Source organism: Aurantiacibacter zhengii (assembly GCF_003584125.1).
Classification (GTDB): domain Bacteria; phylum Pseudomonadota; class Alphaproteobacteria; order Sphingomonadales; family Sphingomonadaceae; genus Alteraurantiacibacter; species Alteraurantiacibacter zhengii.
In genome coordinates this window covers 170,572-226,083 of sequence record NZ_QXFL01000005.1, presented here as the reverse complement: position 1 = coordinate 226,083, position 55,512 = coordinate 170,572, and the positions used below count along the sequence as shown (strand labels likewise).

Annotated in this window: 57 protein-coding genes (2 of these 57 cut by a window edge); 20 read left to right on the top strand and 37 right to left on the bottom strand. The window is 65.1% G+C overall.

All coding sequences use genetic code 11. The features are described 5' to 3' along the window. A protein-coding gene (gene rpsT / locus D2V07_RS12825; RefSeq protein ID WP_119587395.1) for a 30S ribosomal protein S20 crosses the window boundary here: on the bottom strand, nt 1-214 show its 5' portion. Its footprint begins 47 nt before the window's first position; the window shows 214 of its 261 coding nt (coding positions 1-214); it begins with the start codon at nt 212-214; its stop codon lies off the left edge, out of view. A 126-nt stretch (nt 215-340) separates the two neighbouring features. After that, the gene (mutM, locus tag D2V07_RS12820) at nt 341-1,156 is read right to left on the bottom strand and encodes a bifunctional DNA-formamidopyrimidine glycosylase/DNA-(apurinic or apyrimidinic site) lyase (RefSeq protein WP_119587394.1); all 816 of its coding nucleotides are present in this window, start codon (nt 1,154-1,156) and stop codon (nt 341-343) included. A 56-nt stretch (nt 1,157-1,212) separates the two neighbouring features. On the opposite strand from mutM, the gene D2V07_RS12815 reads away from it, so the two are divergent. From D2V07_RS12815 to dut, 5 genes are all read left to right on the top strand, one after another. Next, the gene (locus tag D2V07_RS12815) at nt 1,213-1,956 is read left to right on the top strand and encodes a class I SAM-dependent methyltransferase (RefSeq protein WP_119587393.1); all 744 of its coding nucleotides are present in this window, start codon (nt 1,213-1,215) and stop codon (nt 1,954-1,956) included. A 4-nt stretch (nt 1,957-1,960) separates the two neighbouring features. Next, the gene (ubiB, locus tag D2V07_RS12810; RefSeq protein WP_119587392.1) at nt 1,961-3,529 is read left to right on the top strand and encodes a 2-polyprenylphenol 6-hydroxylase; all 1,569 of its coding nucleotides are present in this window, start codon (nt 1,961-1,963) and stop codon (nt 3,527-3,529) included. Nucleotides 3,530-3,598: 69 nt separating this feature from the next. Then, nucleotides 3,599-4,708 carry a hypothetical protein gene (locus D2V07_RS12805; RefSeq protein WP_147366962.1) on the top strand — a complete coding sequence of 370 codons (1,110 nt, stop codon included), beginning with the start codon at nt 3,599-3,601 and terminating at the stop codon, nt 4,706-4,708. Between the two features lie 51 nt (nt 4,709-4,759). Next, nucleotides 4,760-6,511, top strand: a complete 1,752-nt coding sequence (locus tag D2V07_RS12800; protein WP_119587390.1) for a bifunctional phosphopantothenoylcysteine decarboxylase/phosphopantothenate synthase — start codon at nt 4,760-4,762, stop codon at nt 6,509-6,511. Next, the gene (gene dut, locus D2V07_RS12795; protein ID WP_119587389.1) at nt 6,504-6,962 is read left to right on the top strand and encodes a dUTP diphosphatase; all 459 of its coding nucleotides are present in this window, start codon (nt 6,504-6,506) and stop codon (nt 6,960-6,962) included. The genes D2V07_RS12800 and dut overlap by 8 nt, the downstream gene beginning before the upstream one ends. On the opposite strand, the gene D2V07_RS12790 is transcribed toward dut, so the two are convergent. Next, nucleotides 6,959-7,636 carry a hypothetical protein gene (locus D2V07_RS12790; protein WP_119587388.1) on the bottom strand — a complete coding sequence of 226 codons (678 nt, stop codon included), beginning with the start codon at nt 7,634-7,636 and terminating at the stop codon, nt 6,959-6,961. The two genes, dut and D2V07_RS12790, sit on opposite strands and share 4 nt — an antisense overlap. Between D2V07_RS12790 and D2V07_RS12785 the strand changes: the two genes are divergently transcribed. After that, a complete protein-coding gene (locus D2V07_RS12785; RefSeq protein ID WP_119587387.1) occupies nt 7,635-8,663 on the top strand; it encodes a winged helix-turn-helix domain-containing protein in 1,029 nt (342 codons plus the stop codon). The two genes, D2V07_RS12790 and D2V07_RS12785, sit on opposite strands and share 2 nt — an antisense overlap. 72 nt (nt 8,664-8,735) lie before the next feature. Here the strand turns inward: D2V07_RS12785 and D2V07_RS12780 are convergent, their stop codons facing one another. From D2V07_RS12780 to secB, 4 genes are all read right to left on the bottom strand, one after another. Next, entirely contained in the window at nt 8,736-9,449 is a 714-nt protein-coding gene (locus D2V07_RS12780) for a DUF4136 domain-containing protein (RefSeq protein WP_119587459.1), read from the bottom strand. A 168-nt stretch (nt 9,450-9,617) separates the two neighbouring features. After that, a complete protein-coding gene (gene trpS / locus D2V07_RS12775) occupies nt 9,618-10,634 on the bottom strand; it encodes a tryptophan--tRNA ligase (protein ID WP_119587386.1) in 1,017 nt (338 codons plus the stop codon). Continuing rightward, the gene (murJ, locus tag D2V07_RS12770; protein WP_119587385.1) at nt 10,631-12,211 is read right to left on the bottom strand and encodes a murein biosynthesis integral membrane protein MurJ; all 1,581 of its coding nucleotides are present in this window, start codon (nt 12,209-12,211) and stop codon (nt 10,631-10,633) included. Before murJ ends, trpS begins: the two co-directional genes overlap by 4 nt. Nucleotides 12,212-12,239: 28 nt before the next feature. Next, nucleotides 12,240-12,782: a protein-export chaperone SecB gene (gene secB / locus D2V07_RS12765; RefSeq protein ID WP_119587458.1), complete on the bottom strand. Its 543-nt coding sequence runs from the start codon at nt 12,780-12,782 to the stop codon at nt 12,240-12,242. A gap of 232 nt (nt 12,783-13,014) precedes the next feature. Here secB and D2V07_RS12760 point away from each other — a divergent pair, with 232 nt between their 5' ends. Genes D2V07_RS12760 through D2V07_RS12750 form a run of 3 tightly spaced genes read left to right on the top strand, consistent with a single transcriptional unit; the run spans nt 13,015 to nt 15,459 of the window. After that, entirely contained in the window at nt 13,015-13,674 is a 660-nt protein-coding gene (locus D2V07_RS12760) for a Tim44/TimA family putative adaptor protein (protein WP_119587384.1), read from the top strand. Between the two features lie 46 nt (nt 13,675-13,720). Next, nucleotides 13,721-14,890, top strand: coding sequence for a murein transglycosylase A (gene mltA / locus D2V07_RS12755; protein WP_233548404.1), 1,170 nt, complete (start codon nt 13,721-13,723; stop codon nt 14,888-14,890). Beyond that, nucleotides 14,887-15,459: a Smr/MutS family protein gene (locus D2V07_RS12750; protein WP_119587382.1), complete on the top strand. Its 573-nt coding sequence runs from the start codon at nt 14,887-14,889 to the stop codon at nt 15,457-15,459. Before mltA ends, D2V07_RS12750 begins: the two co-directional genes overlap by 4 nt. A 12-nt stretch (nt 15,460-15,471) precedes the next feature. Here D2V07_RS12750 and D2V07_RS12745 read toward each other — a convergent pair whose 3' ends face one another. Then, nucleotides 15,472-16,017, bottom strand: a complete 546-nt coding sequence (locus tag D2V07_RS12745; protein ID WP_119587381.1) for a DUF2306 domain-containing protein — start codon at nt 16,015-16,017, stop codon at nt 15,472-15,474. Between the two features lie 157 nt (nt 16,018-16,174). Between D2V07_RS12745 and D2V07_RS12740 the strand changes: the two genes are divergently transcribed. Beyond that, complete coding sequence (locus D2V07_RS12740) at nt 16,175-16,978, top strand: LytTR family DNA-binding domain-containing protein (protein ID WP_233548397.1); 804 nt, start codon at nt 16,175-16,177, stop codon at nt 16,976-16,978. A gap of 22 nt (nt 16,979-17,000) precedes the next feature. On the opposite strand, the gene D2V07_RS12735 is transcribed toward D2V07_RS12740, so the two are convergent. The 6 genes from D2V07_RS12735 to aroC form a co-directional block, all read right to left on the bottom strand. Continuing rightward, a complete protein-coding gene (locus D2V07_RS12735) occupies nt 17,001-18,551 on the bottom strand; it encodes a catalase (RefSeq protein ID WP_119587379.1) in 1,551 nt (516 codons plus the stop codon). A 169-nt stretch (nt 18,552-18,720) separates the two neighbouring features. Continuing rightward, entirely contained in the window at nt 18,721-20,940 is a 2,220-nt protein-coding gene (katG, locus tag D2V07_RS12730) for a catalase/peroxidase HPI (protein ID WP_119587378.1), read from the bottom strand. Nucleotides 20,941-21,145: 205 nt separating this feature from the next. Continuing rightward, entirely contained in the window at nt 21,146-22,735 is a 1,590-nt protein-coding gene (gene ahpF / locus D2V07_RS12725) for an alkyl hydroperoxide reductase subunit F (protein WP_119587377.1), read from the bottom strand. 153 nt (nt 22,736-22,888) lie between these two features. Then, nucleotides 22,889-23,455 carry an alkyl hydroperoxide reductase subunit C gene (ahpC, locus tag D2V07_RS12720; RefSeq protein WP_119587376.1) on the bottom strand — a complete coding sequence of 189 codons (567 nt, stop codon included), beginning with the start codon at nt 23,453-23,455 and terminating at the stop codon, nt 22,889-22,891. Between the two features lie 159 nt (nt 23,456-23,614). Next, nucleotides 23,615-24,838 carry a potassium/proton antiporter gene (locus D2V07_RS12715; RefSeq protein ID WP_119587375.1) on the bottom strand — a complete coding sequence of 408 codons (1,224 nt, stop codon included), beginning with the start codon at nt 24,836-24,838 and terminating at the stop codon, nt 23,615-23,617. 46 nt (nt 24,839-24,884) lie between these two features. Continuing rightward, nucleotides 24,885-25,955, bottom strand: a complete 1,071-nt coding sequence (aroC, locus tag D2V07_RS12710) for a chorismate synthase (protein WP_119587374.1) — start codon at nt 25,953-25,955, stop codon at nt 24,885-24,887. A 146-nt stretch (nt 25,956-26,101) separates the two neighbouring features. Between aroC and ruvA the strand changes: the two genes are divergently transcribed. Genes ruvA through ruvB form a run of 4 tightly spaced genes read left to right on the top strand, consistent with a single transcriptional unit; the run spans nt 26,102 to nt 28,545 of the window. Next, nucleotides 26,102-26,701 (top strand): Holliday junction branch migration protein RuvA, encoded by a 600-nt coding sequence (ruvA, locus tag D2V07_RS12705; RefSeq protein WP_119587373.1) that lies wholly within the window; start codon nt 26,102-26,104, stop codon nt 26,699-26,701. 11 nt (nt 26,702-26,712) lie between these two features. Next, nucleotides 26,713-27,258, top strand: a complete 546-nt coding sequence (locus D2V07_RS12700; RefSeq protein ID WP_119587372.1) for a DsrE family protein — start codon at nt 26,713-26,715, stop codon at nt 27,256-27,258. 10 nt (nt 27,259-27,268) lie between these two features. Beyond that, entirely contained in the window at nt 27,269-27,496 is a 228-nt protein-coding gene (locus D2V07_RS12695; protein WP_119587371.1) for a hypothetical protein, read from the top strand. Further along, nucleotides 27,493-28,545 (top strand): Holliday junction branch migration DNA helicase RuvB, encoded by a 1,053-nt coding sequence (gene ruvB / locus D2V07_RS12690; protein ID WP_119587370.1) that lies wholly within the window; start codon nt 27,493-27,495, stop codon nt 28,543-28,545. The genes D2V07_RS12695 and ruvB overlap by 4 nt, the downstream gene beginning before the upstream one ends. A gap of 387 nt (nt 28,546-28,932) precedes the next feature. On the opposite strand, the gene D2V07_RS18880 is transcribed toward ruvB, so the two are convergent. Next, nucleotides 28,933-29,676 (bottom strand): hypothetical protein, encoded by a 744-nt coding sequence (locus D2V07_RS18880; RefSeq protein WP_119587369.1) that lies wholly within the window; start codon nt 29,674-29,676, stop codon nt 28,933-28,935. A 36-nt stretch (nt 29,677-29,712) separates the two neighbouring features. Beyond that, a complete protein-coding gene (locus tag D2V07_RS18875; RefSeq protein WP_233548396.1) occupies nt 29,713-30,222 on the bottom strand; it encodes a hypothetical protein in 510 nt (169 codons plus the stop codon). 19 nt (nt 30,223-30,241) lie between these two features. On the opposite strand from D2V07_RS18875, the gene D2V07_RS18870 reads away from it, so the two are divergent. Beyond that, nucleotides 30,242-30,331, top strand: a complete 90-nt coding sequence (locus tag D2V07_RS18870; protein WP_233548395.1) for a PEP-CTERM sorting domain-containing protein — start codon at nt 30,242-30,244, stop codon at nt 30,329-30,331. 66 nt (nt 30,332-30,397) lie between these two features. Here the strand turns inward: D2V07_RS18870 and D2V07_RS12675 are convergent, their stop codons facing one another. From D2V07_RS12675 to acnA, 3 genes are all read right to left on the bottom strand, one after another. Further along, the gene (locus D2V07_RS12675; RefSeq protein WP_233548394.1) at nt 30,398-31,105 is read right to left on the bottom strand and encodes a prolyl hydroxylase family protein; all 708 of its coding nucleotides are present in this window, start codon (nt 31,103-31,105) and stop codon (nt 30,398-30,400) included. Between the two features lie 78 nt (nt 31,106-31,183). Then, complete coding sequence (locus D2V07_RS12670; RefSeq protein ID WP_119587366.1) at nt 31,184-31,612, bottom strand: rhodanese-like domain-containing protein; 429 nt, start codon at nt 31,610-31,612, stop codon at nt 31,184-31,186. Then, nucleotides 31,612-34,287, bottom strand: coding sequence for an aconitate hydratase AcnA (acnA, locus tag D2V07_RS12665; RefSeq protein ID WP_119587457.1), 2,676 nt, complete (start codon nt 34,285-34,287; stop codon nt 31,612-31,614). Before acnA ends, D2V07_RS12670 begins: the two co-directional genes overlap by 1 nt. A gap of 201 nt (nt 34,288-34,488) precedes the next feature. Between acnA and D2V07_RS18585 the strand changes: the two genes are divergently transcribed. Beyond that, the gene (locus tag D2V07_RS18585; protein WP_158586833.1) at nt 34,489-34,629 is read left to right on the top strand and encodes a hypothetical protein; all 141 of its coding nucleotides are present in this window, start codon (nt 34,489-34,491) and stop codon (nt 34,627-34,629) included. 22 nt (nt 34,630-34,651) lie between these two features. Here the strand turns inward: D2V07_RS18585 and D2V07_RS12660 are convergent, their stop codons facing one another. Continuing rightward, the gene (locus tag D2V07_RS12660; protein ID WP_119587365.1) at nt 34,652-35,551 is read right to left on the bottom strand and encodes a DMT family transporter; all 900 of its coding nucleotides are present in this window, start codon (nt 35,549-35,551) and stop codon (nt 34,652-34,654) included. 146 nt (nt 35,552-35,697) lie between these two features. On the opposite strand from D2V07_RS12660, the gene D2V07_RS12655 reads away from it, so the two are divergent. Next, nucleotides 35,698-37,050, top strand: a complete 1,353-nt coding sequence (locus tag D2V07_RS12655) for a L,D-transpeptidase family protein (RefSeq protein ID WP_233548393.1) — start codon at nt 35,698-35,700, stop codon at nt 37,048-37,050. A 7-nt stretch (nt 37,051-37,057) separates the two neighbouring features. On the opposite strand, the gene D2V07_RS12650 is transcribed toward D2V07_RS12655, so the two are convergent. The 7 genes from D2V07_RS12650 to ispG are packed head-to-tail and all read right to left on the bottom strand — an operon-like array spanning nt 37,058 to nt 42,476. Continuing rightward, on the bottom strand, nt 37,058-37,801 hold the full coding sequence (locus D2V07_RS12650) for a murein L,D-transpeptidase catalytic domain-containing protein (protein WP_119587363.1): 744 nt from the start codon (nt 37,799-37,801) through the stop codon (nt 37,058-37,060). A 53-nt stretch (nt 37,802-37,854) separates the two neighbouring features. Next, nucleotides 37,855-38,784 (bottom strand): hypothetical protein, encoded by a 930-nt coding sequence (locus D2V07_RS12645; protein WP_119587362.1) that lies wholly within the window; start codon nt 38,782-38,784, stop codon nt 37,855-37,857. Between the two features lie 17 nt (nt 38,785-38,801). Beyond that, nucleotides 38,802-39,329 (bottom strand): retropepsin-like aspartic protease family protein, encoded by a 528-nt coding sequence (locus D2V07_RS12640; protein ID WP_119587456.1) that lies wholly within the window; start codon nt 39,327-39,329, stop codon nt 38,802-38,804. Nucleotides 39,330-39,347: 18 nt separating this feature from the next. Beyond that, nucleotides 39,348-40,241 (bottom strand): histone deacetylase family protein, encoded by an 894-nt coding sequence (locus D2V07_RS12635; RefSeq protein ID WP_119587361.1) that lies wholly within the window; start codon nt 40,239-40,241, stop codon nt 39,348-39,350. A 38-nt stretch (nt 40,242-40,279) separates the two neighbouring features. Then, nucleotides 40,280-40,828, bottom strand: a complete 549-nt coding sequence (locus D2V07_RS12630) for an inorganic diphosphatase (protein ID WP_158586832.1) — start codon at nt 40,826-40,828, stop codon at nt 40,280-40,282. Next, nucleotides 40,825-41,340, bottom strand: a complete 516-nt coding sequence (locus D2V07_RS12625; protein WP_119587359.1) for a thioredoxin family protein — start codon at nt 41,338-41,340, stop codon at nt 40,825-40,827. Before D2V07_RS12625 ends, D2V07_RS12630 begins: the two co-directional genes overlap by 4 nt. After that, on the bottom strand, nt 41,337-42,476 hold the full coding sequence (gene ispG / locus D2V07_RS12620) for a flavodoxin-dependent (E)-4-hydroxy-3-methylbut-2-enyl-diphosphate synthase (RefSeq protein WP_119587455.1): 1,140 nt from the start codon (nt 42,474-42,476) through the stop codon (nt 41,337-41,339). The genes D2V07_RS12625 and ispG overlap by 4 nt, the downstream gene beginning before the upstream one ends. Before the next feature lie 87 nt (nt 42,477-42,563). On the opposite strand from ispG, the gene D2V07_RS12615 reads away from it, so the two are divergent. Both D2V07_RS12615 and D2V07_RS12610 read left to right on the top strand, forming a co-directional pair. After that, nucleotides 42,564-43,577 (top strand): zinc transporter ZntB, encoded by a 1,014-nt coding sequence (locus tag D2V07_RS12615; protein WP_119587358.1) that lies wholly within the window; start codon nt 42,564-42,566, stop codon nt 43,575-43,577. Between the two features lie 37 nt (nt 43,578-43,614). After that, nucleotides 43,615-45,369 (top strand): cation:proton antiporter domain-containing protein, encoded by a 1,755-nt coding sequence (locus tag D2V07_RS12610; protein WP_119587454.1) that lies wholly within the window; start codon nt 43,615-43,617, stop codon nt 45,367-45,369. Nucleotides 45,370-45,375: 6 nt separating this feature from the next. Here D2V07_RS12610 and D2V07_RS12605 read toward each other — a convergent pair whose 3' ends face one another. The 10 genes from D2V07_RS12605 to D2V07_RS12560 all read right to left on the bottom strand — a co-directional run bounded on the left by D2V07_RS12605 (nt 45,376) and on the right by D2V07_RS12560 (nt 54,859). Further along, nucleotides 45,376-46,629, bottom strand: coding sequence for a sensor domain-containing phosphodiesterase (locus tag D2V07_RS12605; RefSeq protein ID WP_119587357.1), 1,254 nt, complete (start codon nt 46,627-46,629; stop codon nt 45,376-45,378). A 60-nt stretch (nt 46,630-46,689) separates the two neighbouring features. After that, nucleotides 46,690-47,211, bottom strand: coding sequence for a GNAT family N-acetyltransferase (locus tag D2V07_RS12600; RefSeq protein WP_233548392.1), 522 nt, complete (start codon nt 47,209-47,211; stop codon nt 46,690-46,692). Beyond that, nucleotides 47,208-48,098, bottom strand: a complete 891-nt coding sequence (locus D2V07_RS12595; RefSeq protein ID WP_119587356.1) for an RDD family protein — start codon at nt 48,096-48,098, stop codon at nt 47,208-47,210. The genes D2V07_RS12600 and D2V07_RS12595 overlap by 4 nt, the downstream gene beginning before the upstream one ends. Then, on the bottom strand, nt 48,095-49,144 hold the full coding sequence (locus D2V07_RS12590) for a stage II sporulation protein M (protein WP_119587355.1): 1,050 nt from the start codon (nt 49,142-49,144) through the stop codon (nt 48,095-48,097). Before D2V07_RS12590 ends, D2V07_RS12595 begins: the two co-directional genes overlap by 4 nt. Next, nucleotides 49,144-50,505, bottom strand: coding sequence for a DUF58 domain-containing protein (locus D2V07_RS12585; protein WP_119587354.1), 1,362 nt, complete (start codon nt 50,503-50,505; stop codon nt 49,144-49,146). The genes D2V07_RS12590 and D2V07_RS12585 overlap by 1 nt, the downstream gene beginning before the upstream one ends. A 7-nt stretch (nt 50,506-50,512) precedes the next feature. Continuing rightward, on the bottom strand, nt 50,513-51,490 hold the full coding sequence (locus D2V07_RS12580; protein WP_119587353.1) for an AAA family ATPase: 978 nt from the start codon (nt 51,488-51,490) through the stop codon (nt 50,513-50,515). Further along, on the bottom strand, nt 51,487-52,740 hold the full coding sequence (locus tag D2V07_RS12575; RefSeq protein ID WP_119587352.1) for a DUF4350 domain-containing protein: 1,254 nt from the start codon (nt 52,738-52,740) through the stop codon (nt 51,487-51,489). The genes D2V07_RS12580 and D2V07_RS12575 overlap by 4 nt, the downstream gene beginning before the upstream one ends. After that, nucleotides 52,737-53,396, bottom strand: a complete 660-nt coding sequence (locus D2V07_RS12570; protein ID WP_119587351.1) for a hypothetical protein — start codon at nt 53,394-53,396, stop codon at nt 52,737-52,739. The genes D2V07_RS12575 and D2V07_RS12570 overlap by 4 nt, the downstream gene beginning before the upstream one ends. Nucleotides 53,397-53,483: 87 nt before the next feature. Then, nucleotides 53,484-53,963, bottom strand: coding sequence for a GNAT family N-acetyltransferase (locus tag D2V07_RS12565; protein WP_119587350.1), 480 nt, complete (start codon nt 53,961-53,963; stop codon nt 53,484-53,486). Continuing rightward, a complete protein-coding gene (locus D2V07_RS12560) occupies nt 53,963-54,859 on the bottom strand; it encodes a prephenate dehydratase (protein ID WP_119587349.1) in 897 nt (298 codons plus the stop codon). Before D2V07_RS12560 ends, D2V07_RS12565 begins: the two co-directional genes overlap by 1 nt. Nucleotides 54,860-54,978: 119 nt before the next feature. Between D2V07_RS12560 and D2V07_RS12555 the strand changes: the two genes are divergently transcribed. Next, nucleotides 54,979-55,512, top strand: partial view of a c-type cytochrome gene (locus D2V07_RS12555; RefSeq protein WP_119587348.1) — the 5' portion only. 138 nt of this gene lie beyond the right edge of the window; only the first 534 of its 672 coding nucleotides appear in the window; its start codon is at nt 54,979-54,981; its stop codon lies off the right edge, out of view.

The following is a 55,512-nucleotide window of genomic DNA, read 5'->3' as shown; positions in this document are numbered from 1 at the left end:
CGGTGTTCTTGTGCAGCACGCCCTTGGAAACGCCCTTGGCGATTTCCGGCTGGGCAACCTTCAGCGCTTCCTGTGCGGCAGCCTTGTCGCCTTCGGTGACGGCTGTCTCGACCTTCTTGATGAAGCCACGGATGCGGCTCTTGCGGGCACCGTTGATGGCGGCCCGGGTGTTGTTGCGACGGATGCGCTTCTTGGCTTGCAGCGTGTTGGCCATGTCTGTCCTTGTTTCGAGCAGCGAAACCGCCCGTTTGAATCCTGTGCTAGGTAAAGCTGAGTCGACGGTAATCCCGCCGGAAAGCGGCGCAACTAGTGTGTCCGAGACAAAAGGTCAAGGATTCTCCTACTTCTGGCAAGCAGGACAGAACCAGGTGCTGCGACCGCCCTGTACTATGCGCCTGATATGGCCTTCGCCGCAGGAGATACAAGGCTCGCCTTCGCGGCCGTAAACAAGGAACCGCGTGGCGAAATAGCCCAGCTCGCCCGAAGGCGCGGCGTAGTCTCGCAGGGTGGAACCACCGTCGCGAATCGATTGCTCCAGCACGTCCTTGATCGCCGGCACCAGCCGCTCCAGCGCCGGGCGGAACACGCGCCCGCCTGCCTTGCGCGGATGGATATGCGCCCGGTGCAGCGCCTCGCACACGTAGATATTGCCAAGGCCCGCCACCACGTGCTGGTCCAGCAGCAGCAGCTTGATCGCCTGTTTGCGCCCCTTCATGGCGGCGCGCAGGTGATCGACGGTAAGCGCGTCTCCCAGCGGCTCCGGCCCCATCGCGGCGAAAGCGGGCCATGCATCCAGCGCGCCTGTATCCACTAGGTCGACATAGCCGAAGCGGCGCGGGTCGTTCAGGGCAAAGCGGTGGTCGGCGGTTTCCAGCAGCAGGTGATCGTGTTTGTCGGGCAGATCTGGGTCGATCCGCCAGCGCCCGCTCATTCCCAGATGGAAGATCACAGTGTGGCCGCGATCCGTGCCGATCAGGCCGTACTTGGCGCGGCGGCCAAGCCCGGTCACCCGCGCGCCCGTCAGCGCCTGGCCAAGGCCCGCGGGGAAAGGGAAGCGCATGTCGGGCCGCCCCAGCGTGACGCGCTCTATCCGCGCGCCATCGAGAAAGCGCGCCAGGCCGCGCACGGTTGTCTCTACCTCGGGAAGTTCCGGCATGGCCTGACCCTTTAACACCCTTTGCGCCGCGGGCAATTGCCCCTAAGTGCAGCGGCATGAGCGAGCCAACACCCGACACCGTCTCCTTCGGCTACGAAGATGTCGCCCCGGAAGAAAAGACCCAGCGCGTGGGCGCGGTCTTCTCCAACGTCGCACGCAAGTACGACATCATGAACGATGCCATGTCGGGCGGGATGCACCGTCTGTGGAAGGACCAGTTCGTGCGGCGCGTAAAGCCGCAGCCGGGCGAGGCGATCCTCGACATGGCAGGCGGCACTGGCGACATCGCCTTCCGCATGGCTGCCAAGGGCGCCGAGGTGGTGGTGGCCGATATAAACCAGGACATGCTGGACGTGGGTATCGAGCGCGCGATGGAACGCGGCATCGATGGCCTGTCATGGTCATGCCAGAACGCCGAGACGCTGACCTATCCGGACAGGCAGTTCGATGCCTACACCATCGTCTTCGGCATCCGGAACGTGACCCATATCAATAAGGCGCTGGCGGAAGCGCATCGCGTGCTGAAATACGGCGGACGGTTCTACTGCATGGAATTCAGCACCACCGAATGGCCGGGCTTCAAGGAAGTCTACGATGCCTATTCGCACAAGCTGATGCCCAAGATCGGCAAGGCCATCGCCGGGGACGAGGACAGTTACCGGTATCTTGCCGAATCGATCCGCCGCTTCCCCAGGCCGCCCGAGTTCGAGGCGATGATCCGCGACGCCGGTTTCGTGCGCACACGGGTGGAAAGAATCCTGGGCGGCGCGGTGAACATCCATTCGGGATGGAAAGTCTGACCGCGTGACCCGTCCCTCGACGCATATCTGGCGGCTCCTCAAATGGGGCCGAATTCTTGCGCGGCACGGCGCGTTGCGGGGGATCGAGCGCGATCCCAACACGCCGGCTCCTGTAAAGCGGCTGTGCCGTACCGCCCGTTTCGGCACAATCCAGCCGCGCGAGCCCGATTACGCGGGCGCGTTCCGCGAGATCGGCCCCGCCGCGATCAAGCTGGGGCAGACGCTGGCGACGCGGCCTGATCTGGTGGGTGACGAAGCGGCAAAGAACCTGCTGAGCCTGCAGGACAGCTTGCCTCCGGTGCCCTTCGCCGCAATCCGCAAGCAGATCGAGGACAGTTTCGAACGTCCGCTGGAAGACCTTTTCGTCGAAGTCGATCCCGAGCCGGTGGGCGCTGCGTCCATTGCGCAGGTGCACAAGGGTGTGACGACCGAGGGGCGCACCGTCGCCATCAAGGTGCTGCGTCCAGGAATTCGCGAGAAGTTCGAACAGGACATCGCCACTTACGAATGGGCAGCCGCGCATCTCGAGGCGATGGGCGGCGAGGCGCGCCGCCTGCGACCGCGGCTCACCATCGCCAATTTCAAGCGGTGGAGCAATTCGGAGCTGGATTTCCGGCGTGAGGCGGCCAGCGCATCCGAACTGGCCGACGCGATGAGGGGCTTTGATGGCTACGCGATACCCGCCATCGACTGGGACCGCACCAATGGCCGCGTGCTCACTATCGAATGGGTCGACGGGGTCAAGATCAGCAACATGACCGCCCTGGCGGAAGCCGGTCATGACCTGCCCGACCTTGCCCGGCGGCTGGTACTGGCTTTCCTGACCCAGGCGATCAGCGGCGGGTTCTTCCACGCCGACATGCACCAGGGCAATCTGTTCGTGAAAGCCGACGGCACCATCGTCGCCATCGATTTCGGCATAATGGGCCGGATAGACCGGCGCGCGCGGCAGTGGCTGGCGGAAATTCTCTACGGCCTGATTACGGGCAACTACAAGCGCGTGGCCGAGATCCATTTCGAGGCGCAGTATGTGCCCAGCTATCACTCGGTCGACGAATTCGCGACCGCGCTGCGCGCCGTGGGCGAACCCATGCGCGGCAAGCCGGTGAGCGAACTTTCGGTTGGCCAGATGCTGGACGGCCTGTTCGCCATCACCCGCGATTTCGACATGCAAACGCAGCCGCACCTGTTGCTGCTGCAAAAGACCATGGTGATGGTGGAAGGCATCGCCACCCAGCTCGATCCGCAGATCAACATGTGGGACGTATCCGCGCCCTACGTGCGCAGCTGGATTCGCGACGAACTGGGTCCCGAGGCGGCGATTGCCGACCGCATCCGGGCCGACATCGACACGCTGATCCGCCTGCCGGAGCTCGTGCGCCGCATAGAGGACCGCTATCCCGCCAAGGGCGGTGCGCCGGAACAGCCGCCGCTTCCCGAAGTGGAACTGCTATGGGAGCGCCGCCGCCGCCGGGCAGAGGCTGGGCAGCGCGGCTGGCCGGGCTATATCGCCGCTGCCGTGGTGGGCGGGGCTGCCGTGTGGGGCGCGATGCTGGCCGGAATCATCGGCTAGCGCGAAACTGATCGGGGATAGATGGCCGCAAGCATTGAGCCTGTCCCCGTCCCGGTCCAGATCAAGACCATGACCAATCCGCTTATCTGGTGGAACAGCCTGGGCCGCCCGCTGGCGCGCCTGCCGCGTTGGGGTGCGCTGGCCGTGCTCGCGCTGCTGGCAGCGTTGATGGCGTGGAGCGCGGTGGCCGTTGCACCGGTGGGCGAGGCGGAAGCCGCGCGGGTGGAGGCGAAGGCTGATCATCGGGCGGACAGATCGCAGGGCGATCTCGCGCTCTATTCGCGCATCTCCGAGCGTGTGATCGCGGGCGAGCCCTATTACGCTGTCGCCATGGAGGAACAACGCGCCGGAAATTACCCGACGCGCCCCTTCGTCACCGTGCGCCTGCCGACACTGGCATGGCTTCACCGGGCGATCGGGGTGGACGGGGTACGGATGCTGGGCGCAGTGCTGTTGCTTGGTGCGATCCTGATGCTGCACCAGAAGCTGCCGGGCACAATGCCCATGGCAGAGCGCCTTGGCGCGCTGGTGCTGCTGGCCCTGGGCGGAGCGGCGCTGGCTGTGCCGCAGGCGGGACTGATCCACGAATTGCTGGCAGGCCTGCTGCTGACCCTGGCTTTCGTCATGTATTCGCCAGAACGCTGGTGGCCCAGTCTGCTGGCCGCGGGCCTGGCGATTGCCGTGCGCGAGCTGGCGGTCGCCTTCGTCCTGCTCTGGCTGGCTTTCGCCGTGATGGAAAAGCGCTGGCGCGAGGTCGCCGCGCTGACGGCTGTGCTGGCGGTGTTAGCGGCTATGATGGGGCTGCACTACCACTACGTGGAAATGCGCCGCGCGCTCGGCGATCCGGCTTCGCAGGGGTGGGACGCCATGGCGGGCCTTGCCCTCCCGCTGATGGCGCTGTCGCGGCTCACGCCCCTGCTGGTCCTGCCCGTCGCCCTGGCGGCACCCCTTGCAATCCTGCCGTTCGTCGGCTGGCTGGGCTTGGGTGGGCGCGTGGGCCTGTTCGCCGCGCTGTGGTTTGCAGGCTTCTTTGCCGCGATGGCGCTGTTCGCCCGGCCGGAGAATTTCTACTGGGTGCAATTGACCCTGCCCGCCTACGTCGCGGGCCTTGCCTTTGCGCCGCGCGCGCTGGGAGAACTTGCCGGAAAAGCTTATCGCGCAAAGGAAAGGCAACCTTAACCAAGATTTGCGAAAGCCCACGCTTGGACTATTAGCGGGCCTTGAGAACCGATGCTTGAGCAGCGGATTGATGTTTTGGAACAGGAGGGACAGTCGACCAGTCCTAGAATCCTGCTGGTGGTGGGCGGCGGTATCGCTGCCTACAAGTCGTGCGAGCTTGTCCGTCTGATTGCGAAGGGCGGGGGAGAGACCAACTGCGTGCTGACCAACGGCGGCGCGCAATTCGTCACGCCCATGGCGCTGGCTGCGCTGTCGGGCAACCAGGTCCACACCTCGCTGTGGGACCTGAAGAACGAGGCCGAGATCGGCCACATCCAGCTTTCGCGCGAGGCGGACCTTGTGGTCGTCTGCCCGGCAACGGCGGACCTGATGGCCAAGATGAATGCCGGCATTGCCGACGATCTGGCCACCACGCTGATCCTCGCCACCGACAAACCCGTCCTTACCGTTCCCGCGATGAACGTGAAGATGTGGGAACATCCCGCCACGCAGCGCAACATAGCAATGCTGCGCGAGAGCGGTGTCCGGGTGATGACACCCGATGAAGGCGCAATGGCCTGCGGCGAATTCGGCCCCGGCCGCCTGCCCGAACCCGAGATGGTCTGGCTGGAGATCGCCGATATGCTGGGCCTCGATCCCGGCATCGCGGGGCAGGATATCGAGGATTATCTGCGCGCCGTCGAAGCGGGCGCGGAAGAGGAAGATTACGAGGACGACAGCGACTTCGGTAGCGACAAGCCCGGCGGTCTTGCCGGAATGCTCGCCAGCATCATCCCGCGCTCCACCCCGCGCCGGATCGAGGACGACGAAGTCACCTACGACGACGAGGAAGGTTACGAGGAACTGGAGGGCGAAGTCGCCTGGACAGGATCCGACCTGCCGGAAGAGCCAGACTATACCGGCGTCGAACATCTGATAGCGACCAAAGGCAAGGCAAAAGCCGCCCCGCCAACCGACCGCGAGGCGATCAACCACGAGGTGAACGCGCGGCAGGAAGCGCCGCAGCCGTTCGAAGGGGAAGAAGCGGCTGCGCCAGTAGGTTCATTGGTCAATCCGCTGGAACCGGGCCAGGTTCAGTCGCCCGAACTCGATCCGATCGACACGTTCGATCCCTTGGCAGGCCAGCCGGGCTTCGAACAGGATATCGAGCACCGCCCTCTCTACGGCAAGCATGTGCTCGTCACCGCCGGGCCCACGCACGAACCGATCGACCCGGTGCGCTATCTGGCCAACCGTTCGAGCGGAAAGCAGGGCTTTGCCATTGCCGCCGCCGCTGCTGCAGCGGGTGCGAGGGTCACGCTCGTCACAGGGCCGGTGCATTTGCGCACGCCGCTGGGCGTGGACCGCATCGACGTGGAAAGCGCCGAGGAAATGGCCCGCGCCGTGCGCGAGTCGCTGCCGGTGGATGCCGCGATCATGGCTGCCGCTGTCGCCGACTGGCGTACGAAGGAATACAACGACATCAAGATCAAGAAGCGCGGGGCCGCTCCCCCTGCGCTGGTGCTGGCGGAAAACCCTGACATTCTCGCCAGCGTTGCCGCCAATCCCAAGCGGCCCGAACTGCTGATCGGCTTTGCCGCGGAAACCAACGACGTGGTCGATAACGCCCGCAAAAAGCGCAAGAGCAAGGGCTGCGACTGGATCGTGGCCAACGATGTCTCCGGCGATGTCATGGGTGGGGACAACAACCAGGTGCACCTCGTCAAGGAAGGCAAGGTCGAGCATTGGGATCCCATGACCAAGCAGGATGTGGCCACCCGGCTGATCCAGGAAATTGCCGAGAAACTCAGCGTCGATGCCTGATACGATACCTGTCAAACTGAAGCGCCTGCCGCACGGGCACGGGCTGGACCTGCCGGCCTACGCCACGGGCGGCGCGGCAGGCATGGATGTGGTGGCAGCGGAGAACATCGTCCTGCGTCCCGGATCGCGCCATGCCGTTGGCACCGGCTTTGCCGTGGCCATCCCGCCCGGATACGAAATCCAGGTGCGCCCGCGGTCGGGCCTGGCGCTGAAGCACGGCATTTCCGTACCCAATGCGCCGGGCACTATCGACAGCGATTATCGCGGCGAACTGAAGGTCATCCTGGTCAACCTGTCGGACGACAACTTCCCGATCCAGCGCGGGGACCGGATCGCCCAGCTGGTGCTGGCCCCGGTCACGCTGGCCGCGTGGGACGAGGTTGAGGATCTGGACGCCACCGCACGCGGCGAAGGCGGCTTTGGTTCCACGGGCGGGCACGGTTCGCTTTAAACCACCTGCGCCGCGTGGCGGCGAAAGGCGAGCGAGGCGGAAAGCCACAGGATCGCGAAGAACGCCAGTATGCCCCATTCCACCGAATGGCCGGGCATGGCACGCGTCGCTGCCAGGCCCAGCGCGAACTGGCTCACTGCCATCGCCCCGGTAATCGCCGACAGGGCCGCAGGGCGGAAGCGGGTGATGGCGGCGGCCACGATGCCCACGGCAAGCACGGCAAAGAAGCCGAGGTTGATCGGTTCTCCCTCTGCGCCGATGATGCCGACCGCAAGGTTGCTCCACACGGTGAAGAACGCGGCGAAGGTGGCGATCGCAAAGCCGATGAGGTGCGGCCAACTCCGCGCGAGCCGCAGCCCTCCCTCAGCCGCGAGGCCTGTCACCAGCAGCAAGGCAGCAGCGAATACGAAATCGCTGCCGGTCCAGTCGACCTCGTTTGTGAGTTGCATGGCGATGGCGGGCAGCGCCAGTAACGCGGCGGCAGCGCTCCATCCGGCGATGCGCCATCCGGCCAGGCGGCGGTAAAAGGGAAGGGTGTCGGGCATGGTCGATTCTCCGTCAGTAAGGATGGCCAAACCATGCATTTCCAGTGGGGTGAGCGGCATGAGCAATTCATGAGCAATGGTTGAAAAGCTTCCGCTGGCCCATTTGCTGGCATAGGAATTGGCGGCCATGGCAACCGATCCATCAATCCTGCACTTCGACTGCTTCGCGCTCGACCGCGCGAATCGCCGTCTGCTGCGCGGCGATGAGGAGATCGATATCGGCAGCCGCTATTTCGATGCCCTTGCCATGCTGGTGCAGGCGCGCGGCGACCTGGTGACCAAGGATCGCTTCATGGACGAGGTGTGGCGGGGCATCCCGGTGACGGACGAAGCGCTGACCCAGTGCATCCGCACCCTGCGCCGCGCGCTGGGCGATGATGCAGCCTCGCCCCGCTACATCGCCACTGTGCCGAAGCACGGATACCGCTTCGTCGGCGAATTGGTGGATGATCGTGAGAGGCGGGACACGGCCCGGCCGGATCCGGCGGCAGGCGGCCTTTCGCGCGGCGGGCGGATCGCTGCGGCCGCCACCATCGGCGGCGCCGGTGCTGGCGTGATCGGCGGACTGCTTTACGGGATACTGCTGGCAGGATCGGCCAGCGGCGGCAGCGGGCTGGTGCTGACCCTGCTGGCACTCTGCATAGCCGTGGGCGTGCTGGGCGGCGCCGGGGTGGGGATCGGCATGGGGCTTGCCAGCGGACCCGGCGTACTTCGCCCGGTAATACTGGTGGCAGGCGGGGGCATAGGCGGCCTTGTGGTCGGTGCCATCGGTCGACTGGTGGGGCTGGACCTTTTCCAGGTGCTAGCAGGCGTGGGCATCGGCCCTGTTACCGGCATTCTGGAAGGTGCGCTCGTCGGCATGCTGGCCGGTGGCGGATGTGCGCTGGCCCGGCGCTTTCAGGGCTGGCGCGGCGGTGCTGCCGCTGCCGTGCTGGGCGGGGCTGGCGGAATGCTGGTTGCCCTGTCCGGCGGGCGGTTGATGGCGGGCAGCCTGGCGCTGCTGGATAGCACCGTGGCCGAGCGTCGGCTTGGGATCGACGCCATGGGTGCCATGCTGGGTGAGGGGCAGTTTGGCCCCCTCGCGCTGCTGGCCAGTTCGGCGCTGGAGGCGGCGGTGTTCGTCAGCTGCGTGGCGCTGGCGGTGCGCCGGGCCTGAAAGCTGCGGACACGAAAAAGGCGGGCTGCATCGCTGCAACCCGCCTTCAATGAAATCACCGGATGTCGGTGCTTAGCGCTCGCGGCGCACCGGCTGGTCTTCCGGGGCGATGGAGATACGCACGGTCTCGCCCGAATTGCCGGGGAAGTCGGTGAACATCGCCTCTACCAGGTTGGGAACGAGGTACTGCAACTGGTCGGAACGCGAGGCCGCTTCGGCCTTGCCTTCGAACAGGCGTTCCCCCGTTGCCGCATTGTCGATCTTCAGATCGATGCCGCTGGTGTAGACAGTGTAGCTGGAGACATCCGGCCCGCCGAAGAACGAATCGTGCCAGCCGTAGCCCCAATTCCGATCTCGTACGTAGGCCACGCGGGTGTTACCGCGACGATCGCGGAACACTACCGGACGCGCATAGCTGCGCCACGGGCTGAAGAACGGATCGCGGTAGCCATAGCCAAAGCCGCTGGACTGGATGCGTTCACGGCCATTGTCGACGCCATAGTCGAAGCGCACCAGCAAGGTGGCCTCTTCCGGCGACGAGGCCTGGACATAGCCAAGCTGGGCCATCTCGTCCTCGACGTGGTCGGCATAGAGCGAGAACTCCAGCCCACCCGCCAGAGCGGGATCATCTGCGACCACGAAGAAGCTCTGGCCCTGCGGTGCGGGCAGCTGGCTTTCGAAGCGCGATACATCGGCGCGGAACGGGGTGGCGCAGGCGGCCAGGCCCAGCGCGATCGCGGGCACGGCGGCCAACTTTGCGCCTTTCAGGGAGAACAGGGATTTCATCATGGCGACTCTCTCAATCAACGTGGAAGCGCGCGAGGCTCCTCAGCTCCAGCGCGCAGGAATTTCTGCGATGATTGGTGCAATAGCAAGGGCAGAGTGAACCACGGTTTAACCGTATTCACCCAAAACCCCTGCAATTTCAGTGAGATTGCCGCGAAATGGGGCTTTTCAGCCGCGCACCAGACCCAGCGCACTATATGCGTGGTCGAGCGTGTGGGAGGCGAGATCCCGCGCCCGCGAGGCACCGCGCGCCAGAATGGCGTCCAGTTCCTCGCGGTCTTGCCGCAGCTCCACGAAGCGATCGCGAATCGGGCCAAGCACCTCGACCATCTTTTCGGCCAGCACCGGCTTGAATTGGCCGAAGCCCTGTCCACCGTGCTGCGCCAGCACCGCCTCCGGCGTGGTTTGCGCAAGAGCTGCGTAGATGGTGACGAGGTTGAGCGCTTCGGGCCGTCCGGCCAGTCCTTCGACATCGCCGGGCAGCGGTTCGGGATCGGTCTTCGCCTTCTTCACCTTCTGCGCCATGGTATCGGCATCGTCGGTGAGGGCGATGCGGCTCATGTCCGAGGAGTCGGACTTGGACATCTTCTTCGAACCGTCGCGCAGGCTCATGATGCGGGCCGCGGCGGGCGGAATGAATGGCTCCGGCAGGGTGAAGACCGGCTGATCTTCAGAAGCGAAATCGTTGTTGAACTTCTGCGCGATGTCGCGTGCCAGCTCCAGGTGCTGCTTCTGGTCTTCGCCCACGGGCACGTGAGTGGCCTGGTACAGCAGCACGTCGGCAGCCTGCAGCACGGGGTAGCCGAACAGCGCGACGGACTGACCCTCGCGGTTCTTGCCGGCCTTGTCCTTCCACTGCGTCATGCGGTTAAGCCAGCCCATACGCGCTGTGCCCATCAACAGCCATTGCAGTTCCGCATGAGCAGGTACCTGCGCCTGGTTGAACAGCACGCAGCGCGCCGGGTCGAGGCCGCATGCCACCAGCGCGGCGGCCATTTCCAGCGTGTTCGCTTTCAACTGGGCCGGATCGTGCGGCTGGCTGATCGCGTGAAGGTCTGCCAGGAAGAACAGGCACCTGTCATCATTGCCCATGTCGTTCTGCATCTTCACCCAGTTGCGGATTGCGCCAAGGTAATTGCCAAGGTGCAGGTTCCCGGTGGGCTGGATTCCCGATACGACGATCATGGTGCTTCTGGCTCTCTTTTCTTCGTAAGTGCAGCGATGCGCTGGCGGTCTATCGCGCCGACCGCGAAGGCGACGCCGAAGTAGACGACCGCCGAACACAGCACGAGCGCCAACAGCGCGCCCAGCCGCGCCAGCAGGCCGGCATCGAACCAGCCGGTTAGCAGGTCGCGCGCGAACCACAAGGCAGCGCCCATCGCGGCGGCGGCGACCAGCTGGCGGGCAATCCGCCCCACCAGCGCCAGGGGAATGGTGTAATAGTCGCGCCTCACCAGCACGACGTAAAGGAAGCCCACGTTGATCCACGCGCCGATCACGCTGGCAAAGGCCACGCCGACAACGCCGTATTCGGTCAGCACTGCTACGTTCAGCGCCACGAACACGAACAGCGAGATAAAGGCGGCATAGACTGGCGTGCGCGTGTCCGACCGGGCGTAGAAATTGGGGACCAGCACTTTCACCAGGACGTAGGCGGGCAGGCCCAGCACCAGCGCGGCCAGCACGTTGCCGGTCATCGCAGCATCGGCGGCATCGAACCGGCCGCCCTGGAAGATCATCGTCACGAACGGCACTGCGCAGATCGCCAGCGCCACGGCGGCGGGGATGGTCAGCAGCATGGCGAGCTCGATCGCGTCGGACTGGATGCGGTCCGTCCCTTCGCGGTTCTTCGCGCCGACGAACTTGGACAGCGTCGGCAGGATGGCGGTGGACAGGGCGATCCCGATGATGCCGAGCGGTAGCTGGTTCAGCCGGTCGGCATAGTTCATGTAACTGACCGAGCCACTTTCCAGCTGGTTCAGGAAGTAGAGCTGCACCAGCGTGTTGATCTGGTAGGCTCCGCCGCCGATCGCCGCGGGCAGGGCGATGATGGAAAGGCGCTTCACCTCGGGCGTGATGCGCGGCCACAGCAGCTTCGGGCGAAAACCCTCGACGCGGGTCCAGTAATAGAGCCAGGCGAGCTGGATCACGCCGCCCGTCGTAACCGCCCAAGCCTGCGCGTAGGCGATCTGTTCCAGCGTCGCACCGAAATTCTCACGCGCGTAGTCGCCGCCCAGCAGACTGGCGATCAGCACCACGTTGAGGATGATCGGAAAGCTTGCGCCTGGCGCGAAGCGGCTGACCGAGTTCAGCATCCCGGTGAACAGCGTCACCAGGCTGACCAGCACGATGTAGGGGAACATGATCCGCGCGAAGGCCACCTCCATCGCGAATTGCGCCCGATCGGCGTCGCCATCGCCCAGTATTCCGATGACTAGCGGCATCGCCAGCATCATCACCGCGCAAAGGCCGATCAGCACCGGCAGGAACACGCTCAGCACATCGTTGGAGAAGCTGCGCGCATCGTCGATGCCGCCTTCACCGTGCAGGCGCTTGGAAAACATCGGCACGAAGGCGGCAGAAAACGCGCCTTCGGCGAACAGGCGCCGAAAGACGTTGGGAATGATGAAAGCCTGGAACCAGGCGTCTGTCACGCCATTCGCGCCGAGCACGCGCGAGAAGATCATCTCGCGCGCCATGCCCGCCACCCGGCTCACCATGGTGAGCGAGCCGATGGTACCGACGTTTCTGAGCAGGCTCATGTGTTACCGCCCGCCTTCACGGATGTCCTCAGCCTTCGAAGCCGGCAGGCGAATCGGAAGCCGCCGCGCCGCCACCCTGTTCTTCCGCCGCCCGCTGCTGCTGCATGCGCTGGATATACAGGCCACTGAAATCGATCGGGTCCAGCATCAGCGGGGCGAAGCCCGCATCGCGAATCGCATCGGAAACCACGCGGCGGGCAAACGGGAACAGCATCCGCGGCGCTTCGGCATAGATGAAGGCGTGGCCCTGCGCGTCGTTCATGTTGCGAAGACCTACCAGGCCGCAATAGGCAAGATCGATGATGTAGGCGGTGCCCTGCTCCATCTTCGCCGTTACCGTGATGCGCAGTTCCACCTCGGTCACGTCATCGCTGGCGGCTTTTGCGCTGATGTTGAACTGCACGTCCATCTTCGGCTGGTCCTGCCAGCGATATGCGGCGGGCGCGTTGGGATTCTCGACCGAGAGATCTTTTACATACTGCGTGATGACGCCTGCCACGGGCGCGTTGTCATCGCCATTGGATGCGGGTGCGGGGTCGAGATTCTGGAGAACGTCGCCTTCGTCGGCCATGATCGGGTATCTTTCGCTGCTGTTTGGGCGCGGACGGGAAATCCGCGCGAGAAGAAATCTGCGCGCGCCTATCACCCCTTGCTGCCGCCCGCAATGGCGCGACGAACTGTTGCACCGGCGCTTCAGGGATACTTAAGCCGGTGTTGTTCATTTGATATTGATGCCTATCTCGGCCACAATAGGCGTTACAGTCCGCAACGCTTGAATAACGCGGGCAGAATGGGAAAATTGCGTGATCGTAGAAATCGTCATCCTCGCCATGATTGCCGCCTTTCTCGGCATGCGCCTCTATTCGGTGCTGGGCCGCCGGGCGGAGCATGAGGAAGAGATCATCCCTACCAACCGGTTCGAGCGGGGCGACGAACAGTCGCAGCCCCGCCAGGTCGCGCAGCCGAACGTCGAAAGCCCGCAGACCGAACGCACCCTTGCCGGGTTCCCGCCCGCCGTGGAGCGTGGTCTGCGCGAGATATCGACCGCGGATCGCAATTTCGAACTTCTCGGCTTCCTCGAAGGCGCGAAGGGTGCCTACGAAGTAGTGCTGGAGGCCTTCTGGCGCGGCGACAAGGAAGAGCTGAAGGAACTGTGCGACGACGACGTGTATGAGAGCTTCGCTGCCGTCATCGACGAACGTGAAGAGGCCGGCATCAGGATGGACAACCGCCTGATCCGGGTTGAGGACGTGACCGTCTATTCCGCCGAACTGGATGGCAAGATCGCCCGCATCGCGGTGCGCTTCGTTTCCGACATTGCCAGCGTCAGCTATGACAAGGATGACAACGTAGTGGCCGGATCGCTGGACGATGCCGTGGAAAGCCGCGACATCTGGACCTTCAGCCGTGACATTCGCAGCGACGATCCGCAGTGGCTCCTCGACGAGACCGACCAGGGCTGATAGCGGCCGGCGCGTGACACAGGCGCGCCTCCTTTCCTGCATCGCCATGCTCGCGCTTCTTGCGAGCTGCTCGCGAATCATACCCGAAGGGGCAGGCGAGCAGCCAACGCCAGTTGCGCCCAGCGCCGCGATCCTCGGCGTTTCCGCGGGTCCCTCCTTGGCCAGCCTGCCAATCCGCAGCGTCGATGCCAGCAACGCGCTCAATGCCTTCGTTGCCAGCTGCCAGGTGCCGCAGCGGCGCGAGGATGTTTCCGGCCTTACCCAGGCGCAGGACTGGGCCGCGCCCTGCGATGCCGCCGCGAACTGGCCGCGCAACGATGCGCGCCGCTTCTTTACCGAGAACTTCACTCCGGTCGTCGTTGGCGATGGTCAGGGCTACGCCACGGGTTATTTCGAACCGCAGATCGCAGGCAGCCGCACCCGCCGCCCCGGTTTCGACCAGCCGGTCTACGGCGTGCCTGCCGACCTGGAGCGTTGCTGGCGCGAGGGCACGCCCGAGACCGAGCGCGAGGGGCGTGCGCCGCTTTCTCGCCGCCTGCCGGATGGACGCTGCGTGGAATATTTCACCCGCGCCCAGATCGAGGATGGCGCTCTTGCGGGGCGCGGACTGGAAATAGGCTGGGCGGCAGACCCGGTCGAATTGTTCTTCCTGCAGATACAGGGCAGCGGCCAGCTTATCGGTCCCGATGGCGAAGTGGTTCGCATCGGTTACGCCGGGCAGAACGGCCATGCCTACACCGGTATCGGCGGGCTGATGCGTGAACGCGGTCTGCTGGGCAACGGACCGGGACAGTATGCGGGTTCGATGCAGGGCATCATGCAATACATCCGCGAAAACCCCGCAGCGGGCCGCGCCTTGATGCGCGAAAACGAAAGCTGGGTGTTCTTCCGCGTGCTGGACGGGCCGAATGCGCAGATCGGGCCGCTCGGCTCCATCGGCGTGCCGGTAACGGCGGAAAACTCGGTAGCGGTAGACCCCAATTTCGTGCCCTACGGCGCGCCGGTGTTCCTCGATCTCGACCGGGACGAGGCGGACGGGCTGTGGGTGGCGCAGGACACCGGCGGAGCGATCAAGGGCGCGAACCGCTTCGACACTTTCTGGGGCGCGGGCGATCGCGCGCGTGAAATTGCCGGGGGCATGAGCGGGCGCGGGCAAGCGGTTGTCCTCTTGCCCAAGGCCTCTGCGCGCAGGCTGGGCCTGAGAGAGAGGCCGTGAGCCGCGCACCGCGCGGCCTGACGCCAGAGGAAAGCGCGCTGTGGAACAAGGTGGCATCGACGGTAAAGCCGTTGCACCGCCAGCCGGTGAAGGCTGCCATCGAAGCCGCGCCGGCAACGCCATCGACAGTCTCTGCGCCCAAGAAACTGCCAGCCCGCAAAACGAAGGTGCCCTTGCAGCCGACCAGACCGGCTCCCTCGCCAGCCCCTTCGCCCACCACTTCCCCCGGCCTCGATTCGCACTGGGAGCGGCGCCTCTCGCGCACCGACATGCACCCCGATTTCACTCTGGACCTGCACGGGCACACGCTGGACCAGGCTTATCACCGGCTCGACAGCGGACTGTTGCAGGCGAAGGCCATGGGCGCGCGGCTGGTGCTGGTGGTAACGGGCAAGCCTCGCCCCGTGCAGGCTGCCGATCGCGGGGAAAAGCGGGGCGCAATCCGCGCCAAGATCCTCGACTGGCTGGCGGCGGGATCGCATGCCTCCGATATCGCTGCCATCAGGAACGCGCACCGCCGCCACGGGGGCGAGGGTGCGCTTTACCTGGTGCTGCGGCGGCGTCGTTGAAGCCCTGAGGTATCAGCCCAGCAGCATGGCGTTCATCAGCCGCCCGGGGATGGCGAAGGCAACAATGCCGGGGATCATGAGGGCGGTCAGATAGGTGAATACGAGGTGCTTCTTGTGCCCGGCGATATCCCCCTTGCGGGCGGTCGCCACGGTTTTCCACGCTGCGTGGAAGGTGATCGGCACGAAAATATGTATGAAGCTGAAGCCGCCGCTCGACTGGATGAAGATGGCGCTGGTCGCCGTCACCAGCATCAGGACCAGCCACACCTTGCCGAGCATCTTGTGCTGTGCAGTGCCCTTGCGGGCCAGCAGCAGGTAACCGCCCAGAGGGATTGCGGGCAGCACCGTAGCGACGTGGATGATGACCGGCAGCTTGGCGTAGTGATGCAGGTTGTCCACCATGCCCAGCGCTGCCCGGCCCAGGGCGATCACGCAGAAGAAGCACATCGTGAAACAGGCGATGCTGACCAGCGTGCGCGCCACCGGGCCGATATCGAAGCCGGGCTTGGCAACGGATGCCTTGGCGGTGGAGGTCAGGGTCATGGTTGCAGCGGTCATTCGAGGTCTCCGTTGGATTGCGTCGAGACCCTTGTGCCGCGCCGCCGTTCGCGAACAACGCGATCTTCGCAAACGGTGCGGCCCTTTCGCAAAATGCGCGCAATTGCGGGGTTTTGCCACTTTACGAACCGCGAATGGGCGCTAGTTTCCCATCCCCATGGGCGATAGCGGGCAAACAGGCAGGGCGATGGTGGCGCGCCAGATCATCATCGATCTGGCGGTTCTGGCCGCCATCGGGGTGGTGCTTGGCTTCCTCGCGCCCCTGGGCACCGGCTACATGTCCCTGCCCATGCGCATTGCCTACTGGGTGGTCCTGGCGCTCGCGGGTTACCTTTTCTACAAGCCTATCGGTGCGCTGGTGGTTCGGTGGGGGCCGAAACTTGCCTTCCCCTCATGGGTCATGTGGACCGCCAGCGTCTTCATCGCCTCGATCCCCATGTCCATCCTGGTATGGGTGGTAAACGCCGGTGGCGGCCGTGTGCGGGTGCCTTCGCTGGAGGTTGCGCTGACGCATTATCTGGCGGTGTGCGTCGTGGGTGCGGTCGTTACGCTAATGTTCAACCTCTTGCCCGCCACGTCGCAGAACGGGGCGGCGGTAGAGCCCCCGGCGCCAGCGCCTCTACCCGAACTTGCACCTGCCGCAGCGCCCCAGCCTCGTTTCCTGGACCGTCTGCCTGCCGCCGTTGGTACGGACCTGCTGGCGCTCGAGATGGAGGATCACTACGTCCGCGCCCATACCGCGCTGGGCAACGAACTGGTGCTGATGCGCATGCGCGACGCAGTGGCGGAACTGGATGGGATCGCAGGCGAGCAGGTCCACCGCAGCTGGTGGGTCGCGCGCGGCGCGGTGGCCGACGTGAAGCGCGACGGGCGCAATGTGCGTCTCGTGCTCGATAACGGGCTGGAGGCTCCGGTGAGCCGGGCGAACGTATCGCTGCTGAAGGAGCGCGGCTGGATCTGATCCAACCGCGCTCTCGGGCAGATTACTCCGCCGCTTCGCGCAGGCGCGAGGGGCCGCTAATGCTTTCGGCGCTGGCCATGCCGGGTGCCTTGCTTTTCCCGCCGATCATGTCGCGTACCTTCTTCTCGATACGGTCGGCGATGCCATCGTCCACCGCGCGCCAGTAGGCGATGGCACGTTGCAGAACGGGCTCGGAAACGCCGTCCGCCAAGTGGCCGGAAACGTTCGAGACGAAGCGGTCGCGCGCGTCATCGTCGAACACCTCGAGGATCAGGGCCCGGGCCTGGCTCACGTCATCGTCGTCCTCGCGCAATTCGTAGGCGCGGCGCACCATGTCGCCATCGGCGTGCCACAGGCCGGCCTCGCCGCCGGTGTCCGGATAGGCGGTGGCACCGCCATAGGAATTGGGCGCATAGACCGGGTCGACCGCGTTCTCGGTGCGCATATGCCCTGCACGCGAATAGCTGTGCACCGGGCACTGCGGCTTATTGACCGGGATCTGCTTGTAATTGACGCCCAAGCGTGCGCGGTGGGCATCCGCATAGGCAAAGCCGCGCGCCAGCAGCATCTTGTCGGGCGACAGGCCGATGCCGGGCACCATGTTGTTGGGCTCGAACGCCAGCTGCTCGATCTGGGTATCCCAATCGACCGGGTTCTTGTCCAGCACCAGTTTCCCGACCTCGATCAGCGGATAGTCCTCGTGCGGCCAGGTCTTCGTCAGGTCGAACGGATTGATGCGATAGGTCTTCGCATCCTCGTACGGCATAATCTGCCACTTCAAGGTCCAGCTGGGCGGGTTGCCTTCGTGGATGGCGTTGAACAGGTCGCGGCGATGATAGTCGCTGTCCTTGCCGGCCATCTCGACAGCCTCGTCCTGCGTGAAATGGGCGTTGCCGCTTTCATCGCCGACATCGGTATGGAAGTGGAACTTCACCCAGAATTTCTCGCCGTCCTCGTTGATCAGCATGTAGGTGTGGCTGGAATAGCCGTTCATCTCGCGCCAGTTCTTCGGCACGCCGCGATCGCCCATCAGGTAGGCGACCTGGTGCGTGCTTTCAGGGCTGAGAGTCCAGAAATCCCACATCATGTCATGATCGCGCAGGCCGTTGTCGGCGCGTCGCTTCTGGCTGCGGATGAAGTGCTGGAATTTCAGCGGGTCGCGGATGAAGAAGATCGGCGTGTTGTTGCCGACCATGTCGAAATTGCCGTCCTCGGTGTAGAACTTCACCGAAAAGCCGCGCGGATCGCGCCAGGTATCGGGGCTGCCGCGCTCGCCCGCCACGGTGGAAAATCGCATCGCCACGTCCACCTTCGCGCCGGGCTGGAAAACCTTGGCCTTGGTATATTTGCTGACGTCCTTGGTCGTTTCGAAATAGCCGAAAGCGCCGCTTCCCTTCGCGTGGGGCTGGCGCTCCGCAATCCGCTCCCGATTGAAGTTGGCCATCTGCTCGATCAGGTAGTGATCGTGCAGCACGATCGGCCCGTCCGAGCCGACGGTAAGGGAATGTTCGTCACTCTGCACGGCAATGCCGGCGTCGGTCGTCGTAGGGAGTGCGCTCTTGCGGTCGGCCATCGGGATTCTCCTTGGGGGGTATCCTTCTGCTACGGGCGGGCAGGGCGCGTGGTTCCACGCAAAGCCCGGCAGTTGCCCTGAAATTCGGACCGACGGAAAACGCTGCGGACGAAAAAGGCCCCCGGCATCGCTGCCGGGGGCCTTTCCTGCGAGCCTCGAGGGGCTTGTGTTACTTGTGGTACCTGGCGCAGCGGATGTCGAAGCGGTCCGCGTCCATCACCTTGGTCCAGGCGGAAACGAAGGTCTCGACGAACTTCGCCTCGCCGCCGTTCTCGGCAAAGACTTCGGCAACGGCGCGCAGTTGCGAGTTGGAGCCGAAGACAAGGTCGGTACGCGTGGCGTGCCACTTTTCCTCGCCAGTCTTGCGGTCCTTGCCGACGAATTCCTCGTCGCCGCTCTCGTCCACCACGTCCCACCTGGTGTCCATGGTAAGGAGGTTGGTGAAGAAGTCGTTGGAAAGCACTCCGGGCCGATCGGTCAGCACGCCGATGGCGTTGCCGTGCCTGGCATGCTTGCTGACCGCGCCCAGCGCCCGCATCCCGCCGACAAGGGCAGTCATTTCCGGGATCGACAGGCCCAGCAGGTGCGCCCGGTCGATCAGCATTTCCTCCGTCTTCACCTGCGACTTGGTCTTCAAGTAGTTGCGGAAACCGTCGGCGAATGGCTCGAGCGGTTCGAAGCTTTCGGCATCGGTGTGCTCCTCGCCCGCGTCACCGCGGCCCGTCGTCACATCGATGCTGACCGAGTGGCCGCCATCCTTCGCCGCCTTCTCGATCGCCGCAGCGCCGGCCAGCACGATGGCATCGGCCATCGACAGGTTGCCGCGGATCTCGTCCAGCTTGCTGAGGACCTTGGACAGCTCCTCCGGATCGTTGACGGCCCAGTCCTTTTGCGGGGCAAGCCGCACGCGGGCCCCGTTGGCACCGCCGCGATGGTCCGAATTGCGATAGGTCGAGGCAGACGCCCAGGCCGCCTTCACCAGTTCGGCAACGGTCAGGCCGCTATCCAGAACCTTGGACTTGAAGGACGACACATCACTGTCCGAAGGCTGCGTGCCGGCGGGAGTGGGATCCTGCCAGATCAGGTCTTCTTCCGGCACTTCCGGGCCCATGTAACGGACCTTCGGACCCATGTCGCGGTGGGTCAGCTTGAACCACGCGCGGGCAAAGGCATCGTCCAGCGCCGCCTGGTCGTTCAGGAAGCGCTCGGAAATCTTGCGATATTCCGGGTCACGCTTCAGCGCCATGTCCGCCGTCGTCATGATGGTGGGCACTTTCTTGGAAGGATCGCGCGCATCGGGCGCCATGTCTTCCGGATCGGGATTGACGGGCGTCCACTGCTTGGCCCCGGCGGGGCTTTCGGTCAGTTCGTAGTCGTACTTGAACAGCAGGCGGAAATAGTCGCCGCCCCACTGGGTGGGGTTGGGCGTCCACGCGCCTTCGATACCGCTGGTGGTGATATGACCCTTGCCGATTTCCTCGGGGTCGGTCAGCCAGCCAAAGCCCATGCTGTGCAGGTTGCTGCCTTCGGGCGCTTTGCCGAACGTTTCGGAAGGCTTTGCCCCGTGGCACTTGCCAAAGGCGTGGCCGCCTGCCGTCAGCGCAACGGTCTCCTCGTCGTTCATGGCCATGCGGGCAAAAGTTTCGCGCATGTCGCGGGCCATCCCTTCCGCATCGTGCGGGTTGCCGCCGGGGCCTTCCGGATTGACGTAGATGAGGCCCATCTGGATCGCCGCGAGCGGGTTTTCCAGCGCCTTGCCTTCATCGGGCAGGATGCGCGTTTCCACGCCTTCGTCCACCCACTCCTCTTCGGTGCCCCAGTAGACCATCTCAGGCTCGTACACGTCGGCACGGCCGCCGCCGAAGCCGAACACCGGACCGCCCATGCTTTCGATGGCGACATTGCCGGTCAGCACGAACAGGTCGGCCCAGCTCACGTTCTTGCCGTACTTTTGCTTGATCGGCCAGAGCAGGCGACGCGCCTTGTCGAGGTTGCCGTTATCGGGCCAGGAATTGAGCGGGGCGAAGCGCTGTTGCCCGCTGGAGGCACCGCCGCGACCGTCGCCGGTGCGATAGGTGCCCGCCGCGTGCCATGCCATGCGGATGAAGAACGGGCCGTAATGCCCATAGTCTGCGGGCCACCAGTCCTGGCTGTCTGTCATCAGCGCCTTGATGTCGGCTTTCAGCGCGTTGTAATCGACGGTGTTGAAAGCTTCCGCATAGTCGAAATCGGGATCGTGCGGATCGGCGCGGCGGCCGTCTTCCTTCAGGATGCCCAGTTCCAGCTGGTCGGGCCACCAGTCGCGGTTGGTGCGGCCCAGCAGGCCGCGCGTCCCACCGTCCCCGTGGAAGGGGCAACCGCCTGAAATCGAACCAGTCTTAGCGTCCATTATTCTCTCCTCTCGCAGATAGTCGAATCTTCAATGATGAGAGAATGCGCTGGATCCGGTAATTCGTCCAATCGATAAGTTGGAAGTTATTGATCGCCTAATGCGTTCAGGAGGCGAGGCGTTTTTTTCGCGCGCCGATACGAAAGAACCCGCCGCTGCATGGAGGTGCAGCGGCGGGTCCGGGTCGTGTCGGAAAATCGGTCGATCAGGCGGCGACCAGTTCTTCCACCGCCTCGTTGCGGATCAGGTAGTCGAAGGCCGACAGCGCGGCCTTGGAGCCTGCGCCCATGGCGACCACGATCTGCTTGTATGGGACGGTGGTGCAGTCGCCTGCAGCAAATACGCCCGGCAGGTTGGTCGCGCCCTTGCCGTCGATCACGATCTCGCCATGCTTCGACAATTCGATGTCGCTGTCCTTGAGCCACTCGGTGTTGGGGACAAGGCCGATCTGCACGAACACGCCTTCCAGTTCGACGGTGTGTTCGTCACCCGAAGCGCGATCCTTGTAGACAAGGCCGTTCACGCGGTTGCCGTCGCCAGTGATTTCGGTGGTCTGCGCGTTCACCAGGATATCGACATTGCTCATGGAGCGAAGCTTGTCCTGCAGCACCTTGTCGGCGCGCAGTTCCTTGTCGAATTCCACCAGCGTGACATGGCCGACGATGCCGGCAAGGTCGATCGCGGCTTCCACGCCGGAGTTGCCGCCGCCGATCACCGCAACGCTTTTGCCCTTGAACAGCGGACCGTCGCAGTGCGGGCAGTAGGCCACGCCCTTGTTGCGATAGTCCTGTTCACCCGGCACGCCGAGCGCGCGCCAGCGAGCACCCGTGGAAAGGATCAGGCTGCGGGCCTTCAGCACCGCGCCGTTTTCCATGTGCACCTCGTGCATGCCGCCCGGCTGGGTTGCAGGCACCAGTTTGCTGGCCGTGGCAAGGTTCATCAGGTCGATGGCGTCCTGCGCCTTTACCTGCTGTTCCAGGTTGGTGGTGAGCTTGGGGCCTTCGGTATATTCGGTGCCCGGCAGGTTCTCGATACCCAGCGTGTCGTTCAACTGCCCGCCGAAGCGTTCGGCCGCGATGCCGGTGCGAAAGCCCTTGCGCGCCGTGTAGATGGATGCCGCCACGCCGCCGGGGCCGCCGCCCACCACCAGCACCTCGAACGGGTCCTTGGCAGAAAGCTTGGCCGCGGCCTTGTCGCTGGCGCCGGTGTCGACCTTGGCCAGCACTTCTTCCAGGCTCATCTTGCCGTTGTAGAACGGCTCGCCGTTCAGGAAAGTGGCGGGCACGGCCATCACGTCGCGGCCGTCCACTTCATCCTTGAAGGTGCCGCCTTCGATCAGCGTTGCCGTGATCCGCGGGTTAACCAGCGCCATCAGGGTGAGCGCCTGCACCACGTCCGGGCAATTGTGGCAGGAGAGGGAGAAATACATCTCGAATTCGAGATCTTCCTCCAGCGCGGCAATCTGGTCGATCACCTCCTGTTCCACCTTGGGCGGGTGGCCACCGGCCCACAGCAGGGCCAGCACCAGCGAGGTGAATTCGTGCCCCATCGGCAGGCCGGCAAAGCGGACCCATTTGGTGGCATCGCTGGCGCGGCGGATGATGAAGCTGGGCTTGCGGGCGTCGTCGCCGTCGAAGCTCGCCGAGACCTTTTCACTGAGCGCGGAAATCTCTTCCAGCAGCTCGCGGGTCTGGCGGCTCTTGTCGTCATCGCCCAGCGAGGCGACGAGTTCGATGGGTTCGCGCAAGTTCTCAAGATAGGCCTTGAGCTGCTGCGTCATGGTCGCATCGAGCATGGTGGTCTCCTTCTGGTGGGGATGGAAAAACGTGGAGGCCCGGAGCGGGGGGGAGGGGGGGGAGTGCTCCGGGCCTCATCGCGACCCGAGCCAGAGGCATCGGGAAGGACGCGGGCAGGCGGGGGGACCGACCTGCCCGCAATGGCTTGCGGTTTAGATCTTGCCGACGAGATCGAGAGAGGGAGCCAGCGTGTCGCTGCCTTCTTCCCACGCGGCCGGGCAGACCTGGCCGGGGTTCTCGCGAACGTACTGTGCGGCCTTGATCTTGCGGGTCAGTTCGTTGGCATTGCGGCCAACGCCCTCGCAGGTGATTTCCATGATCTGGATCACGCCATCGGGATCGACCACGAAGGTGGCACGGTCGGCCAGGCCCATTTCCTCACGCAGAACGTCGAAGTTCTTGGAAAGCGTGTGAAGCTGGTCGCCCAGGAACGGGAACCTCAGCTTGCCGATCTTCTCGGACGTGTCGTGCCAGGCCTTGTGGCTGAAATGCGTGTCGGTCGACACGGCATAGACTTCCACGCCCATCTGCTGGAGCATGTCGTACTTCTCGCCCATGTCTTCCAGTTCCGTCGGGCAGACGAAGGTGAAGTCTGCGGGGTAGAAGAAGAACACGCTCCACTTGCCCTGCAGGTCTTCGTCGGTAACGTCGAAGAAGTCCTTGCCGGCCTGGAATGCGGTGGCCTTGAACGGTTTGATCTGGCTGCCAATGATACCCATTGAATAATCCTCTTTCGCTAGTTTGCGTGTGTGAACTCAATGGTCCAGATAGGCATTGGTGCGGCGCAAAAAAGCGATTTTGTGCGATTGCGAAGATCGGAATAATCGATCACAAGAACGCAAGTTTCGGAAACTGCAACAGGTGTTGCTAATTTTGCATCACGGCTGGTCGGTCCTGCCTTGCGGTGTCTCTCCGATGTGCAGCCACTTTGCGACGCGGTTTATACTCGGACCCTGCACAACGCTGGATACCAGCACTACGAAAAACACGACGTTGAAGATCGCGAAGGCCCCTTCCACGCCCGCCACGATAGGGAAGATGGCAAGTACGATCGGCACCGCTCCGCGCAATCCGGCCCATGACACGAACAGCATCGTGCGCGCGCTGAACCGGCGGAAGGGGAGCAGGCAGGCGAACACTGCCAGCGGCCGCGCGATGAGGATCAGCACCACCGTGACCGCCAGCCCTGCTCCCATGATGGGCAGCAGGTTGGAAGGAGTGAGGAGGAGCCCCAGCGTCAGGAACATCACCACCTGCGCCAGCCACGCGAGCCCATCCTGGAACGTGCGCACGATGGGCTTTGCCGCAAAGGCCCGCGTCCCCGCGAACACGCCCGCCACGTAGACGGCGAGGAAGCCATTGCCGCCCAGCAGGCTTGCAGCGCCGAAGGCCAGCAACGCCGCCGCGATGGACACCACGAATGCGAGACCGCCCTGTCTCAGACCCATGCGCTTCAGCATCTCGGGAAGCAGGAAGCCGATTGCGAGACCGACAAGCGCCCCCACGATCATCTGCTGGGCGAAATCGGGAAGCAGCGCCAGCGGCTGCGGATCGGCGGCGGCGGTGAGGGCCAGCAGGGCCGTGACAAGGAAGATCGCCATCGGATCGTTGGAGCCCGATTCCAGTTCCAGAAGGGCGGGCACGTCGTCCCGCAGGTCAAGGTCGCTCGACCGCAGTACCGAGAACACCGCTGCCGCGTCAGTCGAAGCGACGACCGCCCCTAGCAGGAACGCCTGCAGTGGCGCGAAATTCAGCAGCCAGATCGCCGCCAGCGCCACCACGCCCGCAGTGATGCCGACGCCGACCGTGGCCAGCACCAGTGCCGGGCCAAGCATCTGGCGCACCGCACGCCAGTTGGTATCCAGCCCGCCGGAAAACAGGATGAAGGCAAGGCACACCATGCCTACACCCTGCGTCAGCAGGTAATCGTCGAACACGATCCCGCCCGGCCCCTCCACACCTGCAAGGATGCCGAGGCCCAGGAAGCCCACGATGGCGGGAAACCCGATGCGCGATGTCAGCAGGCCTGCAAATACCGTCAGCACCAGCAGCAGGCCGGTCAGCAGCATGGCAAATTCAGGTTGGAAAAGGGCCTGCAGCATGGATCAGCGCGACGTAGGGCGCGCGGACGGCCTTGCCAAGTCTATCTCACCCGCACTGGGCGCGGTGCAGCAGCTTCTGGTCCGCCAGCACCAGCGCCATCATTGCCTCCACCACCGGCACGCCGCGAATGCCGACGCAGGGGTCATGCCGACCCTTGGTCTGGATCTGCGTCGCCTCACCTTCGCTGGTGATCGTGTCCACCGGCGTCAGGATCGAACTGGTCGGCTTGAACGCCACGCGGCAGGTGACCGGCTGGCCGGTAGAGATGCCGCCCGCGATGCCGCCAGCATGGTTGGCCTGGAACTCTACACCGCCGTCCGCGCCGGGGCGCATCGGATCGGCGTTGGTTTCGCCGGTGTTGGTGACGGCGGCAAAGCCGTCGCCGATTTCCACCCCCTTGGTGGCATTGATCGTCATCATCGCGGCAGCGAGTTCGCTGTCGAGCTTGGCATAGATCGGTGCGCCCCATCCGGCGGGCACGCCCTCCGCATGCGCCGTTACTAGCGCGCCGAGCGATGATCCGGACTTGCGGGCGCTGTCGACCAGATCTTCCCACCGCGTCACCGTTTCGGGGTCGGGGCAGAAGAACGGGTTGTTGCGGATCGCGTCCCTGTCGAACCGCGCGTAGTCCAGCGCCACGTCGCCGATCTGCTCGACCCAGGCGGTGATCGAAACTTCCGGAATGACAAGCCGTGCAATCGCGCCCGCCGCTACGCGCGCCGCGGTTTCCCGCGCGCTGGAACGTCCGCCGCCGCGATAGTCGCGGAAGCCGTATTTCGCATCGTAGGTGTAATCCGCATGGCCGGGGCGGTAAGCCTTGGCGACTTCGGAATAGTCCTTCGACCTTTGATCGGTGTTCTCGATCATCAGGCTGATCGGGGTTCCCGTGGTCCTGCCTTCGAACACGCCGGACAGGATGCGAACCTCGTCCGCCTCGCGCCGCTGGGTGGTATATTTAGACTGGCCGGGCTTTCGCGCGTCGAGGTACGGCTGGATGTCGATCTCCGACAGGGCGATGCCCGGCGGGCACCCGTCCACCACCACGCCCAGCGCGGGGCCGTGGCTTTCCCCCCAGGTGGTAAAGCGAAAGACGCGTCCGAAAGTGTTCCAGCTCATGTCGGCCTCTTAGCGCAACTTGCTCCGGTGTCGAGACGGACGCGCCGAGACGAACGGGGGAAATGGGCCGGGGGCACTGGACTGTTCCCGTTCTGTCCGCCAAACCACGCGCTCAAGCAACGAAGTGGTAGCGTGACAAGAATTCTATGATTGCAAAGCTATCGGGACGTCTGGACGAAACCGGCGAGGACTGGGCCATCGTCGATGTGCAGGGCGTGGGCTACCTCGTCCACTGCTCGGCGCGGACGCTGAGCGCGCTGGGCACGGTGGGCGATGCCTGCACCGTCCACACGGACTTGCAGGTGAGCGAGAACGACATGCGCCTGCTGGGCTTTGCCGAAAGCAGCGAACGCGACTGGTTCCGCCTGCTGACGAGCGTGCAGGGCGTCGGCTCCAAAGTCGGCTTGGCGATCCTCTCCGCCCTTTCCACAGGCGAACTGCGCGATGCCTGCGCGGCTGGCGACGCCGCCAGCGTGGCGCGCGCGAACGGCGTGGGGCCGAAACTGGCGGGACGCATCGTCAATGAACTGAAGGACAAGGCCGGAGCCTTGCCGGGAGGAAGCATGGCCGGCGCGACGGTGATGCCAGCAGGCGGCGCGAGCGCCGATGCGGTCAGCGCCTTGCAGAACCTCGGCTTCAAGCCTGCCGTTGCGGCACAGGCCGTGGCGCGGGCTCAGGAAGAACTGGGTGAGGGCGCGGCGGAAGGCGACCTCATCCGCGTGGCGCTGAAGAAAGCGGCGGGATAGGAGACTTGGTCATGAAGAAATTGCTTTGCCTGTTCGCGGTCGGATTGCTGGCCGCCCCCGCCACCGCGCAGGATGCCTCCACCTTCACCACAGGCCCGGTGTTCGAGGACTTCGGCCCTCATGCGAACGTAGAGCAGACGGAGCCGCTGCCTGCCGACCTCGCACTGCGACACAGCTTCGACGTTGCCGCCGCTGCCGAGGATGGCCGCTTCAACCGCGGCTTCGAAAGCGCAGCGCGCTTCATCAACATGCACACGGCCAATGGCGTGAGCCCTGAACGGATTGACGTGGCGGTGGTGGTCCACGGCCGCGCGGTGCAGGACTTGCTGACCGACGCAGCATGGGCCGCGCGCGATCTGGAAGGCGATGCCAACCTCGGCGGCGACCACGTGAGAGCAATGCTGGATGCGGGCGTACGCTTCATCGTCTGCGGCCAGAGCGCGGCAGGGATAGGCGTGTCGAACGAAGACCTAATCCCCGGCGTGGAAATGGCGCTGTCCGCGATGACTGCACATGCGCTGTTGCAGCAGCGCGGTTATACGGTGAACCCGTTTTGATGAGTGTTGGATGATCTTTGTCCGGGGAATAAAAGGCGATCTGAAATTAAACCCGACGCTAAAATTTTGGGGAATCCTGTTCTTGGTAGTGGCTGCGATAGTTTGGATGTTCAAAGAACGTGCGGATAGCCTTCAAGAAAAGGTGGCTAAATGCGAGGAGAGGGGCGGCGCTTGGGTTGGCGGTGCTCTTCAAATGGCTTTCTGCGAAACCGATGAGAAAGACGAGAAAGACTGGTGACTGACCAACCCATCCACTCCCCAGATCGCCAGCCGGAAGACCCGGACGCCGCGCTGCGCCCGAAATCGCTCACCGAATTCGTCGGGCAGGAAGCCGCGCGCGATAACCTGCGCGTGTTTATCGAGGCGGCGAAGGGCCGGGGCGAGGCGATGGACCATGTGCTGTTCTTCGGTCCGCCCGGCCTTGGCAAGACCACGCTCGCGCAGATCGTCGCCAAAGAACTGGGCGTCGGTTTCCGCGCCACCAGCGGGCCGGTGATCGCCAAAGCGGGCGATCTTGCCGCGCTGCTGACCAATCTCGAACCCAACGACGTGCTCTTCATCGACGAGATCCACCGCCTCAATCCCGTCGTGGAGGAAGTGCTCTACCCGGCGATGGAGGACCGCGCGCTCGATATCATCATCGGGGAGGGGCCATCGGCGCGCAGCGTGCGGATCGACCTGCCGCCCTTTACCCTTGTGGGCGCGACCACGCGGCAGGGGCTGCTCACCACCCCCTTGCGCGACCGGTTCGGCATTCCCGTGCGGCTGGTTTTCTATACCGAGGACGAACTGATGCGCGTCGTCACGCGCGGCGCCAACCTGCTGGGTATGGACATAGACCCCACCGGCGCGCGCGAGATTGCGCGGCGTTCGCGTGGCACGCCGCGCGTGGCCGGGCGCCTGATGCGCCGCGTGCGCGACTTTGCGCAGGTGAAGGGCGCCACTACCGTCACCGCCACGATCGCGGACGAGGCGCTGACCCGGCTGGAGATCGACAATCTCGGCCTCGATGCGATGGACCGGCGTTACCTCACCATGATCGCCACCACCTATAAAGGGGGGCCGGTGGGCGTCGAAACGCTGGCAGCGGGCCTCTCCGAACCGCGCGACACGGTGGAGGAGGTGATCGAGCCCTATCTCATCCAGCTCGGCCTGATCGCGCGGACCGCGCGCGGGCGGTGCCTCAACGATGGCGGCTGGCTGCACCTGGGAATGTCCGCCCCTGTAAGAGGTGTGGGCGAATCGGGCCGCGGCGCACAGGGCGGGCTGTTCGAGGACGAAGGCTAAGGCCCGTTCCTAACCCCGCGCTAACCATGTGGTGTCCTCATTCGGTTCCATAACGGGACACAGCGCCGCGAAGGCCGGAAATATCGCGATTTTTCTGGCTCGCGCAGCCCGAATCCATGGTTAACCCCATTGCCGATACGCGATTTGCGCGTCTCTCTGACAGCAACCGGAAAAGGCAAGAGGTGTCGTTCGGGCACCGAAAGCCGTCCTCCGGCGAAGCTGAGAGAGATTACGCATGTCGGTACGTATGGCCATTGCAAAGCTGACCGCCGCCGCCGCTGGCGGGGCTGTCGTTGGCGGGGGCGCGGTGCATGTCGCCGAGCCGCAGTCGGCACAGGTTGCCTACAAGTCGGACAAGGACGCGGAAGAGGGCGAGGTCGAACTTGCCTACGCCAAGGGAGAGCCCACCGCGCGCCGCACCATTCCGCCGCGTCCGCGGGAGCAGATGCGCCTGCGCCGCGTGATCGAAACCGAATGCTGCGAGGAAGAGGTCGTCGCCATGGGCGCGCCGCTTCCCCTTCCACCGCTTCCCAGCGCCCCGATCGGTGGCAGCGGCGGTGGCCAGCCCATCATCATCGGCGGCAGCACCGGCGGCTTTGGCGGCGGTTTCGGTGGAGGCTTCTTCGGCGGGTTCTTCGGCGGCTCGGGCGGCGGCGGCAGCGCCGTTGTCGACATGAGCACGACGACCACGACCGGGGGCGAAGGCTCCAGCGGGATCATCATCGATATCGACAACTCGACCACCGGCTCGTCCACCTCGACATCCGGCGGTTCGACTTCGACTTCGGGCGGTTCGACCTCCACCAGCACCGGCGGTGTCACCAGCACCACTGGCGGCTCGTCCACCAGCACCAGTTCGGGCAATGTCAGCAGCACCAGCTCGACTGGCGGCTCGTCCACCAGCACCAGCACGGGCGGCGTGACCAGCACGACCTCGTCATCCACCGGCGGGGTGACCAGCACGACCGGCGGGGTGACCAGCACGTCGTCCTCGTCGGGCAACGTCACCAGTTCCACCAGCGGGTCCAGCTCCAGCTCGGGCAGCTCCAGCACCAGTTCGTCGACCGGGGGCAGCACCAGCGGCTCTTCCTCGACCAGCGGCAGCAGCAGTTCCAGCAGCGGTGGCAGCAATGGTTCGAGCGGCAAGCCCGGCCACGGCAGCAGCAGCTACGGCGGATCGGGTTCGGGCTCCAGCGGTTCGACCACGTCCAGCACCAGCGGCGGCAGCACCACCGGCAGCACGACCAGCGGGGCTTCGACCACCTCGACCTCGTCTGGCGCGACCTCGTCGACCACGACGTCCGGCAACGTGACGAGCACGACCTCGACCGGGGGCAACACCACCTCCAGCGGCGGCAGCACCACCACGACCGGCGGTTCGACCACGACGGGGGGCAGCACGACCAGCGGCTCGACCACTGGCGGTTCGACCGGCGGCGTTTCGACCACCACGACCACCAGCACCGGCGGTGTCACCAGCACCACCGGCGGCGTGACCAGCACCAGCTCCACCTCCGGCAATGTCACCAGCTCGACGTCCGGCAGCAGTTCGACTTCGAGCAGCACCTCGACGTCCACATCGACCTCCTCGAGCACGTCGGGTTCGACGTCCACGAGCAGTTCCACGAGCGGTTCGAGCGGCGGGACCTCGGGCGGTCCGCCCACTACCAGCGGCACGCAGGTTCCCGCGCCCGGAATGCTGGTGCTGTTCGGCGCGGCCGCAGGCGCGGTGTTCTGGCGCCGGCGCCGCAAGAACGGCGACACGAACGAGGCTGTCGCCGCGTAAGTTCGCGCGAAGCCAACAGGGGAGAAGGCGGTTTCGGGGGCGAAGCCGCCTTTTCTCGTTCGCGGCTCAGCGCAGTTCCAGGCTCCAGGCCTCCTGCCGATACCACTGGGTGACGATGTACTTGTCGCCCTGCGTCACGGGCATTCCCGCATGCAGCGTGGCAGGATTGGGCAGACCGTCGCGCCCCATGTTGTTCCATGTCAGCATGGCCCCGCGCTGCGGCCTTACCGACAGGCGCAGGTCGGGAAAGTCGGTCTCGCCGCCGTCGCCGGGTTCGTTGAGGAAAATCATCGCCGTCCAGCTTCGCTGGCCTCCGCGTTTCCGCTCCTGCTGCCAGTAAGGCTGGTCCGTGGTGAAATAGTCGTAGTGATGGCGGAACTGCTGCCCGGTGCGATAGCGCTGGCCCTGCGGCACTTCGGCGTGGCTGTGATCCATGCCAAGCACCGAATCCATGCGCTGTTCAAGCTCGCGCGTCGCCTCGTCATCGCGGTCGAAATAGTGGGTGGAACTGGTACGGAAGCCGTCGGCATGGGTGCCTGCGAACAGTTCCGAGGGGCCGATACGGGTATCGACGGTGCGAAGCAGGCGCTTGCATTCCGCGCGCGAAAGGAATTCGGGTAGCAGGTAGATGTCCGCATCCTCACCGCCCAGCGGCTGCGCTTGCGGATTGGTGTCGAGCCGGGCTTTTACATGCTGGCCAATAGCGGCAAGCTTTGCCGGATCGGCCATCGGATCGACACCGGCCAAGGCAGGATGGGCGCGAAATGCTTGCATAGCTCAAGCATAGCCAGTGCGCTGGCGGTGATGCACCCCGTGGCTGGAAAGCCACCGCGCGACTGCCTCTGTTCGTCGTTACTGCGCCGGGGTGCCGGAAATCGTTTCCAGTCCGGCATCGTTCCACGCCTGGATACCGCCCTCGAGATGGCGGACGGTCGTGCCCAGATATTCGGACAGGGCAGTGGCCGCGATGCCGGAACGGCGGCTGCTGCCGCAGTAGAGGATCGTCTCACGTTCGGCCTCGATGGGAATGCTGGCCGGGTCGAACGTGCCGAGCGGCGCGTTCAGCGCACCGGGAAGTCGGCTCTCGGCAAATTCGGCGGGTGTGCGGACGTCGATGACGACCACGTCGCCAGCGGCCATGAGGGCCGCGAGTTCGCCCGCGGGCAGGGTCTCCACCGCCGCGAACGCGGAGGCAGCCGCGCTGCTGGTGGCCGGAACCGGGGCACATGCCGCAAGGCCTGCCCCGGTTGCCGATACCACTGCCAGCGCGGCGTGCCACATCAGGCAGCGGCCAGCTTGCGCAGCACGTAGTGCAGGATACCGCCGTTGCGATAGTACTCCATCTCGTTGGCGGTATCGATGCGGCACAGCGCGGTGAAGGTGAAGGTGGTGCCATCCTCGCGGGTGACTTCCACTTCCACGTCCTGGCGCGCGCTGAGGTTGTCGAGACCCTTGATCGTGAAGCTGCTTTCGCCGGTCAGGCCCAGCGTTTCGCGCGTGTCGCCTTCCTTGAACTGCAGGGGCAGCACGCCCATGCCGATGAGGTTGGAGCGGTGAATACGCTCGTAGCTTTCCACGATCACGGCACGCACGCCCAGCAGGATGGTGCCCTTGGCCGCCCAGTCGCGGCTGGAGCCGGTGCCGTATTCCTTGCCCGCGACGACGACCAGCGGCGTGCCGTCGGCCTTGTGCTTCATCGCGGCGTCGTAGATCGCCATCTGCTCGCCCTTGTAGGTGGTGTAGCCACCTTCAACGCCGGGGACCATTTCGTTGCGGATGCGGATGTTGGCAAAGGTGCCGCGCATCATCACGTCGTGGTTGCCGCGGCGCGAGCCGTAGGAGTTGAAGTCCTTCTTCGCGACCTGGTGGTTCACCAGGTATTCGCCGGCGGGGCTGTCTTCCTTGATCGAGCCGGCCGGGCTGATGTGGTCGGTGGTGACGGAATCGCCCAGCACGGCCAGCGGCTTGGCGCCGACGATATCCTCGACCGGCGCAGGCTCCATGCCCATGCCTTCGAAATAGGGCGGGTTGGCGACGTAGGTGGAGGACGGGTTCCAGCTGTAGGTATCGGAAGCTTCGACTTCGATCGCCTGCCAGTCCTCGTCACCCTTGTAGACGTCGGCATAGCGGGTTTCGAACATCTGCCGGTCGATGTTGGCAACGCGGTGCTGGCGCACTTCCTCGTTGGTCGGCCAGATGTCGGCAAGCATCACGTCGTTGCCGTCCTGATCCTGCCCGATCGGGGTCTCGGTGATGTCTTCGGTGACGGTGCCCTTCAGGGCATAGGCCACCACCAGCGGCGGGCTGGCAAGGAAGTTGGCGCGCACGTCGGGAGAGATGCGGCCTTCGAAGTTGCGGTTGCCCGACAGCACGGAGGCAGCAACGAGGTCGTTCTCGTTCACGGCCTTGCTGATCGGCGGGGCCAGCGGGCCGGAATTGCCGATGCAGGTGGTGCAGCCATAGCCGACAAGGTCGAAGCCGATGGCGTTGAGATCGTCCTGCAGGCCGCTTTTCACGAGATAATCGGTGACCACCTGCGAACCGGGGGCGAGGCTGGTCTTCACCCACGGCTTGGGCTTCAGGCCCTTTGCATGCGCCTTCTTGGCGACGAGGCCCGCGGCGATCATCACGTCGGGGTTGGAGGTGTTTGTGCAGCTGGTGATGGCGGCGATCACCACGTCGCCATCGCCCACGTCATGTCCGGCACCTTCCACGTCCACACGCACGGGCGCATCTTTCTTGTAGACGCTCTTGAGGTCGCCGTTGAAGTTCTCGTCCACCAGCGGCAGGGCAATCTTGTCCTGCGGGCGCTTGGGGCCGGCGAGGCTGGGCACCACGGCGTTCATGTCGAGCTGCAGGGTGCTGGAGAAGACCGGCTCCGCTGCCGGATCGAACCACATGCCCTGTTCCTTGGCATAGGCTTCGACCAGCGCAATGTCTTCCTCGCTGCGGCCCGTCAGGCGCAGGTATTCCATCGTCTTGTCGTCGATGCCGAAGATGCCGCAGGTCGCGCCGTATTCGGGGGCCATGTTGGCGATGGTGGCGCGGTCGGCCAGCGTCAGGTTGGAAACACCGGGGCCGTAGAACTCGACGAAGCGACCGACAACGCCGTGTTCGCGCAGCATCTGGACGCAGGTCAGCACGAGGTCGGTGGCGGTCACGCCTTCGGCCATCTCGCCATCGAGGCGGAAGCCCACGACTTCGGGGATCAGCATGGAAATCGGCTGGCCGAGCATCGCTGCCTCGGCCTCGATCCCGCCGACGCCCCAGCCAAGAACGCCAAGGCCGTTGATCATGGTGGTGTGGCTGTCGGTGCCGACGCAGGTGTCAGGGTAGGCGACCATTTCGCCGTTCTGGTCTTCACTGGACCACACGCCCTTGGCGATGTGTTCCAGGTTCACCTGATGGCAGATGCCGGTGCCAGGCGGCACGGCGTAGAAATTCTTCAGGCTCTTGGCACCCCACTTGAGGAAGTCGTAACGCTCCGCATTGCGCTGGTATTCCAGCGCCTTGTTCGCCTCGAACGCCCTGGGTGTGCCGAATTCGTCGACCATCACGGAGTGGTCGATCACCAGGTTCACGGGAACCTGCGGGTTGATCTTGGCGGTATCGCCGCCCAGCTTGCCGATGGCATCGCGCATCGCGGCAAGGTCGACCACGCAGGGGACGCCGGTGAAGTCCTGCAGCAGCACGCGAGCCGGGCGGTACTGAATCTCGTTACCGGTGACCGGGTTCTTCTGCCAGTCGGCGATGGCACGAACGTGTTCCTCGCCCACCGTGAAGCCCTCGTCCTCGAACCGCAGCATGTTCTCCAGCAGCACCTTCAGGCTGAACGGCAGGCGGCTGACATCGCCCACCTTCTCGCTCGCCGCGGCCAGCGAATAATAGGCATAGGTCTTGCCGTTTACATCGAGTGTCTTGCGGGTGCCGAGCGAGTTGGAGCCGACCTGGGTCATGGGCGATTGGTCCTCTGTAGTGTTGCGGATCGGCCCCATACTTGCGAGGAAGGGCCTGTTCGGGGGCGACCTGCGCGTTTGAACGCAATTGGTCAAGTGGGCTATGATGCAACGCGGCATCGCAGCGGGTTGTTCCGTGAAGATACGAAGAGAAGGTGAAGGTCTATGCCTGTTGGAAGTCCAGGAAAACGAAGGACTCCTTTGGGTGTCTTCATCATGCTGGTGGCGCTGGTGCTGGCGGCCTTCATCGGTGCAGCGGCGGGCCTGATCTGGCAGAGCGCCGGCTGGTTCGATGACGAGCCCGAGCACGAGATCGTGACGGCAGACGCGCCGTCGGACTGATTCCCGATCCCGCCGTAGCGACCTAGAGGTTGGCGGCTTCTGTGCTGGCCGTGCGCCTGGCCTTTGGCGCGGCGATCCAGCAGGCGAGCAGGATCAGCGCGACGCCCGCGATGGTGGGCAGGGTCACGGCCTCTCGGAAGAACAGCCAGCCGAACAGCGCCGCCCAGCCGAAACCTGTATATTCCACTGGCACCAGCACCTGCGCTTCTGCCCGGGCATAGGCCCAGGCAATCGCCATCGAACCGCCCACGGTCAGTGCCGCAGCGCCGGCTATAGTCAGCATCACTTCGCCGTGCGGCAGTACGAACAGGAACGGTGCCGCCAGCAGTTGCACCAGGGCGCTGATGCCCGAATGAAATGTCGCCACCTCGACCGGGCCTGCCACCTGCGACTGCCTGCGGATCACGACGAAATTGTAGGCATAGAGCGTGGCCGACACCAGCAGCGAGGCGAGGCCGAGCAGCACCTCGTCCTCCACCTGCGTGCGGCCCAGCCTTCCGCCCACGATGACCAGGGTCCCGGCCAGCCCCAGCACCGATGCGCCGATCGCGCCGCGACTGATCTGCTCCCCCAGGAACAGGTGCGCGAAGTAGAGAGCCAGCAGCGGCGCGACGAAACTGATGGCTATCGCTTCAGCCAGCGGCAGCTTGGTCAGCGCGTAGAAGAAGGTGAGGCCCATGAAGGCGGAAATCACCCCGCGCTCGACATGCAACCGCATCACCGGGCGGGTGGGCCACGCGGTCTTGCGCACCAACCAGACGGGCGCGATGAAAAGGGCGGCGAGGGAAGAGCGCAGCAGCGAAGCGGTAAAGACCCCGATCACCAGCGATGCGCTTTTCATCTGCGCGTCCATCAGGGCAAGGAACCCGACGCCGACTAGGGCTGCAAGGAACGGCAGCAGGTGGTGGCGAGAGGGGGTCATGCATTGCCTCTAGAATCGGCGACGTACCGCGTCACCCCGTGATTGCCGGGCACTCGTTCAGGCCTTGCTAACCGCGATTGCTTGATCGAAGGGCAGCCAAACGGCAGAATTACAGGGATAACATGGTAAACAAAGGTGCGATTCGAATGCGGCTGGCGCAATTTGGCAGTCTTGGTCTGGCGACGATGCTGGCGACCTCGCCGGCAGCGGCGCAGACCCTGTTTGCGCAGGATCCGCTGCAGCAGGACGATGCCGCACCGGTTACCTCCACGCCCGGCGCGGAGACCCGCGAGGTCGTGCAGCAGGACCCGCGCCTGGCGCGTGTACAGCGCTGGAGCGTCGACAATGCCATGGCCCTGGCGGCGGTGGTGGAAGCGATCGGTGCCGAAGGCCTCGATCCGGCCGACTATCGCCCCGACCTGCTGCGCGCAGAGATCGAGCGGGGAGAAAGCGCCGCGCTGGATGCGCGCGCCAGCGGCGTCTTCACCTGGCTGGTGGAGGACCTGCGGGACGGGCGCACGCCGATGGAAGCGCGGCGGCAGTGGTTCGTGGTCGACCCCGATGCCGATCTTCTCCCCACGGGCAAGCTGATGGCAGACGCGCTGGAAAGCGGCGATGTGGCTGGCGTGATCGCATCGCTCGCGCCCACGCACGAGGACTACGAGGCGCTGCGCGAGGCCCTAGCCGCAGCGGACGACGGTGATACGCAGGAGCGCCGCCTGATCCTCGCCAACATGGATCGCTGGCGCTGGCTGCCGCGTGATCTTGGCGGGCAGTACCTGCTTACCAACGTGCCCGAATACCAGCTTCGCCTGATGGTGAACGGACAGATCATCCGCACCTATCGCACCATCGTGGGCGCACCGGGCCGCACGGCCACGCCGCAGTTGATGGAAACCGTGGAAGGCGTGGTGTTCAACCCGACCTGGACCGTGCCGCAGAGCATCGTGGTGGGTGAGGGTCTGGGCAACCGGGTGCTCAACAACCCAACCTGGGCGCGCAACAACGGTTACCGCGCCACGCGCGGGGCCAACGGCTTCGTGACGGTGGTGCAGCAGCCGGGTCCGGGCAATTCGCTCGGCATGATGAAGCTCGACATGCCCAACCCGCACGCGATCTTTCTGCACGATACCCCGGCGCGCAACCTGTTCAACAGCGACAACCGCGCGCGTAGCCATGGTTGCATCCGCGTGGAACGCGCACTGGAACTGGCGATGACCGTGGCAATCCTAGGTGGCGGTGCGACGCGCGACGAGGCCGTGGCGATATCCCGCGGCGGCGAATACACCCGCGTGCCGGTAGAGCGGACGATGCCGGTCTACATCACCTACTTCACCTACGGCGTGGACGTGGATGGAAACCTGCGCCAGTTCAACGACATCTACGACCGCGATGCGCCGGTGCTGGCGGCGCTGGATGCCCCGCGCGTGGGTAACCGCGCACGCGAAACGGACGAGGAAGTGATCGAGGTCGTCGACGATCTCAACTCGATCATCTGACGCGCAGTCAGTCGTCGGCGGGTAGTTCGCCCGGTTCATCCTGTGCCGGAGCCTGCAGCGCATCGCGCGCGTCGTTCTCGGCAGCAATGGCCGCGAAGTCGGGCGTTTCCTGCGGCGGCGCGTCGACGGTCTGGCCGTCGGGGCCGATGCCCAGGCTGTCGGCAAATAGCAGGCGACCGCCCATCAACCGGGTCAGGGCCCGCGGAAACACCTCCGGCCCGAAAGCGAAGCAACCGTTGGAGCGGCCCAGCCGCCCCCAGCGTTCGACATGGGCGGGCGTGGCGTAGTCCGCGGCGTGCATCACGATGGCGCGGGGGAAGGCGTTGGAATTCGTCTCGTCCAACCCGCCCAGACGCACGGAGGTGCCGTAGCGCCCCTCGTACCATTCCCAGGTGATGTAGGCGCCGCGGCTGGTTGCCCAGCTGTTGTGCAGGTTGGAGTAACCGTTGAGCCAGCCATCGTGCTCGGGGTCGGAGCCGCTGCCGTGGCTTACCAGCACGCTGTCTGCCGTGCCGTTTTCGAGGTTCACGAAGTGGAAACGCGGCCAGCTGGAATGCAGGCCGAAATCGGCGATGCCCACCACGTCGCGCCGCCACAGGTGCGCCCTGGCGCGTGCGACCTGCTCGCTGGCAATCTCCAGCAGGCGGCGGGTCCGCGGATCTGGTGCGGCCTGTGCGAAGACGCGGGCAGGGGAGGCTGCCAGAGCGGCACCGGCGGCAAGCGTCGTGGTCAGGAGATCGCGGCGGTTCATGGGACCGCTATAACGCAGCAATGATGAACCTTGTCCATATGCGAGGCTGATGCCTAGCCCTTCAGTCGCTCGATCGCATCGCAGCTCGCGGCGATATAGGCGCCGTTGTCGTGCCGGTGGGTACCGACGAAATGGATGAAACGCGTGTCATCGCCCCACGCCTCGTTCCAGTAATTCATGTAGCGCGCGTAGGGCAGCACCACCGGTTCCGCCTCATTGGAGAGGTGGAAGTTGCTGGTCACCTGCTCGGTGCCCCAGATGGTGACATCCTCCTCGCCGATGATGCGCTTCATTTCCGTCAGGAAGGCGGACGCGAGGGGCCGCCCGTTGCCGGTGGCGGCAAACCCCGCGAAGCCCGAGCATCCGCGCGCATATTTCCAGCCGCGCCCCGGATCGATGGTGTCGAGCCGGCTTTCGATGCGCGCCTGCACATGCCCCTCTGCCGGCCCCGCAGGATAGAAGCGCTGGCGAAATTCATCCAGCGGCAGTGGCCCTACCTCGGCATCGCTGCCGCCCAGGAACAGGAAACTGCGATTGCGGCCGATGGCATCGGCAATTTCCGGCACCGGGCCGATGGTCACCGTGTCGCTGTCGAGCTGGATCCAGTACTCTCCCGCCCGGTTGTCGAGGATGGTCAGCAGCCGTTCCCAAGTGCCGCCTGCAGGAAACTCGCCAAGCTTCACATCGGTGATGCGCATGATCTGCGGATCGCCGCAATGATGCGCCAGAATCGCGCGGTCCTGCGCGGTCAGCGTGCCGTCGTCCAGGATTGCAATGCGGCCCCGGCCCAGGTGGTGCCACAGCGATTTCACCGCCACCAGGTAAGGCAGCAGCACGGCGGTGCCGATCATGGAAAACAGGACGACGCCATCCTGCCTCGGGGTAATCGGCGCTGTATCCAGCACACCGCTGATCGCCTCCGCATGGCGGGTGGCTTCCAGCTTGGAGCGCCAGCGGCGTGGCAGAAGGCTGCCCATGTTCATCGGCACAGGTCCATCGGCTAGTTCTCCAGCACCATGCGATCATCGGCGATGCGCACATTGTCGATGGTCTCGAGGAACGACTGGCCCAACAGCGATATGCCGAGCCCTTCGGGAATGATGACGGCGCGCACGTCGCTCGCCTCGAAATCGCCAAGGCGCATGCGCGGCACCACGGTGTTCACGCCATAGACCGCGCCGCTTGCCCCCTGCGCCACGGCAGCGACATCGTTCTCGTCCCAGTACAGGCCCATGGCGAGCGCATCCTCGCCTGTCAGCGCCACCACGCTGGCGCCGGTATCCACCAGCATCCTGGAAGGCACGCCTTCCACGAAGACATCGGCATAGAAGTGGCCGTCGGGTTCGCGTTCGAGCATGACCTCCTGCGCCCAGCCCTGCTGGCCGATCTGTTGCGCGGCGCCAAGCGTGATCGCGCTCTCGCCCGCCTGATCTTCCGCGCCTGCAAGATCCTTGTCCGCTTCCATCACCGGCAGGGCGAAACCGACGGCGAGGCCGACTATCATCACGCAGGCAAGGGGCAGGCGCATGTCCATATGCGCGCCATTCTAACCGCCAGGTCTTGCCACGGAGTAAAGGCGGTCCTCGTCCGCCATCGCCAGCATGGATGCGGCGTGCCTGCGGGCGACGGCGCGCTGGTCCGCTCCGTAGCCTCCGCCAAGGGCACTGGCGACGGGCAGGCCGCGCCGGCGGGCCTGCGCGATCACGAACCGGTCTCGCCGTTCGAGGCCGTCGTCGGTCAGCGCAAGCCGCCCCAGCTTGTCGTCCCCGTGCGGGTCCACGCCCGCCTGATAGAGCACGATGTCGGGCGCGAACTTCTCGATCAGCGGCGGCAGTTCGCGGTCCAGCACTTCCATGTAACCATCATCGTCCAGTCCATCGGGCAGGCCGACATCGCGGTTGGAGCGGGCCTTGCGCGCGGGAAAGTTCTTCTCGGCATGGATCGACAGGGTGAACACGTCATCGCGCAGTGCGGTAAGGCTGGCCGTGCCGTCGCCCTGGTGCACGTCGAGGTCGACGATCAGCACGCGGCTCGCATCCCCTTCTGCAATCAGGCGGTTGCTGGCAACGGCAAGGTCGTTGAACACGCAGTAACCAGCCCCGGTATCGTGCAGCGCATGGTGGCTGCCCGCCGCGCTGTTTGCGGCATAGCCGTGCTCCATCGCCAGTTGCGCGGCCAGCCAGGTGCCGCCGTTGGTGTGGCGCACGCGGCTGGCGATGTGCGGGGTGACGGGAAAGCCGATTCGCCGCTCCTTCTCGCGCGGTACGGTGCTGGTGAACACGTGTTCCACGTAGTCGGGGCAATGCACCGCTTCAAGCCACTCGCGCGGCATGGGATCGGGGGCGTGTTCGGTAATGGGGGCCTTGCTTGCGCGAAGTTCCTCCATCACGAGGAAGTACTTGTCGAACTTGAAGGTGCCGCGTTCCGGGCGCGGGGCCATGTAATCGGCGTGATGGACAACGTGGAGCAAGCGAACGATCAGCCGGTGTTGGCGTTTTTCTTCATGGCGATGGCCTTCTCGGCCAGGTCTTGCGCATCCTTCTCGTCACCGGGATCGAGAATGTTGATCGTGCGCCCGATCATCCTGTTGTAGGTGCGGAAAAAGGTGCCGAGTTCCCACAGCATCGTCTCGCGCAAGTCCGCCAGCTTTTCCACCTTCCCGAAACTCTGGCTGAGCGGGGGTACGCCCACCAGCCTGTCGTTGCGGACCATTTCGCCGTTTTCTTCCTGCTCCATCCGCAGCACTGCGACGGGCCGAACGGCAACCAGCGTGCCCGAAGGCAGCGCCCCGCCGCTCAAAACCAGCACGTCCAGCGCATCGCCATCGTCGGCCATGGTCGCCGGAATGAAACCGAAATTGGCTGGGAATGTCACGCCTTCAGGCAATTCCAGCGCCCAGCGGAAAAGCCCCAGTTCCTTGTCGAGGTCGATTTTGTGACCATTGCCCTTGGGACATTCGATGAAGGCGTGCAGCAGCCCGTCCTTGTCTCGGGCCGGGATGCGGGCAAGATGATCCGCGTCGATCAAGAGGCGGCCCAGCCTTGCAGCGTGGCAAGAACGTCTGACGAGGTGCGGCTGGCGGAATTGCGCCAGCTTGTCGCGTCCTCCTGCGAATTGAGCAATCCGCCGTCGGCATCCAGCACCAGCACGTTGGGCGTGCCTTCGGATGTGACGCCGAAGCGTTCGGCGATGTCGAGATTGAAGCCATCGCCGGTCTGCGGCAGACCGACGTCGATATAGACGACCTCATAGCTTGCTTCGAGCAGGTCGGCGAGTTCTGGCTCCATCAGGTAGCTCGTCAGCGCGCGGCTGTCGTGGCACCAGTTGGCGCCCATCACCAGCAACACCCTGGTGTTGTTAGTGCGGGCGCTTTCCAGCGCGGCATCCACGGCTGCATGGGCATCGAGGGAAGGATCGAACACCGCGCCTTCCGGATGGCTGATGGCCGCCGGACCGGCGATCTCGTGCGTCCCGGTCGATGCGCAAGCGCCCAGCAATCCCAGCGCGGTCAGAGCTGCCAGCCCGCGTGTGCGGATCATTCGGCGGCCTCTGCATGGGGATCGAAGGCCGTGGCCGTGCCCGCTTCGATCTGCGCGGCCTTTTCTTCCACCAGTTTCACGATGTGATCGAGCATGTCGTCGCTCTGCACGTGGTGGTCGGTCACGCCGGAGAGGTAGACCATGTGCTTGCCCGCGCCGCCGCCGGTGATGCCGATGTCGGTTTCGCGCGCTTCGCCCGGGCCGTTCACCACGCAGCCGAGGACCGAGAGGCTCATCGGCGTCTTGATATGCTCCAGCCGTGCTTCCAGCGCCTCCACCGTGCGGATCACGTCGAAACCCTGGCGCGAGCACGAGGGACAGGAGACTACGCGAACGCCGCGGGTGCGCAGGCCCAGCGCTTTCAGCATTTCGAAGCCCACGCGCACTTCCTGTTCCGGCTCCGCCGAAAGCGAGACGCGGATGGTGTCACCGATGCCCGCCCACAGCAGGCTGCCGATGCCGATGGAGCTTTTCACCGTGCCGCCGATCAGCCCGCCGGCCTCGGTAATGCCCAGGTGCAGCGGGCAATCCACCGCTTCGGCAAGGCCGTGGTAGGCGGCGACGGCCAGGAACACGTCGCTGGCTTTCACCGCGACCTTGTATTCGTGGAAATCGTGGTCCTGCAGCAGCTTGATATGGTCCAGCGCGCTTTCGATCAGCGCCTCCGGGCACGGCTCGCCGTATTTCTCGAGCAGGTCCTTCTCGAGGCTACCTGCGTTTACCCCGATACGGATCGCGCAGCCGTTGGCCTTCGCCGCGCGAACAACCTCCGCCACCCGCTCCGACGAACCGATGTTGCCGGGATTGATACGCAGGCAGGCCGCGCCCTTGTCGGCGGCTTCCAGCGCGCGCTTGTAGTGGAAATGGATGTCGGCCACGATCGGCACGTTCGCCGCCTTGGTGATCTGGTCGAAGTTCGCGGTCGATTCCGCCGTGGGGCAGGACACGCGGATGATGTCCGCGCCCGCATCCTCGCAACGGCGTATCTGGTCGATGGTCGCGCCCACGTCCTCCGTCGGCGTGTTCGTCATCGTCTGCACGGTGATCGGCGCATCGCCGCCGACCGGCACGTGGCCGACCATGATCTGGCGGGACTGGCGGCGCTCTATCATGCGCCAGGGGCGAACCTTGGAAATGGCGTCTGCGGACATGGACACGGATATAGGCCGCCTTGCATGAAGGGGCAATGACAGGCGCAGCCATTTGCGGCATGACAACGGGCGATGGACGAAATCGAAGAAAAACCGGCACCCGATTGCCCCGAAGATCACCCCCTGCTGTTCGCCCGTGTGCTGGACGGGGTTGGCGCGGGCAGGCCGCTCGAATGGGAAGAGGCGCGGCACTGGACGCCGTCCCGCCCGGGAGAGGTGCTGTGGGTTCACCTGTGCCGCAACCGCCCGGGCGTGATGGAATGGCTGGAAGCGCTCGACATTCCCGAACCCACGCGCGAACTGCTGGTCAGCGACCGCACCCGCCCGCGTGCCTTTCGCGAAGGTAACACCTTGGTGGCCACGCTGCGCGGCATCAACTTCAATCCCGGTGCCGAACCCGAAGACATGCTTTCCATGCAGCTGTGGTGCGACGGCAGCCGCCTGATCACCCTGCGCCGCCTGCCCCTGCAGACCCCGCGCCGGGTGCTGGCCATGATCGACCGGCGGGAGGCCGGACCCACCGACGCAGGCGCTCTCATCACCGAACTGACGGAAGCGATGATCAACCGGATGAACCGCTCCATCGTCGACATGAACGAACATATCGATGCGCTGGAGGAGCAGGAGCAGGACGGCGAGGCGGAGGAGATGCTGGAGAAGATCGCCGTGATCCGCCGCAACTGCCTGGGGCTGAAGCGCCACATGGGCCCCATGCACGAGGCGCTGGAGGCGATCTCGCGCTATGCCCCGCCGTGGTTCGAGGATCACGACCGGCGCGAGATTGCCGAGTCCATCGACCGGCTGCGGCGCTATCTCGACGATCTCGACATCAGTAAGGAAAGCGCCGTGGTGCTGATGGACGATGTTCGCAGTCGCTCCATTGCGCGCAACGAACAGGCGACCTACCTCCTCACCATCGTGGCGGGCATCTTCCTTCCGCTCGGTTTCATCACCGGACTGCTGGGCATCAATGTCGGCGGGATGCCGGGGGTGGAAGACGGCAACGCATTCTGGATCGTGGTCGGCCTGTGCTGCACCATCCTGCTGGTGCAGCTGGCATTGTTCTGGAAGTGGAAATGGCTGTGACCGCAGCCGCGTGATCGGCATTGGCTGGAGTTGAATGATGGAAGAGCACTCGGCCGGACTGCTGCTGCGCGATGCCATGCTGATGCTGGGCTTTGCCATGGTGGCCGTTCTGGCTTTCCGCCGCGCGGGCCTTGGCGCGACGCTGGGCTATCTCGTGGCGGGCGCCGTACTGGGGCCGCATGTGCTGGGCCTCGTCGGCAATGCGCAGGAAATGGCCGAGGTCGCCGAACTGGGCATCGTCATGCTGCTGTTCGTGGTCGGACTGGAACTGTCGCCGGCGCGGCTCTGGCGAATGAAGGGCGCGATCTTCGGCTTGGGACTGGCGCAGGTCACGGCCTGCGGCCTGGCGGTTAGCGCCACGGTGCTGGCGCTGCTCGGCTACCCCTACGCCGCCGCGCTGGCGATCGGCTTGCCGCTTGGCCTGTCCTCCACCGCGCAGGTGCTGCCGATGCTGCAGGCGGGCGGACGCCTGCGTACGCCGTTTGGCGAACGGGCTTTTGCCATCCTGCTGTTCCAGGACCTCTCCATCATTCCCCTCATCACCATCGTCGCGGCGCTGGGCACTGGCGGCGAAGACGGGCCGTCGGGCTGGATGCTGGGCCTGCTGACGCTGGCAGCCGTGCTGGGTCTTGTCGCCGCGGGCCGCCTGCTGATCCGCCCGCTGTTCAGCCTGATCGGCACGCTTGGTGAGCGGGAGCTGTTCATCGTGGCCGCGCTGTTCACCGTGCTGGCGAGCGCCGTGGTGATGGAAGCGCTGGGCCTGTCTGCCGCGCTTGGTGCGTTCATTGCAGGCGTCATGCTGGCCGACACCCGTTACCGGCACGAGCTGGAAGCCGATATCGAGCCGTTCCGCGCCATCCTGCTGGGCCTGTTCTTCGTGGCCGTGGGGATGATGCTGGACCTTGGCGTGATTGCCGAGAACCCGCTGTTCGTGCTCGGCTTCGCGGTGCTGCTGATCGCGCTGAAGACAGCCATCATCATGGGGCTGGGGCTGGTCATGAAAATGCGCTGGCGCGCGGCGCTGGCGCTTGGCCTGCTACTGAGCCAGGGCGGCGAGTTCGCCTTCGTGCTCTATACCCAGGCGGTGCAGGGCGGGCTGATCTCGATGGACCAGTCCAGCCTGTTCGGTGCTATCGTCACGCTCTCGATGGCGGCAACGCCGTTCCTGATGATCGCGACCCGCAGGATCCGGCAGGAGCCGAAGGGCGCAGAACAATCGCGCGAGGAACCCCGCGACGAAGGTGCCAGCGCACTGGTGGTGGGCTTCGGCCGCTTCGGCCAGACCGTGGCGCAGACGCTGCTGGCGGGCGGGCTGTCGGTGACCCTGATCGACCGGAACAGCGCCCAGATCGACACGGCGGAAGAATTCGGCAGCAAGGTCTATTTCGGCGACGGCACGCGGATGGACCTGCTGCGTCAGGCGGGCGCGGCCGAAGTGCAGCTGATCATGTTCTGCATGGACGAGGTGCCCGAGCGCGAATTTATCGATGCCGTGGCAGAGGCCTTTCCCAAGGCAACGATCTACGTGCGCGGGTTCGACCGCAAGAGCGTGATCGCGCTGGCGAACAGCAAGGCGGAATATGTCATGCGCGAAGTTTACGAAAGTGCCATCGCGGTTGCCCGCATGGCGCTGGAGAACATCGGGCTGAGCGAGCGCGAGATCGAGGATGCGGAAGGCACCTACCGGGAAAACGACCGCAAGCGCATGGACGTGCAGATCGAGGGCGGGAATATCTACGCGGCCCAGGAAATGACCCGCCAGCAGCAAAGGGAACTGCGCGGGGAGGGCTAGGCGCCCCTATTCGCCCAGCGCGACGCCCAGCAAGTGCTGCTGCGCGGCCACGACCGGCAACGGACGGGCGAACAGGTAGCCTTGGCCATGATCGACGCCCAGATCTTGCATCACCGCGCGCTCGCCTTCGGTCTCGATCCCCTCGGCGACCAGCTTTGCGCCGATATCGCGCGAGAACTGCACCATGGCAGCGGCGATGGCCCGGCGTGCCGGATCGGTGTCGCACTCGCGCGTGAGAATCATGTCCATCTTGAGCACGTCGGGCTGCAGCTCGATCAGGTGGCGGAGACCGGAATAGCCGGTGCCGACATCGTCGATCGCGATGCGGGCGAACGGCTTGAGCGCGGCAATCTCGCGCGCCAGTGCCCCGAAATCCGCGACTTGCTGGTGCTCGGTAACCTCGATCACCAGATCGCGGGCACCCGACTGTTCCAGCACCTTGCGCAGCTCGCCCGAAATGATGGTGGCAGGCGAGGCATTGATGGCGGCGTAAATGCCGTCGGGCACCGTGCCCACGGTTTCCAGGGCGCAGCGCACAGCGGTCATTTCCAGCTGGTTGCCAAGGCCGGTGCGTTCAGCATCGTCGAACCAGGCCTGCGGCCCGCGCTTCGTCAGGTCGGGGAAGCGGGCAAGACATTCCACGCCCACGGGCCTGCCGTTGGCAAGGTCGTGGATCGGCTGCTGGAAAATGGTCACGGCGTGGCCATCCAGCATGGCCTCCACCCGGCGGCGCGCCTGGCGCAGCATGATGTCTTCTTCCAGCGAGGCCTCGATGCGCTCGCCCACCAGACCGGCAAAGCTTTTCAGGATATTCAGGTCACGCGCGTTCAAGCTGCGATCGGGCGTGCGCCCCAGCGCGCAGAAACTGCCCCAGACGGTGCCATCGGCAAGCCGCAGGGGGGTGTTGATGTGGCAGCCCACGGGCAGGAAATCGGTAATCGCCAGCTTCTGCGTCAGCGGGTGGTCGGCCGGATCCTGAATCAGTTCGGGCAGGCGGCCATTGAGGATGTGCCAGCAATAGCTCTCCTCGCGATGTTCGCGAAAGCCGGGGCCCATCGGCAAATCGAGGTCGGAACTGACATGGGTGAGTTCGCGCTGGTCATCCTCGACATAGCGGGAGACGAAGGCGATCTCGACGCCGAGATGTCCGCGCACCGATGCCAGGATGCGATCGATACCCGGATCGGTGACGAGTTCATCGGCCAGCGGGCGGGCGGAAGCCTCGTCGAAGGCGGGCAAGATCGGTGCTACTATTCCCATCGCCAAAGGTATGGCGGAAAAGCCCTAAGGGCCTCTTAACCCAGATTGCTATTGCAGCAGCTAGAGGCGCAATTCGTAGAGGAATTCAGCGTCGCGCTGTTCGCCCACCCAGAATACGATATCGGCAATCTTGCCAAAGCCATAGCGCTGGTAGAACCGCTGCGCACCGTAGTTCTCGCTGTAGACCGAGAGCTGCACGGCGTCGCAGCCGCGCCCGCGCGCAAGGTCCAGGCACCAATCCACCAGAACAGCGCCAAGCCCTTCGCCCGTGCGGGCGGGATCGGTGTAGAGCTGGCCAAGGCACAGCGGGTTCGCGGCGTCCGAATACTCGGTGTAGGGGCTGGCGTACCTCACCTTGATAAAGGCGCTTAGCGGGCTGCCGGGCGCATCCTGCGTCAACTGGTGGCGAATGCCGGGGTCGGCGATTTCCTGCGCAATGGCCCGCGCCGAATAGGTTTCTTCCAGGAATTGCCGCAGGTCCTGTGGCCGATAGAGATCCTCGAAAGCGTGACAGAAGCTCTCGCGCCCCAGGCGGGCGAGCGCCTCGGCATCATCGGGCGTGGCATCGCGCAGCAGCGTCACGAGAACTTGTCCCGCTTGCGTTTGCCAAAGCGCATGTTGCCCTCAAGATGGCCGCGCAGCGCGGCGTAGAACGCCTCCAGGAATTCGCGCTCGTCCCCTTCGCCCAGCTGCCAGCCGATCTTGCCGGTAATAGCCTCCGCCACTTCGCGAAGCGCCTGCGGCCTGTCTTCGCGCAGCACCTTTTCCAGCACCTGCAATTCGTGTTCGCCGTAGACCGCCAGTTCCGCCTCGCCAAAGCGATAGGTGTCCGCGCGGTCGGGGGCGAGGGACATAGCATCCTTCAGTTTCAGGCGGCTTGCTTCCACCACCCAGGTTCCTGCCACCAGGTCTCCTGCACGCAGCGCATCCCGGTTGAAGAAGGGGAACAGCACGAACACCGCCAGCCAGATGAAGGCGGCCCAGCCGGCGATGCCAGCCTCCTGGCCGCCGCCCAGCAGGAAGAAAGCGGGCAGGAACACTTCCGCGTCGCGCACCAGGTTGCGGGCGATCACCATTTCCGCTGTCAGCCGCCCGCCGTCCCTTGCCGCGACGCGCAGGCCCACCAGCCGCTTTCCCGGCGTGGCCGCGCGCGGACCCAGCTCGAACCACAGGAAATAGCCGTATCGCGCAAGGAAGCCGAACAGGATCACCACGATCATCACGACCTGCATGACCGGGTTGGCTTCGCTTGCCTCCAGGTCGAACAGGCCGAAGCCGATGGCGTAGAGGGCGACGAATACGATGATCGTGCCCACCAGCAGGATCACCAGGTCGAGGATCAGCGCACCGGCCCGCGCGCCTTTGCTGCCGACGGTCAGCGGCAGGGCGAGCCCTTCCGGCGTCACCAGCGTGCGGGCGCGTTTGGACGCGCCATCACCCAGCCGGGTTGCGGGAGAAGTCGTGGTCATGTTTCGCGCTCCCTGGGTGCAGGCATGGCCGCGAAATAGACGATCCACAGCGTCAGCATGGTCCCGCCGATGGCGAGGCGCGACGGCGTGTCTCCCACCAGTTGCCTGGCATATCCTTCCAGCAGGCCCGCCACGATCAGCATGATGGTGCAGCCGGCCATCACCTGCGCCGCGCGAACGCCCGCGCTCTGCATCGCGGCAAGGATCGAGCGATCGCCGGGAAATGCCATCGTGCGCCCGACATGCAGGCCCGCCGCGCCGGCCAGCATGATCGCGCCCAGTTCGGTGGTACCGTGCACGCTGAGCCAAGCTGCGAAATCGAGGCCGAGGCCCGCTTCCTGGAAAACCCAGACCATCGCGCCCAGCAGCGAGAGGTTATAGACCAGCAGCAGCAGGGTGGGCACGCCGAAGGCAAAGCCGAGCGCGAAGGCCATGATGCATACGCCGGTATTGTTGGAAAACAGGTAGGCGGCAAACACGCCCAGTCCGTCCGCATTTTCCGCCGTTCCCAGGGTCTCTCTCAGCATGTCGGGATCGGCACCGGGCGCGCGGCCATCGGCCATGGCGCCGGGCACCAATGAATAATACCAGCGCTCGTCCTGATCGACCAGCAGCCAGCCCACGATCGTGCCTGCCACCATCACCGCAAGGGCGATGCAGATATCCAGCCAGATGGCACGCACCGCCGCGCTCCAGCCCCCGCCCAGGAATCGGCGCAGCCAGCCGAACAGGCCGATGCGCGGGCCATAGACCTGGAACCAGGCGCGCCGCACCAGCGATTCCAGGTAGGCGAGCGTGGCGGCATCCAGAGAGGTCTCGCGCGCCACCGCCAGGCTGGACGCGGCCTTGCGGTAAAGCACCGGCAGTTCCAGCAGGTCCTTGTCGCTGATCCGGCGCGGGCTGTTCTTTTCCAGCGCGGTTACGATCTGGTCCAGCCGCTTCCAGTCCACTTCCCGCTCCAGCCGGAACCGGTCGGACCGCAGGCTGGCGGCTTCGATATCGGCGGGCGGCTCAATCTCGGCCTTCCTGAACAGTGCCAGCACCATCAGCCGATCGCCTCCGTGCGCTTGGTTTCGAGGTAGAGGTCGATCAGGCGGTAGCCGATCGTCTGGTGCGGTGCCTCTATCACGTTGACGCCCAGCCGTTTCAGTCGCTGCAACACCAGTTGCCGCTGCCGTGCCAGCGCATCGGCGTTCACCGCCACGGCCACGTCGCCCAGCGTTTCGGGCTCGGTCGTGGTGAGTTCTTCCAGTTCGGTGTCCACCATGGTGACGAATATCACGAGGTGGTGGCGCACTAGGCGCTGCACGCTTTCCACCATCAATTCGGCAGAGGTCGGGTCCGAAAAGTCGGAAAACAGCACGATCAGGCTGCGCCGCTTCAGCCGCGCCGTCAGCGTTGCCAGTGCCAGCGTGAAATTCGGCTCGCGCGCGGTGTAGTCGAGATCGCCCGCCGCGCTTTGCAGCCGGTGAAAGGCGCGCGTGTCGGTGACGAAGGGGGTCATCAGCTGCGGCTGGTCGGCAAAGCCGAACAGGCTCACCTTGTCGCCCCCTTTCAGCGCGACGTAGGCGGCCATCAGGGCGGCGGATACCGCGCGGTCAAGCCGGGGCAGACCGTCCACCGGCTCGATCATCGACTGCCCGCAATCGAACGCGAAAACGATCTGGTTGTCGCGCTCCGCCTCGTTCTCGCGGGCGTAGAGCGCGGTGTGGCGAGCGCTGGCCTTCCAGTCGATGCGGCGGCGATCCATGCCCGGTTCGTATTCGCTCAGCGCCTCGAACTGGGTGCCCTCGCCGCGGATGCGCCGTGCAACCAGACCGAACTGGCTGTCGCGCAGGAAGGCCTGCAAAACGGGAGACCGGACGGGGGAGAGGTCGGGCCACACCCGGATCCGCGCATCGAGGGGGGAGTGAACCTGCCGCGCTCCCAGCCCCAGCGGTCCGCGCCAACGCAGCCACAGGTCGTGCAGTTCGCCGGGGCCGCGGCGCACCGGCAGGGCCTTGCCTTCGCCAGCAAAAATGCCGGCACGGCCTGTCGGCTGGAGGCGAAAGTTCGCCGCGCCGCCTGCGCCAAGGCGCGGATCGAAACCCAGAGCTGCTTCGGGAGCGTCGGCATCGCTATCGCGCTCGATCTCCGCTTCTACCCGGATGGCGCATTCCTGCCCGACTTCGGCATCGGGGGGGACATGATAGGTAAAGCGCACCAGCCGCCCGGCCAGCCAGCCGTCGATCACGGTAAGCGCCAGCAAGGTCAGCGCCGCCGCCGGGGCCACGATCCAGGTACCCGGCGCCGTGGCCGCGATCACCACCGCCAGCGGGGCGAGCAGCGCCAGCATCACCAACGTGCGCCCGGTCGGCACGATGGGAATGGCGGGAAGCCGGGAAAGAAGGGCGCGCAGGCGGTTCATGGACTGGTCAGCGGGGCGCTTCGGTCTGTTCGATAAGCCCGGCGACAAGGTCCTCCACCTGCTTGCCCTCGATCTCTGCGGCGGGGGAGAGCAGCAGCCGGTGGCGCAGGCAGGCCGTGGCCAGTGCCTTCACATCGTCGGGAATGACATAGGCGCGCCCTTCCAGCGCGGCGCGGGCGCGCGCGGCATTGGCCAGGATGACGGCGGCGCGAGGGCTCGCACCGCTGGCAATGTCGGCACTGTCACGCGTGGCCCTGACCAAGGCGACGCAATAGTTCACCACGTCGTCGGAGAGGGTTACCTGCTTCACCGCAGCCTGCGCGGCGGAGATGGACGCCGCATTGGCCACATGCACTATGCCGAAGTCGGTCGGACCCTGCGGTCCGCTGCGCTCGCCAAAGCGCTTGACGATGCGGGTCTCCTCCTCGACGCTGGGATAGGGCACCAGCAGCTTGAAGGCGAAACGGTCCAGCTGCGCTTCGGGAAGAGGGTAGACGCCCTGGTTCTCGATGGGGTTCTGCGTCGCGACCACCATGAAATTGTCGGACAGCGAATGGGTCTCGCCATCCAACGTTACCCGGCGTTCCTGCATAGCTTCGAGCAGCGCGGCCTGCGTTTTGGGCGGCGTGCGGTTGATCTCGTCCGCCAGCAGCAGTTCGCGGAAGATGGGGCCGCGCGTCAGGGTGAACTGACTGGTCTGGAAGTTGAACAGGTTGGAGCCGAGGATGTCGCCCGGCAGCAGGTCCGGCGTGAACTGGATACGGCCGAATTCCATGCCGGTAGCATGGGCAAAGCACTGCGCGAGGAACGTCTTGGCCGTCCCCGGCGGGCCTTCCATCAACACGTGCCCCTGCGCGATCAGGGCGATCAGCAGGTGGTCCACCACCATGTCCATACCGACGACGGCCTTGCCCACCTCGGCGCGGATCGCGCCCGCCAGTTCGGCAGTCTGTTCCAGCGTCATGTTCGCGGGAGTTTCACTCATTGGGTCAGCGTCCTTTCAAATGTTCTCAGGCGCCGGGCCGCGCGCAGGATGTCGCGCGGGCGTTCGGCATTGCGCAGGTCCGCGGCAAGGCGCGAGAAATTCGGCCCCTCATGTCCGCGCCGGGCCAGCGCCCGGTCGATGGCGTGTTCGCGTGCGTCGGTTTCGGCATTGCGCAGGCCCAGCGTCCGCGCCACCCGCCGGCCTACCATGTCTTCATAGGGTTGTTTCAGCAGGTGCCAGCGCTTCACCCGCTGCAGCAGCGCAGCACCGTTGCGGGCCAGTTGCCGCTTGCCCTGCGACATGGCGGGCGCTTCCGCCACGGCAGGGCCGAATCGCCGGAACGCGCGCCAGCCGATTACCAGCGCGGCCAGCAGCATGCACAGGGTCGCAGCGAGGAAGGGCGGGCGGAAAGCGAGCGTGAGCAGATTCTCCGCCGCGCCGAGACCGTTCAGCGAGAGGTCGAAGCGAACGGGAAGGTTTTCCCCCGCGGATGCCTCGTCGACCAGTTGCAGCGCCAACCGCGCACGTTCACTTTCGGCCATGCCATAGTTGTTCATCAAATCCGGCTCGAACACCACGATCACCGGCCACGGGTCTTCCCCCGCATAGTCACGAGACTGCACCAGTTCGGCAGCCAGGACATCGCCCTCGCCATCCACCACCAATGTGCGCATCGACGACATCGTATCTGCCAGCAGCGCCTGTACCTGCGTCTCGTCGGGCAGGTCTCCCCCACGCCCAAGCCCCTGCCATTCGCCGGTCTGGCCAATTGCCAGTTCGGCCCCGTCCGCCATTTCGAGTTCGGAAAACCACGGCGGAGACATGGAGCCCATCAGGGTAACCCAGCCCGCTTCGCTTTCCACGCCGTCCATTTCGGGCACCGGCATGGCCATCCACTTGGGAAGGATCAGCAAGGTCGGTCCAGCCGCGCGCTCCCGGCGCTGCTCGATGATTTCGTCGAGTTCGGCCGGATCTGTCATCAGCGGAGGGGTGAGCACCAAGAGCCCGTATTCGTGCATGTCCGCCGGATTGCGCGACACGGCCACCTCGCTGCCCGTACGTTCCAGCAGGGTAACCAGGCCGGAATAGCCGTTCAGCCCGTTGGCCGCCGCATGGTTGCCGCCATCGCGGTCTTCCCCGCCGGTCCAGCCCTGGCCAAGCGAATAGAGCAGCAGGACAAAGGCCAGGCTGCCCACGGCAAGGAGGGCCAGCACGGTACCGGGGCGGAAAGGGCTGGTGCGGCGGCTCATGCGGGGAGCGACTTCCGGGCAAGGGCGAAATCGGCATAGGCAGCGCGCGCGGCGTGCCAGTCGCCCTCATCCAGCTTGCGCAGGGCGAACAGGCTGCGCTCCACCGGCTCTGCGATCAGGGCAAAGGCGGTGCGCGCGGCTTCGGGCAGGCGCGGTTCGGCGGACAGTTCGCGCGCCGTGCTGCTGGGTTCGACGATATCGGGACGCGCCTCGGCAATCTGGATTACCGATCGCCGCAGCAGCATGTGCGTCGCCTCGTCATAGTCGCCTGTGGCTGCCAGCCGGTCGGCTTCCTCCAGCAGGGCGAGCGCTTCTCCCCTCTCAGGTGCCCATTCCTCGGCTGCCGGATCCTTTTGCTTGCGCCTCCTGAAACCGGGGCCGAAAGTCTCGAAGAGAAACCAGGCGAGGGCCAGGATCGCTGCAGCCAGCAAAACCCACCGAAGCACCGGCCAAACTTCCACCAGCGCGCTACCGACCGGAGCGAACAGGTCCCCCAGCCAGCGCAACAGTTCGGTCAGCCAGTCGGGCGGCGGCTCTCTTTCGGGCATTTCAACGGGCGCGAACTGGATGTCGCCATCGGCCTGCAGCTCCCGCCACGCCGATGCGAAATCCCCCGCCTTCGTGGGCGGCGCAGCAGTGCCCTGGCCCGTCGTCACAAGTGCTTGGATACACGGGCAGGCCCGCGACGCAACGCTCGCGACGCGTTGCCGCCAACATTTCCGCAACAGACAGCGCCAGTCCGGCTAGAGGCTCAGCCCCATGCAGATGCTGAAATCGTCGATCACGTAGTCGGCGTAGGCCTCGCACGGAGCAAACCCGTGCTTGGCGTAGAGGCGGTGGGCCGGTTCGAACACTTCGTGCTGTCCGGTCTCCAGGCCCAGCCATGTAAGCCCTTGCGCGCGCGCCGTGTCGATAAGGTGCAGCAGGATGGCCTCTCCTGCCCCTGTGCCGCGATAGGCGTCGGCGGCGCGCATCGACTTGATCTCGCCCTGCCGGTCACCCAGCCTCTTCAGCGCGCCGACCGCTGCCAGTTCGCCATCGCGGCGTGCGGCGAAGAATGTGACCCCCGGCTCCTTCAGCCGCGTCGCATCCAGCGCATGGACCTTGCACGCGGGGGAACAGCGATGCATTTCCGCAAGGTGCCGCTCAAGCAAGGCAAGCACGTCTGGCGCTTCCAGCGGGTCTGGCGTGATGGCAAAGGCTTCTCGGGGAAGCCGCGCCATCAGCCGCGCTGCCGTGCCAGCGGGTAGGTGCCGAACATGCGCACACCCTTACAGTGAAATTCCAGTTCCTCCAGCGCCCGGTCCACCGCCGGGTTGCCCGGCGCGCCGATGATGTCGGCGTAGAACATGGTGGCCGCGAAACTGGCGCCCTTCTGGTAGCTTTCCAGCTTCGTCATGTTGACGCCGTTGGTGGCAAAGCCGCCCATCGCCTTATACAGGGCGGCAGGAATGTTCTTCACCTCGAACACGAAAGTAGTCATCGTTTCCTGCCCATCCAGCGTGGCAGGGTCCAGCGCCTCGCGCGCCAGCACCACGAACCGCGTCGTGTTGTCGGCCGCGTCTTCCACGTTCTCTTCCACGATTGTCAGACCGTAGAGGTCTGCGGCAAGATTGGGTGCGATGGCGGCGAATTCGGGGTCTGCCAGTTCAGCAACGTGGGCAGCCGCCCCCGCGGTATCGGCGTGGGCAAGTGGCACGATGCCCCTGTCGCGCAGGTAACGGCGCGACTGGCTGAGCGCATGGGGATGGCTGAAAGCGCCCTTGAACGGGCCTGCGGGCTCCGTCGCCATCAGCGAATGCTCGATGGACAGGAAATGTTCGCCCACGATGCACAGTCCGCTTTCGGGCAGCAGGAAATGGATATCCGCCACGCGGCCAGCCTGCGAGTTCTCGATGGGGATCATCGCGCAGGCGGCGCGCCCTTCCTCCACCGCGTCAATCGCGGCGGCAAAGCTGAAGCAGGGCAGCGGCAGGGCATGGGGATCCCATTCGTTGATGGCACGGTGCGAGTTGGCACCCGGCGCACCTTGGAAGGCGATGGCGCGGTCCGGGTCCTGCGCCGCGGCGGCGTGCATTGTCTCGACCATTGCGAGCGCGGGGGCGGGATACGAATCCATAGGGGAATTGCCGGTAGCGAGACCGCGCCCCGCCGACAAGCGCGCATACGCCCTTGCGAACCGCGCCGTGCCGCACTAGAGCGCGACCGCATAGTTTCAAACCGGCAGAAATATTCGACATGAGCAACACCAACACCATCTTCGGCTGGGTTCTTGCCAGCGGCATCGTGGCCCTCGGCCTCAACTCCGTGAGCGATAAGCTGTTCTCCAGCGAAGTCGAGGAATACGGCTACGTCATCGAAGCTGCGGAAGAAGGCGGTGCCGCCGACTCCGGTCCCGATCTCGCCACGCTGCTGGCCAGTGGCTCTGCCGCCGCCGGTGAAGGCGTGTTCGCCAAGTGCAGTGCCTGTCACTCGATCGCGCAGGGCGGAGCCAACGGCATCGGGCCGAACCTCTATGGTGTTCTGGGAACCGGTATTGGCGAGCATGCCCCCGGTTTCGCCTATTCCTCCGCACTGTCCGGCAAGGGCGGCACCTGGGACTACGAAGCCATGGATGCCTGGCTCACCAGCCCGCGCGCTTTCGCCAACGGCACGAAGATGAGCTTTGCCGGCCTATCCAGCGCGGAAGATCGCGCCAACGTGATCCTGTACCTGCGCGAAAACGGCGGCGGTCCTGCCCTGCCGGAGCCGACGGCAGAGGAAGTGGACGTC

Excerpts from the sequence above, each read along its gene's own strand:
- trpS (WP_119587386.1), bottom strand. The coding sequence starts at position 10,634 with ATGATCGTCGTATCGGGAATCCAGCCCACCGGGAACCTGCACCTTGGC.
- D2V07_RS12610 (WP_119587454.1), top strand. The coding sequence starts at position 43,615 with ATGGAAGAGCACTCGGCCGGACTGCTGCTGCGCGATGCCATGCTGATG.
- dut (WP_119587389.1), top strand. The coding sequence starts at position 6,504 with ATGCCTGATACGATACCTGTCAAACTGAAGCGCCTGCCGCACGGGCAC.
- ahpF (WP_119587377.1), bottom strand. The coding sequence starts at position 22,735 with ATGCTCGATGCGACCATGACGCAGCAGCTCAAGGCCTATCTTGAGAAC.
- D2V07_RS12800 (WP_119587390.1), top strand. The coding sequence starts at position 4,760 with ATGCTTGAGCAGCGGATTGATGTTTTGGAACAGGAGGGACAGTCGACC.
- aroC (WP_119587374.1), bottom strand. The coding sequence starts at position 25,955 with ATGAGCTGGAACACTTTCGGACGCGTCTTTCGCTTTACCACCTGGGGG.
- D2V07_RS12565 (WP_119587350.1), bottom strand. The coding sequence starts at position 53,963 with ATGGCGCGGCTTCCCCGAGAAGCCTTTGCCATCACGCCAGACCCGCTG.
- D2V07_RS12605 (WP_119587357.1), bottom strand. The coding sequence starts at position 46,629 with ATGGGAATAGTAGCACCGATCTTGCCCGCCTTCGACGAGGCTTCCGCC.
- ahpC (WP_119587376.1), bottom strand. The coding sequence starts at position 23,455 with ATGGGTATCATTGGCAGCCAGATCAAACCGTTCAAGGCCACCGCATTC.
- D2V07_RS12805 (WP_147366962.1), top strand. The coding sequence starts at position 3,599 with ATGACCAATCCGCTTATCTGGTGGAACAGCCTGGGCCGCCCGCTGGCG.
- D2V07_RS12740 (WP_233548397.1), top strand. The coding sequence starts at position 16,175 with ATGGGCGATAGCGGGCAAACAGGCAGGGCGATGGTGGCGCGCCAGATC.
- D2V07_RS12675 (WP_233548394.1), bottom strand. The coding sequence starts at position 31,105 with ATGCAAGCATTTCGCGCCCATCCTGCCTTGGCCGGTGTCGATCCGATG.
- acnA (WP_119587457.1), bottom strand. The coding sequence starts at position 34,287 with ATGACCCAGGTCGGCTCCAACTCGCTCGGCACCCGCAAGACACTCGAT.
- D2V07_RS12695 (WP_119587371.1), top strand. The coding sequence starts at position 27,269 with ATGATCTTTGTCCGGGGAATAAAAGGCGATCTGAAATTAAACCCGACG.
- D2V07_RS12700 (WP_119587372.1), top strand. The coding sequence starts at position 26,713 with ATGAAGAAATTGCTTTGCCTGTTCGCGGTCGGATTGCTGGCCGCCCCC.
- D2V07_RS12815 (WP_119587393.1), top strand. The coding sequence starts at position 1,213 with ATGAGCGAGCCAACACCCGACACCGTCTCCTTCGGCTACGAAGATGTC.
- D2V07_RS12790 (WP_119587388.1), bottom strand. The coding sequence starts at position 7,636 with ATGGCCGCCAATTCCTATGCCAGCAAATGGGCCAGCGGAAGCTTTTCA.
- D2V07_RS18870 (WP_233548395.1), top strand. The coding sequence starts at position 30,242 with ATGCTGGTGCTGTTCGGCGCGGCCGCAGGCGCGGTGTTCTGGCGCCGG.
- D2V07_RS12585 (WP_119587354.1), bottom strand. The coding sequence starts at position 50,505 with ATGAACCGCCTGCGCGCCCTTCTTTCCCGGCTTCCCGCCATTCCCATC.
- D2V07_RS12660 (WP_119587365.1), bottom strand. The coding sequence starts at position 35,551 with ATGACCCCCTCTCGCCACCACCTGCTGCCGTTCCTTGCAGCCCTAGTC.
- D2V07_RS12590 (WP_119587355.1), bottom strand. The coding sequence starts at position 49,144 with ATGGTGCTGGCACTGTTCAGGAAGGCCGAGATTGAGCCGCCCGCCGAT.
- D2V07_RS12595 (WP_119587356.1), bottom strand. The coding sequence starts at position 48,098 with ATGACCACGACTTCTCCCGCAACCCGGCTGGGTGATGGCGCGTCCAAA.
- D2V07_RS12670 (WP_119587366.1), bottom strand. The coding sequence starts at position 31,612 with ATGTGGCACGCCGCGCTGGCAGTGGTATCGGCAACCGGGGCAGGCCTT.
- D2V07_RS12785 (WP_119587387.1), top strand. The coding sequence starts at position 7,635 with ATGGCAACCGATCCATCAATCCTGCACTTCGACTGCTTCGCGCTCGAC.
- D2V07_RS12615 (WP_119587358.1), top strand. The coding sequence starts at position 42,564 with ATGGACGAAATCGAAGAAAAACCGGCACCCGATTGCCCCGAAGATCAC.
- D2V07_RS12735 (WP_119587379.1), bottom strand. The coding sequence starts at position 18,551 with ATGGCCGACCGCAAGAGCGCACTCCCTACGACGACCGACGCCGGCATT.
- D2V07_RS12715 (WP_119587375.1), bottom strand. The coding sequence starts at position 24,838 with ATGCTGCAGGCCCTTTTCCAACCTGAATTTGCCATGCTGCTGACCGGC.
- secB (WP_119587458.1), bottom strand. The coding sequence starts at position 12,782 with ATGGCCGACGAAGGCGACGTTCTCCAGAATCTCGACCCCGCACCCGCA.
- D2V07_RS12780 (WP_119587459.1), bottom strand. The coding sequence starts at position 9,449 with ATGAAATCCCTGTTCTCCCTGAAAGGCGCAAAGTTGGCCGCCGTGCCC.
- D2V07_RS12650 (WP_119587363.1), bottom strand. The coding sequence starts at position 37,801 with ATGAACCGCCGCGATCTCCTGACCACGACGCTTGCCGCCGGTGCCGCT.
- D2V07_RS12745 (WP_119587381.1), bottom strand. The coding sequence starts at position 16,017 with ATGACCGCTGCAACCATGACCCTGACCTCCACCGCCAAGGCATCCGTT.
- D2V07_RS12575 (WP_119587352.1), bottom strand. The coding sequence starts at position 52,740 with ATGAGCCGCCGCACCAGCCCTTTCCGCCCCGGTACCGTGCTGGCCCTC.
- mltA (WP_233548404.1), top strand. The coding sequence starts at position 13,721 with ATGCTCGCGCTTCTTGCGAGCTGCTCGCGAATCATACCCGAAGGGGCA.
- D2V07_RS12655 (WP_233548393.1), top strand. The coding sequence starts at position 35,698 with ATGCGGCTGGCGCAATTTGGCAGTCTTGGTCTGGCGACGATGCTGGCG.
- D2V07_RS12635 (WP_119587361.1), bottom strand. The coding sequence starts at position 40,241 with ATGGCCCCGCGCCCGGAACGCGGCACCTTCAAGTTCGACAAGTACTTC.
- D2V07_RS12560 (WP_119587349.1), bottom strand. The coding sequence starts at position 54,859 with ATGGATTCGTATCCCGCCCCCGCGCTCGCAATGGTCGAGACAATGCAC.
- D2V07_RS12645 (WP_119587362.1), bottom strand. The coding sequence starts at position 38,784 with ATGAACATGGGCAGCCTTCTGCCACGCCGCTGGCGCTCCAAGCTGGAA.
- katG (WP_119587378.1), bottom strand. The coding sequence starts at position 20,940 with ATGGACGCTAAGACTGGTTCGATTTCAGGCGGTTGCCCCTTCCACGGG.
- ruvA (WP_119587373.1), top strand. The coding sequence starts at position 26,102 with ATGATTGCAAAGCTATCGGGACGTCTGGACGAAACCGGCGAGGACTGG.
- D2V07_RS12580 (WP_119587353.1), bottom strand. The coding sequence starts at position 51,490 with ATGAGTGAAACTCCCGCGAACATGACGCTGGAACAGACTGCCGAACTG.
- murJ (WP_119587385.1), bottom strand. The coding sequence starts at position 12,211 with ATGAGCCTGCTCAGAAACGTCGGTACCATCGGCTCGCTCACCATGGTG.
- D2V07_RS12625 (WP_119587359.1), bottom strand. The coding sequence starts at position 41,340 with ATGATCCGCACACGCGGGCTGGCAGCTCTGACCGCGCTGGGATTGCTG.
- D2V07_RS12640 (WP_119587456.1), bottom strand. The coding sequence starts at position 39,329 with ATGCGCCTGCCCCTTGCCTGCGTGATGATAGTCGGCCTCGCCGTCGGT.
- mutM (WP_119587394.1), bottom strand. The coding sequence starts at position 1,156 with ATGCCGGAACTTCCCGAGGTAGAGACAACCGTGCGCGGCCTGGCGCGC.